General features: G+C 40.8%; 41 protein-coding genes (2 of these 41 running past the window's edge). 11 read left to right on the top strand and 30 right to left on the bottom strand.

All coding sequences use genetic code 11. The features are described from left to right. Nucleotides 1–724: the 5' end (the start) of a DNA topoisomerase III gene (locus tag AC19MX_RS00720; protein WP_432401243.1), read on the bottom strand. Its footprint begins 1,235 nt before the window's first position; 724 of the gene's 1,959 nt are visible here — the first part of the coding sequence; its start codon is at nt 722–724; its stop codon lies beyond the left edge, outside the window. A 482-nt stretch (nt 725–1,206) separates the two neighbouring features. Between AC19MX_RS00720 and AC19MX_RS00725 the strand changes: the two genes are divergently transcribed. Continuing rightward, nucleotides 1,207–1,923: a tRNA (adenine(22)-N(1))-methyltransferase gene (locus AC19MX_RS00725; RefSeq protein ID WP_432401245.1), complete on the top strand. Its 717-nt coding sequence runs from the start codon at nt 1,207–1,209 to the stop codon at nt 1,921–1,923. 400 nt (nt 1,924–2,323) lie between these two features. Continuing rightward, nucleotides 2,324–2,461 (top strand): hypothetical protein, encoded by a 138-nt coding sequence (locus AC19MX_RS00730; protein WP_498296214.1) that lies wholly within the window; start codon nt 2,324–2,326, stop codon nt 2,459–2,461. 100 nt (nt 2,462–2,561) lie between these two features. Here the strand turns inward: AC19MX_RS00730 and purF are convergent, their stop codons facing one another. The 9 genes from purF to fabB all read right to left on the bottom strand — a co-directional run bounded on the left by purF (nt 2,562) and on the right by fabB (nt 18,800). After that, nucleotides 2,562–4,076, bottom strand: coding sequence for an amidophosphoribosyltransferase (purF, locus tag AC19MX_RS00735; RefSeq protein ID WP_498296215.1), 1,515 nt, complete (start codon nt 4,074–4,076; stop codon nt 2,562–2,564). A 39-nt stretch (nt 4,077–4,115) separates the two neighbouring features. Beyond that, on the bottom strand, nt 4,116–4,604 hold the full coding sequence (locus AC19MX_RS00740) for a CvpA family protein (protein WP_432401249.1): 489 nt from the start codon (nt 4,602–4,604) through the stop codon (nt 4,116–4,118). Nucleotides 4,605–4,756: 152 nt separating this feature from the next. Further along, entirely contained in the window at nt 4,757–5,401 is a 645-nt protein-coding gene (gene dedD, locus AC19MX_RS00745; RefSeq protein ID WP_498296216.1) for a cell division protein DedD, read from the bottom strand. A gap of 108 nt (nt 5,402–5,509) precedes the next feature. Continuing rightward, nucleotides 5,510–6,787, bottom strand: coding sequence for a bifunctional tetrahydrofolate synthase/dihydrofolate synthase (gene folC, locus AC19MX_RS00750; RefSeq protein ID WP_498296218.1), 1,278 nt, complete (start codon nt 6,785–6,787; stop codon nt 5,510–5,512). 33 nt (nt 6,788–6,820) lie between these two features. Next, nucleotides 6,821–7,606, bottom strand: coding sequence for a tRNA pseudouridine(38-40) synthase TruA (truA, locus tag AC19MX_RS00755; RefSeq protein ID WP_498296219.1), 786 nt, complete (start codon nt 7,604–7,606; stop codon nt 6,821–6,823). 1,180 nt (nt 7,607–8,786) lie between these two features. After that, a complete protein-coding gene (locus AC19MX_RS00760) occupies nt 8,787–12,881 on the bottom strand; it encodes a FimV/HubP family polar landmark protein (RefSeq protein ID WP_498296220.1) in 4,095 nt (1,364 codons plus the stop codon). Between the two features lie 551 nt (nt 12,882–13,432). Beyond that, nucleotides 13,433–14,449: an aspartate-semialdehyde dehydrogenase gene (locus tag AC19MX_RS00765; protein ID WP_432401259.1), complete on the bottom strand. Its 1,017-nt coding sequence runs from the start codon at nt 14,447–14,449 to the stop codon at nt 13,433–13,435. Between the two features lie 192 nt (nt 14,450–14,641). Further along, nucleotides 14,642–15,778, bottom strand: coding sequence for a 4-phosphoerythronate dehydrogenase PdxB (gene pdxB, locus AC19MX_RS00770; RefSeq protein WP_432401261.1), 1,137 nt, complete (start codon nt 15,776–15,778; stop codon nt 14,642–14,644). Between the two features lie 1,807 nt (nt 15,779–17,585). Beyond that, nucleotides 17,586–18,800 carry a beta-ketoacyl-ACP synthase I gene (gene fabB, locus AC19MX_RS00775; RefSeq protein ID WP_498296222.1) on the bottom strand — a complete coding sequence of 405 codons (1,215 nt, stop codon included), beginning with the start codon at nt 18,798–18,800 and terminating at the stop codon, nt 17,586–17,588. A 132-nt stretch (nt 18,801–18,932) separates the two neighbouring features. Between fabB and mnmC1 the strand changes: the two genes are divergently transcribed. From mnmC1 to AC19MX_RS00810, 7 genes are all read left to right on the top strand, one after another. Next, nucleotides 18,933–21,038, top strand: a complete 2,106-nt coding sequence (gene mnmC1 / locus AC19MX_RS00780; protein WP_498296223.1) for an FAD-dependent 5-carboxymethylaminomethyl-2-thiouridine(34) oxidoreductase MnmC1 — start codon at nt 18,933–18,935, stop codon at nt 21,036–21,038. A gap of 2,203 nt (nt 21,039–23,241) precedes the next feature. Continuing rightward, the gene (locus tag AC19MX_RS00785) at nt 23,242–23,757 is read left to right on the top strand and encodes a hypothetical protein (RefSeq protein WP_498296224.1); all 516 of its coding nucleotides are present in this window, start codon (nt 23,242–23,244) and stop codon (nt 23,755–23,757) included. 96 nt (nt 23,758–23,853) lie between these two features. Then, complete coding sequence (locus AC19MX_RS00790) at nt 23,854–24,351, top strand: hypothetical protein (RefSeq protein WP_498296225.1); 498 nt, start codon at nt 23,854–23,856, stop codon at nt 24,349–24,351. A 61-nt stretch (nt 24,352–24,412) separates the two neighbouring features. Then, nucleotides 24,413–25,147: a fimbrial biogenesis chaperone gene (locus tag AC19MX_RS00795; RefSeq protein ID WP_498296227.1), complete on the top strand. Its 735-nt coding sequence runs from the start codon at nt 24,413–24,415 to the stop codon at nt 25,145–25,147. Between the two features lie 19 nt (nt 25,148–25,166). Beyond that, on the top strand, nt 25,167–25,991 hold the full coding sequence (locus AC19MX_RS00800) for a fimbrial biogenesis chaperone (RefSeq protein WP_498296228.1): 825 nt from the start codon (nt 25,167–25,169) through the stop codon (nt 25,989–25,991). Next, entirely contained in the window at nt 25,991–28,444 is a 2,454-nt protein-coding gene (locus AC19MX_RS00805; protein WP_498296229.1) for a fimbria/pilus outer membrane usher protein, read from the top strand. The genes AC19MX_RS00800 and AC19MX_RS00805 overlap by 1 nt, the downstream gene beginning before the upstream one ends. Beyond that, nucleotides 28,434–29,351 carry a hypothetical protein gene (locus tag AC19MX_RS00810; protein ID WP_498296230.1) on the top strand — a complete coding sequence of 306 codons (918 nt, stop codon included), beginning with the start codon at nt 28,434–28,436 and terminating at the stop codon, nt 29,349–29,351. Before AC19MX_RS00805 ends, AC19MX_RS00810 begins: the two co-directional genes overlap by 11 nt. A gap of 42 nt (nt 29,352–29,393) precedes the next feature. Here AC19MX_RS00810 and AC19MX_RS00815 read toward each other — a convergent pair whose 3' ends face one another. The 20 genes from AC19MX_RS00815 to wecB form a co-directional block, all read right to left on the bottom strand. Further along, nucleotides 29,394–30,017, bottom strand: coding sequence for a LuxR C-terminal-related transcriptional regulator (locus AC19MX_RS00815; protein WP_498296232.1), 624 nt, complete (start codon nt 30,015–30,017; stop codon nt 29,394–29,396). A 1,585-nt stretch (nt 30,018–31,602) separates the two neighbouring features. Next, the gene (gene galU / locus AC19MX_RS00820; RefSeq protein ID WP_498296234.1) at nt 31,603–32,493 is read right to left on the bottom strand and encodes a UTP--glucose-1-phosphate uridylyltransferase GalU; all 891 of its coding nucleotides are present in this window, start codon (nt 32,491–32,493) and stop codon (nt 31,603–31,605) included. A 410-nt stretch (nt 32,494–32,903) separates the two neighbouring features. Further along, nucleotides 32,904–34,259, bottom strand: coding sequence for an O-antigen ligase family protein (locus AC19MX_RS00825; protein WP_498296235.1), 1,356 nt, complete (start codon nt 34,257–34,259; stop codon nt 32,904–32,906). Beyond that, nucleotides 34,259–34,960 (bottom strand): hypothetical protein, encoded by a 702-nt coding sequence (locus AC19MX_RS00830; RefSeq protein WP_498296236.1) that lies wholly within the window; start codon nt 34,958–34,960, stop codon nt 34,259–34,261. The genes AC19MX_RS00825 and AC19MX_RS00830 overlap by 1 nt, the downstream gene beginning before the upstream one ends. 3 nt (nt 34,961–34,963) lie before the next feature. Then, on the bottom strand, nt 34,964–35,698 hold the full coding sequence (locus AC19MX_RS00835; RefSeq protein WP_498296238.1) for a tyrosine-protein phosphatase: 735 nt from the start codon (nt 35,696–35,698) through the stop codon (nt 34,964–34,966). After that, nucleotides 35,695–37,947: a GumC family protein gene (locus tag AC19MX_RS00840; protein WP_498296239.1), complete on the bottom strand. Its 2,253-nt coding sequence runs from the start codon at nt 37,945–37,947 to the stop codon at nt 35,695–35,697. Before AC19MX_RS00840 ends, AC19MX_RS00835 begins: the two co-directional genes overlap by 4 nt. Next, nucleotides 37,948–38,484 (bottom strand): polysaccharide biosynthesis/export family protein, encoded by a 537-nt coding sequence (locus tag AC19MX_RS00845; protein WP_498296241.1) that lies wholly within the window; start codon nt 38,482–38,484, stop codon nt 37,948–37,950. Between the two features lie 7 nt (nt 38,485–38,491). After that, nucleotides 38,492–39,703, bottom strand: coding sequence for an outer membrane beta-barrel protein (locus AC19MX_RS00850; RefSeq protein WP_498296242.1), 1,212 nt, complete (start codon nt 39,701–39,703; stop codon nt 38,492–38,494). Nucleotides 39,704–40,488: 785 nt separating this feature from the next. Continuing rightward, nucleotides 40,489–41,889, bottom strand: a complete 1,401-nt coding sequence (locus AC19MX_RS00855; RefSeq protein ID WP_498296243.1) for an undecaprenyl-phosphate glucose phosphotransferase — start codon at nt 41,887–41,889, stop codon at nt 40,489–40,491. A gap of 24 nt (nt 41,890–41,913) precedes the next feature. Next, nucleotides 41,914–42,666: a WecB/TagA/CpsF family glycosyltransferase gene (locus tag AC19MX_RS00860; RefSeq protein WP_498296244.1), complete on the bottom strand. Its 753-nt coding sequence runs from the start codon at nt 42,664–42,666 to the stop codon at nt 41,914–41,916. Next, nucleotides 42,663–43,868, bottom strand: coding sequence for an aspartate-semialdehyde dehydrogenase (locus AC19MX_RS00865; protein ID WP_498296245.1), 1,206 nt, complete (start codon nt 43,866–43,868; stop codon nt 42,663–42,665). Before AC19MX_RS00865 ends, AC19MX_RS00860 begins: the two co-directional genes overlap by 4 nt. Then, on the bottom strand, nt 43,868–44,938 hold the full coding sequence (locus tag AC19MX_RS00870) for a glycosyltransferase family 4 protein (protein ID WP_498296247.1): 1,071 nt from the start codon (nt 44,936–44,938) through the stop codon (nt 43,868–43,870). Before AC19MX_RS00870 ends, AC19MX_RS00865 begins: the two co-directional genes overlap by 1 nt. Nucleotide 44,939: 1 nt before the next feature. Beyond that, the gene (locus AC19MX_RS00875; protein WP_498296249.1) at nt 44,940–46,295 is read right to left on the bottom strand and encodes a phenylacetate--CoA ligase family protein; all 1,356 of its coding nucleotides are present in this window, start codon (nt 46,293–46,295) and stop codon (nt 44,940–44,942) included. A 1-nt stretch (nt 46,296) separates the two neighbouring features. After that, the gene (locus AC19MX_RS00880; protein ID WP_498296251.1) at nt 46,297–46,797 is read right to left on the bottom strand and encodes a serine O-acetyltransferase; all 501 of its coding nucleotides are present in this window, start codon (nt 46,795–46,797) and stop codon (nt 46,297–46,299) included. A 35-nt stretch (nt 46,798–46,832) separates the two neighbouring features. Then, entirely contained in the window at nt 46,833–48,044 is a 1,212-nt protein-coding gene (locus AC19MX_RS00885; RefSeq protein WP_498296253.1) for a VpsF family polysaccharide biosynthesis protein, read from the bottom strand. Beyond that, nucleotides 48,037–49,467: an oligosaccharide flippase family protein gene (locus tag AC19MX_RS00890; protein WP_498296255.1), complete on the bottom strand. Its 1,431-nt coding sequence runs from the start codon at nt 49,465–49,467 to the stop codon at nt 48,037–48,039. Before AC19MX_RS00890 ends, AC19MX_RS00885 begins: the two co-directional genes overlap by 8 nt. After that, a complete protein-coding gene (locus tag AC19MX_RS00895; RefSeq protein WP_498296257.1) occupies nt 49,460–50,641 on the bottom strand; it encodes a VpsD family glycosyltransferase in 1,182 nt (393 codons plus the stop codon). The genes AC19MX_RS00890 and AC19MX_RS00895 overlap by 8 nt, the downstream gene beginning before the upstream one ends. 10 nt (nt 50,642–50,651) lie before the next feature. Then, complete coding sequence (locus AC19MX_RS00900; protein WP_498296259.1) at nt 50,652–51,188, bottom strand: serine O-acetyltransferase; 537 nt, start codon at nt 51,186–51,188, stop codon at nt 50,652–50,654. A gap of 33 nt (nt 51,189–51,221) precedes the next feature. After that, entirely contained in the window at nt 51,222–52,460 is a 1,239-nt protein-coding gene (wecC, locus tag AC19MX_RS00905) for a UDP-N-acetyl-D-mannosamine dehydrogenase (RefSeq protein ID WP_498296261.1), read from the bottom strand. Between the two features lie 63 nt (nt 52,461–52,523). Beyond that, nucleotides 52,524–53,657 carry a non-hydrolyzing UDP-N-acetylglucosamine 2-epimerase gene (gene wecB, locus AC19MX_RS00910; RefSeq protein WP_498296423.1) on the bottom strand — a complete coding sequence of 378 codons (1,134 nt, stop codon included), beginning with the start codon at nt 53,655–53,657 and terminating at the stop codon, nt 52,524–52,526. Between the two features lie 1,859 nt (nt 53,658–55,516). Here wecB and AC19MX_RS00915 point away from each other — a divergent pair. Both AC19MX_RS00915 and AC19MX_RS00920 read left to right on the top strand, forming a co-directional pair. Next, nucleotides 55,517–56,176 carry a transglutaminase-like cysteine peptidase gene (locus tag AC19MX_RS00915; RefSeq protein WP_498296263.1) on the top strand — a complete coding sequence of 220 codons (660 nt, stop codon included), beginning with the start codon at nt 55,517–55,519 and terminating at the stop codon, nt 56,174–56,176. A gap of 40 nt (nt 56,177–56,216) precedes the next feature. Further along, nucleotides 56,217–57,671, top strand: the 5' portion of a protein-coding gene (locus AC19MX_RS00920; RefSeq protein ID WP_498296265.1) for a bifunctional diguanylate cyclase/phosphodiesterase. Its footprint extends 636 nt past the window's final position; 1,455 of the gene's 2,091 nt are visible here — the first part of the coding sequence; its start codon is at nt 56,217–56,219; its stop codon lies beyond the right edge, outside the window.

The raw sequence follows: 57,671 nt of genomic DNA on the forward strand, positions 1-57,671 counted from the left end.
GTTTCCATTTGGCCGTAAAAGCGTGTTGTTGGTCGGTCAATAAGTGGGCTAACACCTCATAAAATGCTTTAGGAATAAAATCAGCAATTTCATCATCACGGCGCACCACTAAACCGAGTAAAGGCGTTTGAACTCGGCCAACCGACAACACACCTTGATAGCCGACTTTGCGCCCTTGAATAGTATACGCGCGCGTCATGTTCATGCCGTATAACCAATCTGCGCGGCTGCGTGCTAATGCCGAGGTTGATAACGGCACAAACTCACGGTTACTTCGTAACTGCCCTAGCGCGCGTTTTACGGCTTGCGGGTTTAAATCGCTAATCAATAATCGCTGAACTTGATTGAGTTTGTCGCCTTTTACGCCGAGATATGAAATCACTTCATCGACTAAAAGTTGTCCTTCTCTGTCGGGATCGCCCGCGTTGATAATTGATGATGCTTGCTTAACCAGTTTACGCAACACGGTCAGTTGGCTGCGGGTTTTAGGTTTTGGCTGTAGCTTCCAGGTTTGTGGCACTATGGGTAAATGTTCAAGTTTCCATGACTTAAACGCATCATCATAGGCATCTGGCTCAGCTTGTTCGAGCAAATGGCCAATACACCAGGACACACAATCCCCGTTGGCAGTAGTAATAAAACCATCACCTTTTTTATGAGGCTTTGGCAATACATCGGCAATAGCTCGGCCCAGACTGGGTTTTTCAGCAATATATAAAATCATAATCCATTATCAGGTCGCAAAGATTCAGTAAGCACAACCATAAATCGCGCCAGTTAACTGTATAAAATTACAGTATAGATTACCTGTAAATTTAACGTGCTGCAAATTGCATAGTATTGAGCGTAAAAATCATTACAATGCGGGTTTTATTTGTCTAAACGAATAATACCAATTCCACTAATTATCTGGTCATTCAGCGGGAATTCTGTGCCTTCTAGGCAAGTAATAGGATTGAAGACATAGTTGCTCTCGGCAACTGCTCCTGCGTTGCTCTACCTTCTGCATCCATGCAGTCGTACGACAAAATGCTATTAAGCAGCATAGAAGGCACAGAAACCCGCCTTGCAGGAGACACTCAGACCGTTCATTTCTTTGTTGCATTGTCTTAGAAGGGAATAACCATTATTTCAACAATGCGCCTCAAACTGAACAATCTGAGTGACTCTGATTGGTCACATAATTAATGGAATTGGTATAATATAATGAAACTTGGCCAGCGCTTAACTCAGCTCAATGACATGATCCCAACAGGCTATACGCACATTTGGGATTGTTGCTGCGATCATGGTTTATTGGGTGCGGCGTTATTATCAAGACAGGCGGCACCGACGATTCATTTTGTCGATATTGTGCCCAGCTTAATGCAACAATTAGAAGACAAGTTGCAACGCTTTTATCCGCGCCAATTCATTCCTCAATGGCATGTACATTGTATCGATGTCGCACAGATCCCCTTATCAGATTATCCAGAAACGCCACTGCCAGAAACGCCACTGGTTGTTATCGCAGGCGTGGGTGGAGATTTGATGATCGAGCTTGTTAATTCAATTTGCCGCAATAACCCTGAACTGCAAATTGATTTTATGCTCTGCCCAGTGCACCACCAGTACGAATTACGCCAGCAGCTTATCAAGCTTGAATGTCGTTTAATTGATGAGAAATTGCTTGAAGAAAATCGCCGCTTTTATGAGATTTTGTATGTATCTCGCAACAAAGTAGACTCGGCAATAGCAACGCCCCTAGCAACCTCGCCAATAAGCCCGGTGGGCGGGAAAATGTGGCAATGCAGCTCCGAAGCGCAACGCGATATTGCTCAGCGTTATTTAAATAAAGTGCTGACACATTATCAAAAGATAAGTCTGTCTAATCCCCAAAAAGCAGCACAAGCGCTACAAGACTATCAAACGATTTTTTTGTAAATATTCGAGTTGATGTAGCTTAAAAGCCTAAAGCTAACACAAGTGTCCTGATCAACTTTGTTACTGGACGACGTAAAGAAAAACAACACCTGGATCCCGGCTCAACAGCACTGCCGGGACGACGTAGAGAAACTAGCATCTTGGTCGCGACTCAACAGCATTGCCGGGACGACGTAAAGAAACTAACATCCTGGCCGCGGCTCAACATCATTGCAGGAACGACGTATTTTTATGCCGTCATCCCTGAGATCTTTTATCAGGAATCCAGGTGTTGCTGTTGATTTCACTTAACAGCCAAAAAACAACACCTGGATCCCGGCTCAACAGCATTGCCGGGACGACGTAAAGAAACTAGCATCTTGGTCGCGACTCAACATCATTGCAGGAATGACGTATTTTTATGCCGTCATCCCTGAGATTTTTTAACAGGGATCCAGGTGTTGCTATTGATTTTGGTTTTGATTTTGATTTTGGTTTTGGTTTTGGTTTTGGTTTTGGTTTTGGTTTTGGTTTTGGTTTTAGCATTTTAGGTTTCTAGCTTTCTAGCTTTCTAGCTTTCTAGCACTTAAAATTTTTAACACCCATAAAAAAACCAGCATTTTCATGCTGGTTTGTTCGCTCACAAAATCTGGGTTAACTTATGGATGACACTCGTTGTGCATTTCTAAGTTAGTGCCGATATCTTTGCTGCGGTTGGCTTTGGCATCGTCATTACGTAACTGAGTCAAGTGGTCTAAATATTCTTGATTCACGTCGTTGGTAATATAGTGACCGTCAAATACTGACGTTTCGAAACGCTTAATTTCAGGATTTTCCATTCTTACCGCTTCAATTAAGTCGCTTAAGTCTTGGAAAATAATGCCATCGGCACCAATGATTTTAGCAATTTCATCTGCATCACGACCATGAGCAATAAGCTCATTAGAAGTCGGCATGTCGATACCGTACACGTTCGGGAAACGAATTTCAGGTGCCGCTGATGCAAAGTACACTTTCTTCGCGCCTGCTTCACGTGCCATTTCGATAATCTGTTCTGACGTGGTACCACGCACAATAGAATCATCGACTAATAACACGTTTTTACCTTTAAATTCGGTGTTAATCGCGTTGAGCTTACGACGTACAGACTTTTTACGCTCTTGCTGACCAGGCATAATAAAGGTACGGCCAATATAGCGGTTTTTAACAAAACCTTGACGGTACGGCAAGTCCATACAACGTGCGATTTCTAATGCGATGTCGCACGAGGTTTCTGGAATAGGAATAACCACATCAATGTCATGATCTTCCCATTCTTTCTTAATCTTTTCACCTAACTTAGCACCCATGTTTACGCGGCTTGCATAAACCGATACTTTGTCGATGCTTGAATCTGGACGGGCAAAGTACACAAATTCAAAAATACACGGTGCATAGCTTGGGTCGACAGCACATTGGCGAGTAAATAACTGACCATCAAGTGAAATGTAAATAGCTTCACCTGGTGCAACATCGCGCATCACTTCAAAGCCAACGGCGTCTAAAGCAACACTTTCTGACGCGACCATGTACTCAGTACCCGTCGCCGTTTCGTGTTTACCCAACACTAAAGGACGAATACCAAATGGGTCACGAAACGCAACTAGGCCCTGGCCAATAATCATTGCGACTACCGCATAAGCACCACGGGTTTGGGCGTGGACTTTGGCTACGGCATCAAACACTTCGTCAGCACTTAATGACAAGCTACGCGTTTCTTGTAGTTCGTCTGCTAATAAGTTGAGTAAGATTTCTGAGTCAGATGTGGTGTTCACATGACGGCGTTTTGTAACTAGGCTTTCAGCTAACTCAATCGTGTTGGTTAAGTTACCGTTATGCGCTAACGAGATACCAAACGGCGAGTTAACATAAAATGGCTGAGCTTCAGAAGCACTAGAGCTACCCGCGGTAGGATAACGCACATGACCAATGCCAGCATTGCCTTGTAAACGTTGCATGTGTTTAGGTTCAAACACATCTTTAACCAAGCCATTCGCTTTACGTAAACGAAACGCATTGATGTCTACAGTCACAATACCTGCAGCATCTTGTCCACGATGTTGAAGCACAGTCAGCGCATCATAAATGGTTTGGTTAACTGTTGATTTTCCTACTATTCCGACGATACCACACATGGGTAAGGTTCCTCACTGTAAGGTGTTCTATGTTTATAATTATATTTTGGGTACAAAGCTTGAGGTGTTTTCGAGATAGTCAAAAAACCACTGAATAACCACGCCAAATTCGGGTACAAGTACTGAGTCTTTCCACCAAGCGGTGTCTGGAAATGCAGTAAATGCATCCATAAAGAACAGTAATGCACTAACTATCAAGGCGCCACGGATGGCACCAAAGCACAAACCTAATATTCGGTCTGTGCCTGACAAGCCAGTTTTAGACACCAACTGACCTAATAAATAATTGACTAATGCCCCTAGGATCAGGGTAACGACAAACAGAATGGCAATCGCGACACCGTTTCTAACTAACTCGTCCTGCATTTGAGTTAAATGCGCGGCAAGATCGAGATAAAACTGGCTAGCGATAAAGAAAGCGGCAAACCAAACCACAAGTGACATGGCTTCTTTTGCGAATCCGCGGATCAAACTAATAATAGTTGATAACCCGATAATGATAATAATTGCGTAATCAATCCAAACCATGAAAATGGGGATCCGGTATAGGGTTCAAGACGGCGCGATTCTAACAGAGACTGAGATGTTTCTCACCCCTGATTGTTCAAATTATTCATGCGTGATTGCGAACAATCAATTTGCTAATTTCAACCACGCAACTGTACTGCCGTCTGAACGAGTTATTGTTCTTGAGGATTGTAGGCAATGATCTTGCCCTTTAACCCAGTTAATTTGAAAATGGGGTCTTGGCGTGCTTTAAGCTTCGACTCAGAAACTTCAGGGCCAACAAACACTCGGGTTAACCTGCCATCGACAGGTTTGGCTGGCAATGTATAGGCCGTGAACCCCGCTTTACGCAACTGAGCAATCAATGCACTGACATTGGCAGCGTTGTTAAATCCACCGAGCTGTAGAGTAAACCCGGCTGTAATGGCAGTTTTTACCGGCGCTTTAGCTTGAGCTACCACTTTAACGGGCTCAGTTTTAGGTTGAGTTTTAGCCGGCGCCGCTTGAACAGGTTTACTTTCAACCTTTTTAGCGACCACTACAGGCTCTTCAGTACCAAGTTCAACCACATCACTGCCCAAGTCTTGCGGCTCAGCTATGGTTAGCACCTGAAACTCTTCAACCGTGTCTTCGGCCGGTTTAGTTGCTTGAGTGTTATTTGAATTATTGTGACTGTTGGCTAATGGCCGTAATGGAATTTCAGTAAATTCCTCTACAACTTGAGTTTTTTTACCATCCAATAAGTCGGGTAAAAAAATCACCCCTAACGCGACAAGCACAATGGTGCCCACCAAACGATTTTGAAATTGACGATTCAAAGCGAATTCCCTTTTAAAATAATGCTCTATCGAACTTAAACTCACTAGTCAGTAGTCAGTAGTCAGTAGTCACTAATCAGTAACTGACCAATAATGAGCTAAAAAGACTTACACAGCCTTAAAACCTGCAACAGTATAAAAAGAACCAAACACAATAACCACATCGTCTTTGGATATTGACTGTTGTATTCCCTGCCAAGCGCTAGCGATATCGTTATATTGTACGGCAGTTGTACGGCTATTATCATCTGGTAATGCTTGATATAGCTGCTCAGCTGACGCTCCACGAGGGTTGTCTAATCCAACTAAGTGCCACTGGTTAATCTGTGGTGCTAATTGTGCCAGTACAGCCTTGATGTCTTTGTCTTTTAACATGCCACACAATGCCACAATACGTCGGCCTTGATAAGCCTGTAATTGCTTTGCTAAATACCGAGCGGCGTGAGGATTATGGGCAACGTCAAGTAACACAAAAGGTTGCTGACTCACTTGCTCTAAGCGCCCAGCAAGTTGCGCATTGACCAAACCATCACTAATTTGTTGCTGAGTAATTGTGGGCCAAACCTGGCTCACTAAAGCGACAACACTAGCAGCATTCGGTAACGGTAAACGCGGTACCGGTAAGTTGTCATAATGATGTTGTTTCGATTTAAAATGCCATATTGCCGCATCCGTTGGAGAAACTTGATAATCAAATTCAAAACCCACCCGATACAGTTCCGTTTGCATGTATTCAGCGTAATCTTTAACTGATTGAGGTAACTCAGGCTCACCCACTACCGCAATGCAATGCGGCCTAAAAACCCCGGCTTTTTCACGGCCGACTAATTCACGGGTATCGCCAAGATACTCTTGATGATCAAGGTCAATTGAGGTCAGTATTACAGCATTTGAATCAATAATATTGGTTGCGTCTAAACGACCACCTAATCCAACTTCAAGAATGGCCACATCCACGTTGGCAGCCTTAAATAAATATAAGCCCGCTAAGGTCGCGTATTCAAAAAAAGTCAGTGAAATATCTGTTCTAGCAGCTTCAATGGCACAAAATGCCTCAATAAGAGATGCATCACTGGCATCTTGCTGATTAATCCGCACTCGCTCGTTGTAACGCAATAAATGTGGCGAGCTATACACGCCCACAGTTAAGCCCGATTGGCGCAAAATAGACTCAAGCATAGCGCAACTGGTGCCCTTGCCGTTTGTGCCCGCCACAGTAATAACTTTTGTTGGCGCTAATGCTAATAATGCTAAACGCTTAGCCACTTGTTCAACACGAGTCAGCCCCATGTCAATTTCACTTGGGTGGATAGCCAATAAATAGTCTAGCCATTGGTCTAAACTCGATTGCAGGTTAGGAATATGCATTTCATTAATAGCCGACATATAATATCTCACTTTGTTTGACTGACGCTTAACTTAATCCAACATAAACAATGGCCCAAGAGCCAATTTAGGGATTTGATATTGCTTTGGATACGTCACATCTACTAAATACAAACCATTGGGCTTTGCAGTTGCCGCTGCTTGATTGCGATCTTTTAATGCCAGTAATTCACTTATCCAGTTGATAGGTTGATTACCTAAACCAATCTCGAGTAACGACCCAACAATATTGCGTACCATATGATGTAAAAATGCATTGGCTTGAATATCAACCATCACATACATGCCTTGGCGCGTGACATTGACTTTGTGAACGTTACGAAACGGAGTGTTTGACTGGCATTGCACCGCACGAAAACTGGTAAAGTCGTGCTCACCCAAGAGTAATTGTGCTGCTTGATGCATTAATGTTTCATCAATATCGCCGTGATAATGGCTCACACCTGAGCGTAAAATGCCCGGGCGCAGTTGGTGATTGTAAATCACATAACGATAACGGCGAGCGGTTGCACTAAAACGTGCATGAAAACTGTCGTCGACTTCTTTTGCCCAGCGCACGGCAATGCTGTCGGGTAAATTGGCGTTAATACCCAAAGTCCAGGCCGTTAATGGCCGGTCTGCTGTAGTGTCAAAATGCACTACCTGGCCTGTACCATGCACACCCGAGTCGGTTCGGCCTGCACAAAAAACCTCTATGGGTTCATTTGCCACATAAGTTAACGCTTTTTCAAGCTGAGCTTGCACTGAATCGACATCCGCCTGGCGTTGCCAACCGAAAAAACCACTTCCATCATATTCAATACCTAACGCAACCCGCATAACAATTTCCTCTACTCATTAATGGCGCGAAGTTTATACCAATTTGCACCATTATGAAATTGGATATAGGCACTCTTGCCGACTCTAATGAATAGATAAGTAAATGGCATGATAGCGCCCTACTTTCAAACTTATCCCCAATCAACCTGAATATTCTCGATTTCAACAAAAATTGATACGCATTTACGCAAGAGATGACGTGCGGGTGGAGCAGCCAGAACAGCCACTACTATATCGTTTGCTCATTCTTATTCAGTTGACGCCCACTACTCCGCCATTTGCTCATTTGAATACGAAATGACGCCCACTACTACGTCTTTCCGGCAATGCTGTTGAGCCGGAATCCAGGTGTTAGCTTTAAATATCCAAGATAAAGTCAAAAGAAACACCACCTACTCCGTCGTTCCGGCAACGCTGTTGAGCCGGAATCCAGGTGTTGGCTTTAAATATCCAAGATAAAAGAAAAACCTGGATCCCTGATACGAGCACTCAGGGATGACGTGAGAGTGGCGCCAAGCTTTACCTAGAACCTAGAAGGACGAAGTCCGCGCTTGGCGAGCTTGCGAGCTCCTAGAACCTTAAATCTAAGAAACACCTGGATCCCTGATAACATATCTCAGGGATGACGAATAAAAAGATGACGGCTAAAGGCCAAAAGTAACACCACCCTCTTCGTCTTTCCGGCAATGCTGTTGAGCCGGAATCCAGGTGTTAGCTTTAAATATCTAAGAAAAAGTCAAAAGAAACACCTGGATCCCCGATTAAAGCACTCGAGGATGACGAATAAAAGATGACGGCTAATGGCCAAAAGTAACACCACCTACTCCGTCGTTCCGGCAATGCTGTTAAGCCGGAATCCAGGTGTAGGCTTTTACGCACTTACACAAGCAGTAAAGTCAAAAGAAACACCTGGATCCCTGATACGAGCACTCAGGGATGACGTGAGAGTGGGGCCAAGCTTTACCTAGAACCTAGAAGGACGAAGTCCGCGCTTGGCGAGCTTGCGAGCTCCTAGAACCTTAAACCTAAGAAACATCTGGATCCCTGATACAAGCACTCTGGGATGACGGGCCCGAATCCACGATACAAGCACTCGGGGATGACATAAGCACTTATTTTTAATAAAAAACGGCGCAGATGTCTGCGCCGTTTAATCAATTGAAGCTCAACACATTAGTGGCTAACGAAAACCTTTAAGTAAGTTTGCCGCTTCTGCTTGTTGGCGATCGTTGCCGTCTATTTGGACTTCTTTCAACAATGCTTTGGCACTATCTTGATCTTCAATTTCGATATAAGCCCGGGCTAGGTCTAATTTTGCATTAACCGAGTTTTCTTCATCATCAACATCAATCATATCGGCATTGCCAATTAACGAGTTCACTTCACCCATATCAACATCAACGTCTTTGTATTGATCGGTTTTATCGTCGTCTTCGTCGGCATCGTTTAATAGTTTATCGATATCGATATAACCATTCTCGCGCTCAAAACTCATTAGGTCGTCATCACTGACACTAAACTGAGGTGTTCTACTGCGCTCTTTTTCATCAAGTGCAGCCAATGCCTCATCAACCGTTAAATTATCGTCGCTCAGAATATATTCATCTTCTGAGGTGTAATCGTCACCGTCATCATCGTTTAATGACTGTGAAAATGCAGCCAGTAAGTCATCATCACTCACATTCGGTTCAGCTTCTTGCTCATCCACTGCGGTTTCTGCCGCTTTAAGCAAGTCGCTTTCCCAATCGAGCATGGCAGGCTTTGGCTTATTGGCTTTTAAATCATTAAAAAAGCCAGAGTCTTTGTTTGCTTTTGCTGCACCTTGAGTGTGTTCTTCTTTAAGCTGGTCACTGGCATTTTTTACATCATCGTTTGTGCTGAGTGCATCGATAGATACATCATCATCGCCCATTGTTGCGAGAAGCGCATTCAGTTCATCTTCTGATGTGTCATCGTTTTCATCATCAGAGTTGTCTGAATCGTCATCGAGAGTAAACGTTAATCCGTCATCGTCATTGTTGCTTTCAAGGTCAGACCCTAGCTCAGCTTCAACATTACTTTCAATTGCATCGATGGTCTCTTCACGACTGTCATCGTCGTCACTCTGCGCCAATAACGCATCAAGCTCAGCATCAAAAAATGCCTTGTCGCTATCGTCAACTAACGCGGCAGGCTTACTGTTGTCAGTGCCGTTTTCAGTGCTGTCATCGATTGTGTTTTCTGCTCTGTTTAAATCGAGATCATTTAAGTATTCATCAAGCTCATTAAACAAATCTTCGTCGTCAATATCGGCAGAGTCTTCGGCATCAAGTTGCACATCAGGGTCATATACTTGCGTGGCATATTCATCTTCAATGTCTTGTTCAAAACTGGCGAGTAACGCATCAGTATCATCGTCAAGCGGCGTGCTCTCTGATGAACGGTCTAACGCTTCATCAGTTTCTTCTCGTTCTGGCCCTTCTAACTCTAGTTCAGCCTCTTCTAGTTCTAGATCAGGTTCTTCAAGCTCTGGTTCAGGTGCAACACCTTGAGCATTCTCAAGGCTGTTGGTATCAAAATCGGACTCTTCTTCACTAAGCGGCTCGAGCGGTGATGCCATTTCTGGCTCATTAAAGCTCGCTAACAAAGCATCAATATCATCGTCGCTGCTGTTCATCAGGTTTGCGGCGGTGTTACTTTCATCATCTTCTAGTTCTGCGGCTAATTGCGCAGCAATGTCATCTTCGTCGCTGTCTGTATCATTGTCAGAATCAGAATCGGTCTCAGAATCGAGGCTCGTTAACTTATCGGTATGTTCAACAACCGGCTCATTTAAGCTGGCCAAAAGCGCATCAATGTCGTCATCAGTCTCAATGTCATTACTGTGGTTATTTATCCCGTCATCTGAATCATCTTCAAGCTCTGCTGCTATTTGCGCGGCTAAATCTTGCTCTTCAGACAAAGCAGAATCATCCGCTTCAGGGTTAATATCCGCAACAGTGGATTCAATAACAGGCTCATTTAAACTCGCCAATAATGCATCTATATCCTCGTCAGACTCCGCTTGTTGCGTGTCTTCATCACCCTGTTCATCTTGAAGCTCTGCGGCGATTAATGCAGCCAAATCATCGTCAGCATTAACAGTTTCGCTATTTAGCGGCGATATAGGGGCATCTTCATCGCTATCATTAGTTGGCGTAACGGCTAAACCGGCTAATAACGCATCAATGTCTTCATCGCTTGACGGCTGATCATCGCGATTTTCTAGCTCAAGCTCAGCTAATAATTCATCGGCATCCGATGTTAAAGTTTCATCGTTTTCAGTAATATCATCAACTGACGCTACCGCATCTAACGCTTCTGACTCAGTGCTGTCAGATTCTGTTTCTGCTGGCATATCAAATTCAGCCAATAGCGAATCGATGTCATCATCGTTTGATACCGACTCTTGAGCTTCAGGTTCGACGGTTTCAGGCTCAGCGATTTCTGACTTTGGCTCTGCTGGCATATCAAATTCAGCTAATAGCGAATCGATGTCATCGTCGTTTGATACCGACTCTTGAGCTTCAGGTTCAGCTGTTTCAGGCTCAGCGATTTCTGACTTAGGCTCTGCTGGCATATCAAATTCAGCGAGTAGCGAATCAATGTCATCGTCATTTGATACACTTTCTTGAGCTTTTGCTTCAGGTTCGACGATTTCAGGCTCAGTGACTTCAGGCTTAGGCTCTGCTGGCATATCAAATTCAGCTAATAACGAATCGATATCATCGTCGTTTGATACACTTTCTTCAGATTCGACGGCTTCAGGCTCAGCGATTTCTGACTTAGGCTCTGCTGGCATATCAAATTCAGCTAATAACGAATCAATGTCATTTTCTGCTGAGGCATCAAGTAGGTCATTATCTGTGCTGTCGCTATCAAAGTCGGCGAGTAAGCTGTCTAAATCATCTTCAGGTGCAGGAGCGGTAATCGTTGCAGCAGGTGCTGCATCTAAACCCGCTAATAAACTGTCGAGATCGTCATCATCTTCAAGAGGTTCAAGCTCAGAGTCTTGATCTTCCATCGCCTCTGCCCAAAGATCATCAAGAGATGAGCCTTCGTCATCTTCTGCTTCATCATCTTCACCAATAAACATGTCTGATTCCATGTCCATTTCGCCATCATTGGCCAGTGACACTTCAGGTTGTAAATCAACGCTGTCTAAATCTAATAAATCATCAATTGATTCATCGTCATCTGAGTCGAGGTGAATAACCATCTCGTCAGCATTATCATCTTCATCGACCACAGGAGCAGTAGATTGCTTAGCAACGGTTTCGGTTTGTGGCGTGTCTTCTGCAGTAGCTTGTTTATTATTTTTACGGCGAGTCAATAACCAAAATAATAAGCCAAATAACAATAACAAAGGCACAGATGCAGCCACTATCAGCATTAATGTGTTGTCCATTAAGCTGCGCCAAAAGTCTGCTGGCTCTTCAACTACAGGTTCAACGTTACCCACTTGCTGCAATAGCTTTTCGTATTCTATGGTGAGTTTGTCGTGTTTTTCGTTTAACAGTTGTAAATCTTCTTCAAGCGATGAAATATTTAACGACATCTGGCCGATTTTATTCTTCAGCACTTGATTGTCATTGTTACTGATCATCAAATCGTCTTGAGCGCGTGCAAGCTCATCGGTCAGCATTAGCGCTTTGGCATTGGCTTTATCGAGTACCGAATTTAGATCGTTTACTTCTGTGGCATTGGCTGGCTTTATTGCTTGGGTTGGTGCTTCAACGGTAGGTGTTTGTTGTACTATTTGCAGCGGTTTATCAGCATTAGGCTTTTTAACCACTTCAATAATTGCTGGCGGCTTGGTCACTACGGGTTTAGGTGTCACAACTCTAGGCGGTGGGGTTTGGCGAGTCACGCGGCGATCATCTTGCTCTGCACGGCGGCGAGCGACATTATCAGGAATGGCAGCCATAACATCGGCAGACGGGATTAATAAAATCATCCCACGTTCTAAGGTATTGTAATTATTACCACTAAAGGCATGTGGGTTGGCGTCAAACAATGCTGCCATGACCTGATAAACACTCACACGGTCATTAGGACGAACTTTTTGGGCAATACTCCAGAAAGTGTCTCTAGAGGTAGTAGGACCGTATTGACGTTTAGCTTGCTGTTTAACCTCGCCATTAGGGCCGGTTATTTTTAGTGTTTCTGCCTGAGCAGAATCAATAAGCTGTAAACTGGTTAAGCCAACGGTCGTACAGGCAATTAAACCCAAAATATAAGAAGTACGCAAAGTCATCCAATCCTTCCCTTTAAGCGCTATTGAGTTACCATCATGGCAACAGGCTGTAGGCAATTTTTATCGTTAGTATTTATACCCAATCAACCTGAAGCAGCTCGATTTCAGCAAGAATTTACACGCGTTTTGGCAAAAAACGATTGCGGGTAATGGTTATTCCCTTTCTAAAATCAATAACACAGCATAAACGCGTGTAAAACTTGCCCTTTGGGAGTTTCACCGTGTTCCCACTACGTTGTTGCGCTAAATTATAAGGTACCTACATTACTGCATTAACGCGCCTAGTATTGAAAACACGGTGAAGCTCTGAAACATGCATCATCAAGTAGATTGGGTATATGTCATCACTATATCAAATCACATCGGTTTGGCGCTAACTTTTGCACTTAAAAAAGCAGTATAGATGTTAAAAATGATACGTTTACGACTATAAACTAGATCCGCCACCCCTGCTACTACTGGCGCAAGTAAAACAAAAAAAGCCTGCTAGCTGCAGGCTTTTTAAACTAAATCACTTAATGATTAATAGATTAGCATTGAGCAACGCTCAATTAATAGTAATCTCTAATCAAAATTTCAGCGATTTGAACACTGTTTAATGCCGCACCCTTACGAATGTTATCGGCAGTAACCCATAAATTTATACCATGAGAATGAGAAATATCTTTACGGATACGCCCTACATACACAGGATCATTGCCGGCAGCTTCAGTAACCGCAGTTGGGTACTCGTCGTCGCTTTCAAATAATTCAACACCTGGAGCATCACGTAAAACCGCTTTAACATCTTCTGCATCAACAGGTTGGCGAGTTTCAATATGGATCGCTTCAGAGTGACCATAAAAAACAGGTACGCGAACGGCTGTTGGATTAACCACGATTTCGTCGTCACCAAAAATCTTCTGCGTTTCCCACACCATTTTCATTTCTTCTTTGGTGTAGCCATTTTCCATAAACATGTCGATTTGCGGTAATACGTTAAACGCAATTTGTTTTGGATAAACAGTCGGTTCAATAGGCAAACCTTGAAGCAGCTTAGCGCATTGACCCGCTAATTCTTCAATGGCTTTTTTGCCCGTACCAGACACAGACTGATATGTAGCCACGTTAATACGTGAAATGCCAAACGCATCATAAATGGGTTTTAGTGCAACCAACATCTGAATAGTTGAACAATTTGGGTTAGCTATAATATTGCGATTACGGAAATCAGCAATGGCTTCTGGATTCACTTCTGGGATCACTAAAGGCACATCGATGTCGTAACGAAAATGTGAAGTGTTATCGATAACAACACAGCCCGCTTCACCCGCAATTGGCGCCCATTTAGCAGACACATCGCCACCAGCTGAAAAGAAACCAATTTGAGCCTGGCTCCAATCAAACGTTTCTACGTCAAGAATTTCAACTTGTTTACCGTGAAAACTGACCGTTTCGCCAGCACTGCGACTGCTCGCTAATGGAAACAACTTAGCAACCGGAAAATTACGCTGCTCGAGGATCTCAATCATAGTTTGACCCACTGCGCCCGATGCACCTAAAACGACTACATTAAATTCCTGAGACATAATTAACGCTCGACTCCTATTATCCAGTTTGAACAATCAATCTACCCTAGTTTAGTGATGCTTTGCTAGGGTTAATGTATTAAAAAGACCTGCTTTGTAGTGATTTTTTCTCAACTGGGTAAATATCGTTACTTTTAAGCCTTAAATGGCTATTTACAGGCTTATTCACTCATAAAATTAGTCTTGGCTAAATCAATTAAAGCCTAACGCAGTCAGCATAGTTTGATTAATAGCGCCACGTTGCTCAGCTAATTGCATTTGAGTTAATGAAATCGCACTGTATTCACGACGATAAGTATGTTGTTTACGCATTAAATCAAAGCCAGATGGGGTGTTAAAACAACCACGGAATTTTCGATCATCGTCACGTAAGTCATACACCAAACGCGACAAAGACAATAACTGCGCTTCGCTCAACGCTGTTTGAATGACTATTTGGTTAAACTGAAAAGTCGGCAACAAACTGGTTAACGACTTAGTCGCTTCAATGCCCAGCACGGCGCATAACTTTTGATACAACATAAAGGTGCCGCGCGCCTTTCCTTCTAAACTGTAGCCAGCAATGTGCGGAGTCGCAAATTCCGCTAACGCAACTAACTCAGGCATCGGATGTGGCTCACCTTCCCACACATCTAATACCAGTTTTACATCGTCGCGTTGCTGCTTAAACTTAATCAATGCTCGATTATCAATGACTTCACCGCGGCAACAGTTAAGTAACCAGGTATTGGGTTTTAATTGGTTTAAGCGTGCTTCATCAAATAAGTACCAGGTTTTATGCTCGCCGTCTTTAGTGATAGGTACATGAAGGCTAATAATGTCAGCCTGAGCAATTAGCGTATCAAGCGAGACAAATTCACGGCTATCGCCTTGCTCAGCTTTTACAGGATCGCAAAGCAACACTTGCAAACCATACGCTTGCAAACACTTAGCCGCCGCAGTACCGGTATTGCCCGCACCAACAATCCCCACAACTTTACCTTGTAAAGATTCACCAAAGCGTTGTGCCAGCTCTAGCATGGCAATGAACGCATATTCACCCACAGCAGTGGCATTACAGCCCGGTGCGTTGGTAAATGGAATACCGCGCTGAGCAAGATAATCTACCGCCACATGATCGGTACCAATCGTCGCACTACCGACAAACTTAAGCTTGTGAGCATTTGTGAGTAATGCCGCATTCACTTTAGTCACAGAGCGCACTAACAACACATCAGCATCACGCACTTGCTCAGGCGTTAATGTGCGGCCATTCACATATTCAATCTCACCCAGGTCACCAAACAAGGCATCGACATAAGGCATATTTTCATCAGCAATTATTTTCATCGGGTATCTTATTGTCAGCGAATTTAACGACTTCACATCGCATTTTTATGGCCCGTATCTTATACCAAAGCCATAAATTGGACGAGAAAAACTGTCAGGCTTGAACGCTTCACTTACAGGCTAGAGGGATTAGGTGCTAGGTGCTAGGTGTTGCCCCACCGTTCGTCATCCCTGAATGCTTGTATCAGGGATCCAGGTGTTTCTTAGATTTAAGGTTCTAGGAGCTCGCAAGCTCGCCAAGCGCGGACTTCGTCCTTCTAGGTTCTAGGTAAAGCTTGGCCTCACCGTTCGTCATCCCTGAATGCTTGTATCAGGGATCCAGGTGTTTCTTAGATTTAAGGTTCTAGGAGCTCACAAGCTCGCCAAGCGCGGACTTCGTCCTTCTAGGTTCTAGGTAAAGCTTGGCCCCACTCGCACGTCATCCCTGAGTGCTTGTATCAGGGATCCAGGTGTTGCTGTTGACCTTGTGTAGAAGCGGAAAACCAACACCTGGATTCCGGCTCAACAGCATTGCCGGAACGACGTAGGAAAAATCAATGCTCTAAACTCTTAGTCCGTCATTTTTCGCCCGTCATCCCTGAGTGCTTGTATCAGGGATCCAGGTGTTTCTGTTGATCTTGTGTAGAAGCATAAAAGCAACACCTGGATTCCGGCTTAAAATCATTGCCGGAACGACGTAGGAAAAACCAATGCTTTAAACTCTTAGTCCGTCATTTTTCGCACGTCATCCCTGAGTGCTTGTATCAGGGATCCAGGTGTTGCTGTTGACCTTGTGTTAAAGCGGAAAAGCAGCACCTGGATTCCGGCTTAAAATCATTGCCGGAACGACGTAGTAGTGGGCGCTATTTGAATGCCCCACCCGTTCGTCATCCCTGAGTGTTTGTATCAGGGATCCAGGTGTTGCTGTTGACCTTGTGTAGAAGCGTAAAAGCAACACCTGGATTCCGGCTAAACAGCGTTGCCGGAACGACGTAGTAGTGGACATCATCTGAATACGAATGAGAACAAGATGTAATAGTGGGCGTCAACTGAATACGAATGAGCAAATGACGTAGTAGTGGCCGTTGCAGGTATGTCGAAGTACAAAAGCTTTTGCCCCACCCGTTCGTCATCTCTGAGTGCTTGTATCAGGGATCTAGGTGTTGCTGTTGACCTTGTGTAAAAGCATAAAACAACACCTGGATTCCGGCTCAACAGCATTGCCGGAACGACGGAGTAGTGGGCATCAACTGAATATGAATGAGCACACGACGTAGTAGTGGACATCATCTGAATACGAATGAGCAAATGACGTAGTAGTGGCCGTTGCAGGAATGTCGAAGTACAAAAACTTTTGCCCCACCCGTTCGTCATCCCTGAGTGCTTGTATCAGGGATCCAGGTGTTTCTTAGATTTAAGGTTCTAGGAGCTCGCAAGCTCGCCAAGTGCGGACGTCGTCCTTCTAGGTTCTAGGTAAAGCTTGGCCTCACCCGCTCGTCATCCCTGAGTGCTTGTATCAGGGATCCAGGTGTTTCCTTTGACCTTGTGTAGAAGCATAAAGCAACACCTGGATTCCGGCTTAAAATCGTTGCCGGAACGACGTAGTAGTGGGCATCAACTAAAGATGAATGAGTGCAACACCTGGGTTCCGGCTTAAAAGCATTGCCGGAATGACAAACTAAACACCTGGATTCCGGCTCAACACCGTTGCCGGAACGAAGTAAACGAAAAACCAAAAACCAAAAACCAAAACCAAAAACAAGAAAGCCAGCGTTGTTTCCAATGCTGGCTTTCTTAAGTGCTTAGCAGACGAGGCTGCTAGTGCATATTATGATTTGTACTTACGCATTACTAATGTTGCGTTAGTGCCACCAAAACCGAAGCTGTTGCTCATGATGGTGTTTAAGTCTGCCTTACGCATTTCTTGTACCACTGGCATGCCAGCGGCTTTTTCATCAAGGTTATCGATGTTAATGCTTGGGGCAATAAAGCTGTCTTCCATCATGATCATGCTATAAATCGCTTCATGAACACCTGCTGCACCTAAGGCGTGACCGGTTAATGACTTGGTAGACGCAATGGCAGGCATGTTGTCGCCAAACACTTCACGTAACGCTTCAAGCTCACGCATGTCACCCACAGGCGTTGAGGTACCATGAGTGTTAATATAATCAATTGGCGCATCAACATCGGCAAGAGCCATTTGCATACAACGTACAGCACCTTCGCCAGACGGAGCAACCATGTCGTAACCATCAGATGTCGCACCGTAACCAATGATTTCGGCATAAATTTTCGCACCACGTGCCAGTGCATGCTCTAATTCTTCAACAACAACGATTCCGCCGCCACCCGAAATCACAAAACCATCACGGTCAGCATCATAGGTACGTGACGCTTTTTCTGGAGTGGCATTGTATTTAGTCGACAACGCACCCATTGCATCAAAGCCCATGGTTAACGTCCAATCAACTTCTTCAGCACCGCCAGCAAAAACCATATCTTGCTTACCCATTTGGATAAGTTCAACAGCGTGGCCAATACAATGTGCTGATGTTGCACAAGCTGAACTAATTGAATAGTTCACGCCCTTAATTTTGAATGGTGTAGCCAAACAAGCACTCGCAGTACTGGCCATAATACGTGGCACTATATACGGCCCAACACGTTTAACGCCTTTTTCACGTAACGTATCAGCTGCTTGAACCTGGTTTTTAGACGACGCACCACCCGTACCAGCGACAAGGCCAACACGGAAATTAGAATATTGTTCTTCAGTCAAATTAGCATCAGCAATCGCTTCTTGCATGGCAATATAAGCATAAGCAGCTGCATCGCCCATAAAGCGCAATGCTTTACGATCAATATGGTCAGCAGGGTTCAATTTAATATCACCCCAAACTGTGCTGCGTAGTTGCATTTCTTCAAACTGTGCAGAGTGGGTAATACCGCTACGACCTGCTTTAAGTGACTCGGTCACTTCTTGCTTGTTATTACCGATACTTGAAACAACACCCATTCCGGTGATCACGACTCTTTTCATTTTTTTGCTATCCATTTGGTACATGTCGGTACTTAATTGCGGCAATCATAGCTGCTTTGAAGCAATTAAGTGGTCAGCTTTCCATAAACGCAGGTAAAATAATGCCAAGTTATGTGGCCTGAGTAAAATATTTTGAGTAAAAGCACTTTTTTATCTGCATCTGACACCCAACAACCTCTGCATAAAAGCCCATTGTTGGGTAATAATAGCGACGCTGACAATCAATATTATCAATCTGTACAGCAGTATATCGATAAAGTATTGCAAACCAGTGACGCTCAACACAGTGCAAATAAACACACTCATTTACTCACCCTCGGACAATTTGGCTTTGCCGATGGCCATGAAATCCTCTTACTACAAGCTGCAATCGAGCATAAAAATCAGTATCAGCAAAACAATACCACAAATCGAGTGCATCTTATTGTATTTGCACAACAACCTATCAATCGTCAGCAGCTTGAACAAATATGGTCACAGCAAGGGTTACTCAGCCCAGGCAATCCATTAGCGGTTCATGCTCAGGCACTGCTAAATACACAACTTGCAGCGATTAATGGTTGCCAGCGTTTCACACTTAATCATACACGCCTTACTGTCGATGTATATTATGGCGACCCACTCAAGCAATTAAAAACCATTGCAACGCCAGAATCACAAAAAATTCAGCATTGGCTTGCGCTACCCGATACGAGTCAATCAAGCCGTAAGGATCACTATTTCAACTCAGCCGTTTTATGGCAATGCGGTCGACTAAGTCTTGATGATGCGAGTTTTTATGTTGCGCCAAAAACGCCACTCACAGACACAGCGATACAAGCAATAAGCAAACAACTCAGTCAATGTGGATTTAATCCTCGCTCAGCCCATACGCAAATAGCACAAAACCCGATTGATGACATCGCCATTGCAGAGCGCCAGGCATTAAGCCACCAACTTAATCAACAGTTTGCCTATAACCCAACACCCAAGCACTTTAACGACAACCACCCTATTGCCATTATCGGTGGTGGTATTGCCGCCGCCAGCCTTGCGTTGTCACTGGCACAACGCGGTAAAAACAGTATAATTTACTGCAAAGACGCGCAATTAGGTCAAGGCGCATCGGGTAATAAGCAAGGCGCGATTTACCCATTACTCACACCCGAGAACGGGCCATTAAGTCAGTTTTTCCAACAAGCGTTTTTATTCAGTCGCCGCCAAATTGAGTCGTTAGTGAGTGATGGCTTTACTATTGGCCATCAATGGTGCGGTGTATTACACACAGGTTTTGATGAACGCAGTGAAACCAGATTAACCAAAATCATCGACGGTCAAGACTGGCCAGCCGAAATCGCGTTAGCGGTCGATAGCAAACACGCGAGCAAGCTCGCCAATCTCGATATCGACAAATCAGGCTTTTATTATCCACTTGGTGGCTGGGCTTGCCCGTTTGAATTTGCACAAGCAGCAATCGCCAAAGCACAAACGCTAGCTAGCGTAACGGTTGTCTATAATAGTCATATAAAGAAGATTGCAACGAGCCCGCAAGGTTGGCAACTGTTTACCGATGACGCCGAATTACCCATCGCAACACATCAACAATTAGTAGTCGCTTCTGGTGCACAACTTACCGATTACCCACAAACCAAACAACTTCAAATCACCGGATTTAGAGGCCAGGTGAGCCATGTCCCTGCACAAGGAGAATTGGCACAACTCTCTACCGTCATTTGTGCCAATGGATACTTAACCCCGCAACATTATCAATTACACTGTGTCGGCGCCAGTTATGTTAAAGACCCTAAACACTTAGCATTTTGCCCACAAGAACAGCACGAAAATAGCTTGAAGATGAAGCAAAGCTTCCCCAATTCAAACTGGCCTAACGATATTGATGTTTCAAACAATGACGCCAGAGTCGGCGTGAGGATGGTCAGTCGCGACCACTTCCCAGTAATGGGATGCGCAACTGATGTTGAAGAGTTATTTAATCGATACGCCCTGCAGCAACAATCAAAAGACAAACCTAGCCAATGGCAACGTTACTGGCAAACCACACCAGCACCAATTCATGACGGCTTATATGTTTTAGGCGGCCTAGGCTCACGCGGCCTAAGCTCAGGCCCACTGGTAGCAGAATGCCTCGCCGCAAACCTCTGCGGCGAGCTGTCACCACTCAACCTGGAGTTACAAGCATTGCTCAGCCCCAATAGAATGTGGCTGCGCAAATTGCTAAAAGGCAAAGCATTGATGTGAGTTTTAGGACCGAGATTCTAGGAACTCGCAAGCTCGCCTGAGAGCGGACTCCGTCCTTCTAGTGACTAGATAACGGTATACAGAACGCTGCGCTTACGGTTTTTCGTACGTCGTTCCGGCAATGATGTTGAGCCGTAACGTAGGTGTACAGTCCGTCATTACGGCAATGCTTTTGAGCCGGAATCCAGGTGTACAGTCCGTCATTCCGGCAATGCTGTTAAGCCGGAATCCAGGTTTACAGTCCGTCATTCCGGCAATGCTTTTTAGCCGGAATCCAGGTGTTGGATTTTAAGCTTTTACACAAAGTCAAAAGAAACACCTGGATCCCCGATAACAGATCTCAGGGATGACGGGCAGGTGGAGCAATACGACATCATTTACTCATTCGTATTCACGTGACGCCCACTAATCCGTAATTTCTCATTCGTATTCAGATGACGCTCACTACCCCGTCGTTCCGGCAATGCTGTTAAGCCGGAATCCAGGTGTTGGCTCTTACTCTGGTACGTAAGGTCACAAGCAACATCTGGATCCCTGATAACAAATCTCAGGGATGACGGGCGGGTGGAGCGAAACGACATCATTTACTCATTCGTATTCAGATGACGCTCACTACCCCGTCGTTCCGGCAATGCTGTTAAGCCGGAATCCAGGTGTTGGCTCTTACTCTGGTACGTAAGGTCACAAGCAACACCTGGATCCCTGATACAAGCACTCAGGGATGACGTGCGGGTGGAGCGAAACGACATCATTTGCTCATTCGTATTCAGATGACGCTCACTACCCCGTCGTTCCGGCAATGTTGTTGAGCCGGAATCCAGGTGTTGGCTCTTACTCTGTTACGTAAGGTCACAAGCAACACCTGGATCCCTGATAACAGATCTCAGGGATGACGTGCTGATGAACCAGAACCTAGAACTCTCAGGCGAGCTTGCGAGCTCCTAGAACCTTAAATCTAAGAAACACCTGGATCCCTGATAAAAGATCTCAGGGATGACGGGCGGGTGAAGCCAACTACATCATTTGCTCATTCGTATTCACGTGACGCCCGCTAATCCGTAATTTCTCATTCGTACTCAGATGACGCCCACTAATCCGTAATTTCTCATTCGTACTCAGATGACGCCCACTACTACGTCGTTCCGGCAATGCTGTTGAGCCGGAATCCAGGTGTTGGCTCTTACTCTGTTACGTAAGGTCACAAGCAACACCACCCACTTCGTCGTTCCGGCAATGTTGTTGAGCCGGAATCCAGGTGTTGGTTTTTACGCACTTACACAAGGTCAACAGCAACACCTGGATCCCTGATACAAGCACTCAGGGATGACGTGCGGGTGAGGCCAAGCTTTACCTAGCACCTAGAAGGACGAAGTCCGCGCTTGGCGAGCTTGCGAGCTCCTAGAACCTTAAATCTAAGAAACACCTGGATCCCTGATAAGAGATCTCAGGGATGACGAGATGATGGAGTAACACCTGTTTCACTGATAACTGATCTCAAGGGTGACGGGCGGGTGAGGTCAAGCTACCTCATTTGCTCATTCATATTCAGTGCAGGTGGGACTAAATCTAGAGCCTCGAACCTAAGAAATATTGAGTAGGAATGACGATAAAGACAAAATCAAAGCTCGTGATTTCAAATTTATGAGCCTCAGACTGAGAAAAACAACAATAAATGTACAAAAAAACGGCTGTCGAGAACAGTTTTAACCATACTAAAATCACTAATAAGTATTACTATAATTCATACAAAAACCACAAAGTATGATCATACTTTATTGAAAAAATATAGGTTACGCCATACTTCACTCAACAATCGTGATGAGCAAAAAAATATACGAATAGACTAATTATTTACAAAAAAGACAAAACAAAAACACTAAACCATTGATTACAAGACGTTTACATCAACATCACTAAATCTAAATCACTTTTAACATAACTTAACCACATTATAAAAAAGTATAGCAAAAGCCTACGACTTCCTATCATTAATGGTGCACTATCAAACCAAGCGACATTCACAACAATTTGAGGAAAAAATCCTTTATCTAACTAGCCAGCTTTAAAATTCATACCTTAAATCAACCTTTTTAATAAAAATTTTAAATTAATCTCTTCCCTGTCGAAAGTTATTCACAGTTAAAACTCAGTGATAAGTCACAAAAAACAAAACTAAAATAACACTTGAGTCATGGAGGATAGAATGTGGCAATTTATTAAGCTCAAATTGTCCTCAATATTTATGTATATAACTCTCGGCCTGATATTAAGCGTTCAAGGCGTTCAAGCAAACGACTCGCTGACACTTTATTTAACTGGGGAAATAAAAGACAAATGCATTATAGAAGCCTTAGCAGCGACATCATTTGACTTTAGCCATGTAAAAACACATTCAGCAAACTTACAAGTCGACTGTAACCAAAAGATGTCTTTAGCGATTAGGTCAGACTCTGGTGGATTAAAGTTAAAAGAGCATCGAGATAATAGCATACTAGTTGATTACAGTATTGAAGTAGCATTTCAATCACTCAACTTTGTAGTTAAAAAAAATGCATCAGAAATGATTACAGAGCAAAGGTTTAATACAGGTAACAACATCCCTTTTAATACAGTAGGGACATTAACCTTAAATCTAAAAGATGATTTTACATATTCAGGAGAATACAAAGATACATTACATATTGATGTATATCCAAATTTCGTAAATAACGAAAACTAAGAATTCTTGTTTTACAAGAAGAAAACCACCGTTAATTAATAACAATGAACCGGTGTCATTATGCAGTAATAATCTAGAATAAAATGGAGTTTTATCATGAAAAAATTTACTTTAGCAGCAATGTCTATCGCAACACTATTTGTTGGTTCAGCAAGCGCTGTGGATATCGATCTTAGCGGTAATGTCGCAACTGTATGCTCTATAAGCTCTTCGAGCACTGCTATCAATTCATTAGCTGGGGGCGCCAGTGGTACGATTAATGGCATTAATCTTACCTGTAATGACTTCGACGGTGCTACTGTAACTATGACAAGTAGTGAGGGTGGTTTACAAGGTACTGACTCTGAAGATTTAGTCATTCCATATATTGCAACGTTAACACCTGGTAGTTTGGCACCACTTGTATTGGATTTATCTAATAATGGTGCGACTGGAAGTAACGATAAAAGCGTATCAAAAGCTTATGCTGGTTCAGCTCTGCTTAATGGTACAACAGCAACTCTAGTTGTTGCACCAACCAGTGGTTCTACGTCCTCAGGAGCATGGGCTGGTGGATATTATGACAAGTTAACTATTCAAATTTCTGCAATATAATTTAAAATAAAATGCGAGGGCACTCTCCCCCTCGCATTTTTAGCTAAGGAAAATATAGCTTATGGATAAGTTAATGTTAAGAAAAATAATAAGCCAATGGGTTACTTTAAGTATTTTATTTTTAAGTTTTACAACTCAGGCTTACCAGGTTCAGCCTATGTCTGCTGAAATTGAGCCTACAGGAAAGAACTCACAATATTCATTGAGAGTTGAAAACACAGATTCATTTCCTCTTACCTTAGAGTTTTTACCAAAAAAAGTATCCCAAGATAAATTTGGTAATAATACACTCACTCCTGCTGACGATGACTTATTAGTCATTCCGATGACTGCAGTTATACAACCAGGTAAAACGCAAACTATTATGGTTCGCTATTTAGGTGAGCCGCAGCTCACCCAGTCTCAAATTTATTCGATTGAAGTCAATCAGATGTCAGTCGAGTTAGCTGATCAAAGTAATTCTGAGGTCTCACTGGCGTTTAACTTCAATACATTACTCAATGTTGTACCCTTAAATGCTCAGGCTAAATTACAAACCACTACATTGCAAAAAGAAGGCGATGAATGGACATTAGAAGTCATCAACAGTGGTAATCGATTTGCGAAAGTCACAGAAACAGAATGGCTCTTATCCGACGGAATAAATTCAACTCGTTTAAATCGTAAAAACATTAGCCAATTTGTTGATGGAAAACTAATCTTACCCAATGCATCCAGGGTATTTAAGGTAAAACAAGTTGAGGGTCTAGATATGAGTAAAACAAAAATTGAAATATTTTGGAATCAAAAAAAATAACGATTAATTTGGAAAAGTTATGGACAACATAAACATTGAAGGCTGCATAAATAAAGTCAATACATTAGCTGATTTTTTAGTGGCAAAAACAGTCAATGCCTTAGTCACGATAATAGTGAATTTTTGTGTTATATCCATTAGCTTCACTGCATCCGCATTAGAAATATCACCATTAACCGTTGAATTAAAAACAGACGCCAAACCAAGCTATCAACAAATATTAGTCAGAAATACATCAAACACTCGTGTCCCTGTAGAAATAAGTATCAATGAACTTATATTCAACCCCCAAAATAGTAAACCACTTTTTAGCTTAACGCCTATAGAAAATGATAGGGACTTATTGGTTTTTCCACCAGCAATGATGCTAGAGGCCGGAGAAGCAAAAGCAATAAGAGTTCAGTGGAATGGTGATAAAAATATCCCTTTGTCTAAAAGTTATTTTATTCGTTTCAGCCAGCCACACATTACGCAGCCATTAGAATCGTTATCAGATGAAAGTGGCGTTAAAATTTTTGTGCATTTTAATACTGTGGTGCACGTCAGCTCTGTTGGGTTAACAGCAAGTTTATCTCTTTTACCCGACACACTAACAACAAATAAGCAGCAGAACATAATAAGCGTTGATGTTAAAAACAATGGCAATAGCTATCATTATTTAAAGACAAATCAGATAGTAAAAATAAACGAGACTAATAAAAACCTTACTAAACTATCTGAACCTACTAATAACAGTATGAGCGACACTTTTTTCCCACCACACTCAATACGAAAAATCACAATACCAATGGGCAGTGATTGGCATGAGGGAGACTCATTCATTATTAACGCCGAGAAAAAATAATGAAAACTAAGCTGTTTTTCATTTTTTTCATTACATCCATGATTATCGGCAATACCGTGCAATCCGAAGAGTTAATAAATCCCTATGGTAGAGATTTTACTATTATGAGTTTGTTAAGGCTTAACGATAGCATTATCGGTGATGTAGAAATAACAATCACTAAAGAACAAACAATTAAAATGTCAGCGGAACCCACGATAGAGTTGTTAAAAAACACGTTAAGCGATGATATTTTATCCAAATTAACAGCACTAAAAAAAGACGGATTCATAAGTGACACTGACTTTGCTCAACTCGGTGTCACATTAACATTCGACATGGCGAGCCTGGAATTGGTACTCACACCAGATAAAAACAGCTTAAAAATGGGCACAATTGATTTTGATAGAGAAAAAAACAATCGAACTTATATAGAGCCAAGTAAAGTTAATGGATACATGAATTTATCTGGGGCAGTATCAAGAAGTGAGAGCAACTCACCACAAAATGATGTTTTTTATGATAAAAACTATACGTTAAATTCAGCACTTAATTATAGCAATATTGTTTTAGAATATGAATCCATCTATAGCGACAATCAAAATCAAGAAAATTTTTATGCTCGCCAGGGGTCAAGAGTTAACATCGATCTGCCAGCGCAAGGAACACGTATTACCCTAGGTGACTATTATTATAATGGCGCGACCTTTCAAGATGGTGGGGACATTTTAGGATTACAAATTAGTAGAGATTTCGCCGTTATCCCAACTAAAAATGTAAGGCCTACGGCTTCAAGACAATTTACATTACAGCGGTCTTCAACGGTAGATGTCATGGTAGATGGCGTTGTGGTCCAAAGACTCACACTAGGCGCTGGATCATATGATTTACAAGATATCCCTTTGTCTGACGGTCTAAGTGATCTTGAGCTAATTATTACCGATTCTAATGGGCAAGAAGAACGAGTAAACTTTTCAATAGCCACAGGTATGGATTTACTAAAAGAAAGTGAATTTGAGTATAATATTAATGGTGGATTTAAAAGTAATGTAACAGATAACGAGCCTGAATATGATTTTGATGAATATGTTATCAATGCAAAATTCGAGTACGGCATAAATACTTCTTATACTCTAGGTGTTAACTTTCAGTTTAGTCAATCCAGTTATCAAGTTGGTTTACGAAACTTATTTGCCACTGGCATAGGGTTGTTTGATGTAAAATCCAACTACAGTGATAGCAATATCCTAGGTAAAGGAGCCGCTTTTAGTCTTGGTTACGACTTAATGGGATTAGTTGAAAAAAGTAGCCCATTGGAATTCAATGTTTATTACGATTATTATTCTCGGTTTTTTATTGGCGCAAGAAATGACACACTCATAACTACGAATGAGCCAATTAATATCAATCAACATTTTATCTCTACACGATTAAGTTATAACTTTGATTCCAACTTCAGAGCATCATTAAGTACAAGTTATGTACATAGTTATGATTACGATAAGCGTTATTGGATCGTCAGTCCTTCTGTATCAGGCCAACTTTTTGACACGAAGGCTAATTGGAGTTTTAGATTAGGACATAAACAATTTTTGAATAATAAATCAGACTTATCAGGTCTATTCACGTTAAGTTGGCCACTTGGCTTAGACGCTAGAGTGATATCAAGTTATCAAAGCGATAAAAAAGCAATAAGCTCTGAATACAATTATAGAAAAAATATAGGCAACAGCGGAGGAATATCTATGTTTGCAGGCGCAAGCCATGCAGAAGATTCAGATATGGATATTGATGCTGGTATAGATTACGACGCCAATCGCTTTGTATTAAATGCTCAACATACAACTAGGTATACAGATTTTTCAAATGACACTAATAATCATTATAGTCAGATAAGGGCATCATCAGGTATTGCTTTTTCTGGTAATAGTTTTGCAATAGGAAGACCCATTAGAGAAAGCTTCGCTATTATTAAACAGCACGCCAGTATTAATGATAACTATGCTGAAATATCACCGACGATTTCTGGTGCCAGAGTTTATAGTGACAATCTTGGTCCAATGCTCATTCCAGATTTGGCAGCCTATAACGAACAAGTATTAAACTACGAAGTTGATAATCTTCCCATTGGCTATGATTTAGGTGCCGGCGTCTTCATGCTCTCACCAGGCTACGCCCAAGGTTACAATTTACAAATAGGTTCGAATGCGTCCATTACTGTAATAGGCACGCTGGTCGATAAACACTCTAAAGAGCCTATCTCATTAATTTCTGGTAAAGCGGTGCTCAATGATGCGAAGCAATTTGAACCGCTGCTATTCTTTACTAATCGCACGGGTAGATTCGCCATATCAGGCATAAAACCAGGCACTTATACAATTGAATTAAATACTGAAACAGTAAGAAAATTTACGATAACCGTCCAGGATGATAGCGATACATTATTACGCTTAGGGGCTATATATGTTGAATAAAAAACTAAATAAATGCGTTTTACTGGGTGTTGGTGCAATGATGTTGTCATTTTTAACCTCTACGGTGTACTCATGCGAAGCAAAACTGCAATCAATCAATCTCATCAATAGTAATGCTAGAGCCTATGACGTCTTCTCAACTGAAGCTTTTGCATTAACGCAGCAATATGAGGTTAAGACCACGTTTAGTCTCGAATCGAATCCAGAAGAATGTGCATTCTATGTGGCGGTGTCGACATTTGACACAACACGTCAAATGGTTTCATTGAATAACCAGGCATTAGTCTTTGAACCATACCCACAATCTTCCATTAGCGGGGTACAACATAACAATTGGTATGGACAAGTTACGCCCAATAAGGACACTTTTAGATTTCAGTTACGTTTCCCTGGCAAGCAATTTGCTCCTCAAGGCCAATATGATGCTTTACTCGAAGCAAAATTATTACCTAGTTTATCAGCGACCAATGTCATAGATGAAATAACACAAGCTGTCTCAACCAATATAGACAGTGCCGTAAAAATCAGTTTTTATGGTCTTGCAGACAATAATTATCATCTTGACCTAGGAGAATTAACAACGGGTAAAGTCGTTGATCTATCGCCCAACTTACTCGTTAAAAGCACCTCGGGCTACTCATTGTCATTCGACTCGGTCAACAAAGGACACTTGCGTCATAACAATCAATCGCCCCAATGGGATATTGCATATCAGTTAACGCTTAACAGCAATGAAATTGATCTAAACAATCATTCAACACAATATTACTCAGGTCATTCGACGGGGATAAATGGCGATAGAATGCCATTAAAAATAGTCGTGGGAAATACAGAGAAGAAACCAGGAGGGAAGTATACCGATGAGGTGCACATTTACATTACCCCCAATGGGATAAGTAATGAGTGATGAGGATGGATAATGCTAGGTTATAGAAGCGCCAATGACAGGTTAAAGATTTTCTTTAATCCAGGTCATCGCTTGTAGCCTATTTTTAACATTGATTTTTTTAAATATCTTATACAAATGAGACTTAATAGTATGCTCACTAACAAAAAGCGCATCTGCCATTTCGATGTTGGATTTGCAAGTAGGTAACAAGGCTAATACGTCATGCTCTCTTGATGTGAGTAACATCTTAGAATCGTCAGTTGGTTTAACATCGGCTCGGTAATGTTGTAACAACTCAGCCATCAGCGTTCTTGGGAGCCAATACTCACCTTTGAGCACTTTTTTCATCCCCAAAATGAACTCATCTAAAGACGTTTCGGCTGCAAAAATCCCAACACAATTAGGCCAAAGTAAAATATTGTCCTTGTCATGGATATCATCTACATTGAGTAGAATTATAGATGTATCGCCTGGCAAAGAGTGTAATATTCTTTGCCAGTCTTCAACCTCAGTATCGCTAACGCTTGAAATATCTAATATTATTAAGTAGTTATCAGTATTGTTGAGGTTCTGCAATACCGAGCCATTGCTAATGATTACACGCTGGCTTAACGTTTGTTCTATATAACTACTAAATATACGATTCTGTATATTATTTTGTCCTAGTAATACTAAAGTATCCATAACCATAATCGATGTCTCATTTTTTTATTATTATGAGTAATTCATTTAATCAAATACAGAACATTTCTCAAACTAAATTGTGGTCCATCAGAATAATAGCGCAATAAAATAAGTTTCAATAAAGCGTAAATCTGACTTAATCCATATTGCAGCATGTGTTCAAAGATTAGCACATCACACTAACAATGTTGCTTCCAGGAACAAAAGCCTTTAATTGCGAGTTCAGGAGAGAACAAGTAATAACAGGTTTAAAGCAATTCAACAATACCTGCTAGCACTCCACCACAGAGACGCCCTACTTCATTTTTCAAGTAATCACTACGTCGTTCCGGCAATGCTGTTAAGCCGGAATCCAGGTGTTAGTTCTGTCGTTTTCTTATTCGTATTCACATGACACCCACTACTACGTCGTTCCGGCAGTGCGTTTGAGCCGGAATCCAGGTGTTAGCTCCGTCGTTTTCTCATTCGTATTCAGACGACACCCACGACTACGTCGTTCCGGCAATGCCGTTAAGCCGGAATCCAGGTGTTGGCTCTTTACACAAGGTCACAAGATAACAAGAAACACCTGGCCCCCTGATACAAGCACTCAGAGATGACTGGCAGGTGGAGCAAAACGACATCATTTGCTCAATCATATTCATATGACGCCCACTAATCCGTAATTTCTCATTCGTATTCAGACGACACTCACAACCCCGTCGTTCCGGCAATGCTTTTGAGCCGGAATCTAGGTGTTGGCTTTTACGTTTTTACGCAAGGTCACAAGAAACACCTGGATCCCCGATAAAAGCACTCGAGGATGACGAAACGATAAGCAACACCTGGATCCCTGATAGAAGATCTCAGGGATGACGTGCGGGTGGAGCGAAACGACATCATTTACTCATTCATATTCAGACGACGTTCACTACTCCGTAATGGCTCATTCGTATTAACATGACGTCCACTACTACGTCGTTCCGGCAATGCTTTTGAGCCGGAATCTAGGTGTTGGCTCTTACTCTGTTACGTAAGGTCACAAGCAACACCTGGCTCCCTGATACAAGCACTCAGGGATGACGTGCGGGTGGAGCGAAACGACATCATTTACTCATTCATATTCAGACGACGTTCACTACTCCGTAATTTCTCATTCGTATTTCAGATGACGCTCACTACCCCGTCGTTCCGGCAATGCTTTTGAGCCGGAATCTAGGTGTTGGCTCTTACTCTGTTACGTAAGGTCACAAGCAACACCTGGCCCCCTGATACAAGCACTCTGGGGTGACGAGCGGGTGGAGCAAAACGACATCATTTACTCATTCGTATTCACGTGACGCCCACTAATCCGTAATTTCTCATTCGTATTCAGATGACGCTCACTACCCCGTCGTTCCGGCAATGCTTTTGAGCCGGAATCTAGGTGTTGGCTCTTACTCTGTTACGTAAGGTCAAAAGAACCCCTGGATCCCCGATTAAAGCACTCGAGGATGACGAAATGATAAGCAACACCTGGATCCCTGATACAAGCACTCAGGGATGACGGCGAAAAGATGACGAGCGGATGAAGAAAAGCTTATCACTCAATGAATTACAGACTTGGTTATCTGTATTCTTCTAATAAGCCTGCTAACTCTTTCTTAAAATCACCGCCGAGTTTAGGGTCGCGCAAACCGTATTCAACAAAGGCTTTCATGTAACCTAGTTTGTCACCACAATCGTGTGACTTACCGGTCATGTTAAAGGCTTCAACAGTGTCTGATTCAATCAACATATCAATAGCGTCAGTGAGCTGAATTTCATCACCAGCACCTGGAAGTGTACGCGCTAATAAGTCCCAAATTTTTGAAGATAGTACATAACGACCGACAACGGCTAAATTCGATGGCGCTTTACCGGTTTCAGGTTTCTCAACCATATTAAAAATCTTAGTAGAGTCACCAGGGTTAATCGTTTCACCACCACAGTCAGCAATACCGTACTTGTGAACCTGATCATCTGGTACTGGCGCGACCATAATTTGGCTTGCTTGCGATTCACGAAAACGAATTAGCATTGATGCTAAGTTTTCAGTGCGCTGATCAGCAGAGTATGAATCTAAAATAACATCAGGCAATACCACTGCAAATGGATTATCACCAATACAAGGTTTAGCACATAAAATCGCATGGCCTAGCCCTTTAGCTTCACCCTGGCGTACATGCATAATCGTGACATTTTTAGGGCAAATGGCTTGTACTTCGTGCAACAACTGACGCTTAACACGCTTCTCTAGCGTTGATTCTAGCTCATATGATTTATCAAAGTGGTTTTCTATCGCGTTTTTACTGGCATGGGTCACCAAAACAATCTCTTTAATCCCAGCACTCACACACTCATCAACAATGTATTGAATGAGTGGTTTATCGACCAAAGGCAGCATCTCTTTCGGGATAGCCTTAGTTGCAGGCAACATACGAGTGCCTAAACCGGCAACGGGTATAACAACTTTCATAAATATCCTTATTTAGCGTGAGCTAATATCAAAAAATAAAAAGGTAAAGAATTAGTATCAAGAACCGTCCACGACTACGTCGTTCCGGCAATGATTTTAAGCCGGAATCCAGGTGTTGGCTTTTACGCTGTTAAACAAGGTCAAAAGAAACACCTGGATCCCTGATACAAGCACTCAGGGATGACGAGCAAATGAGATAAAGAAACAATAGTGTAGCGTCAGCTTTACCTAGAACCTAGAAGGACGAAGTCCGCTCTCAGGCGAGCTTGCGAGCTCCTAGAACCTTAAATCTAAGAAACACGTGGATCCCCGATACGAGCACTCGAGGATGACGAAATGACGAGCAACACCTGGACCCCTGATAACAGATCTCAGGGATGACGTGCGGGTGGAGCAACACCTATTTCCGATTATCTTGCGATTTTGTGGTTGTCAGATGGTAGATAACGAACTAACCAGCATAACGTTAAAATAGTTAGAAATAACATGGTGTTAGCAGGTGATTGCAAGTTAAAGTCAACCGTGCAGTGGATCAGCATGTGCACTATGGCCATCGCACAGCCAAAGGCGATGCCTTTATAGAGTTTGTTATTACGTAAATACATGGTTCGGCACGCTAACCATAAACAGTACAATACCCACAAACCTAATAATCCAGTCACTACCACCCCATACTCAACAGCAAACTGAATATAATCATTATGGGCATGGTCATAAAAACCAGAATAAAACTGAGGCTGATATTGTGGGAATATAGTGTAGAAACTGCCACCACCGGTACCTGTAAACAAATGATCCTGGATAATAGGAATGCTATCAATGACCACTTCATCACGAGTCTCGGAGCTAAATGAGGTATCTTCCAAACGTTGCTTTACTTTATCAACACCGAAAATAGAACCGACAATTAACAGGTCTAAAATAAAGATACTCACCACTAAGGGTTTAAATAAAGTTGGTGGACGACGATAAATAAACATCGACAATAACGACACAGCACCTAGTGCAGTAAAGAAACCGGCATTGCCCATACGTGAACGGCTTAAAATTAGGCCAATAACCATAATAACAATGGCTAAACGCAAAATGAGTTTCCGACTAAATAAGGTTGATAACAGATCAACCAATCGTTGCCTTAGATCATACTCATATTTTGTGGTTTTTAATTCTGATAACAGCCAACCAAAAGCAATACTCAAACAAAGCGCTAAATAATTAGCAAAGTGGTTTTGGTAAACGAATGACCCTTTTGCTCTGTCGCCATCGTGATAGCCAAAAATAGGTGATGATTCTAACTGTAGTAAATTCAAAAGCGTGCCGTAAAATGCTTGCAAACAACCTGACAGAATAATAGCGATTAACAACCATCGTAAAGCTTGTGGATGCTGGCAATACTGGCTTAGTAGGAGAATAAACAAGATAAAGCAAAAGGTTTTTAACAGTTGTTGTGCAGTTTGGTAAGCATCTACCGTATCGATATTAGGGAACCAATTTAACAACTGTAAACACAAATAAACTAATAATAAGCTTGGAGCAATGAGTAAATGCTTTTGCCATCGATAACGTAACAACAGGCTATTATGTTTAAAACAATATGCTACATGCGCAATCGCTAAGCTGACAATAGCAAACTCTAATATAGCTAATGCCCAAATTCGATTGCTACCCAATGGTATTGGCATCCATATCACTAATGCACAGATAATCAATATCATGATTTTATCAAATAAGCGCATATTTATGGTTTGAGAGTGTTGGGCGTTCATTAACGGCACATGTCCTTATTAACCCACTTCACATCAACGGCATTTAAGGTTGGAGTTGAATATTTCAAATAAGTGCAAATCACCGAGGTTAATTGGTACTGCATTGCAAGTTGCTTTAAGTCATTGCGCATGCGCCAATTTGCCATAACAGATTTTCGGGCAACAGCAAATACCAGCTGTTTCTGCTCAACAGACAAATATCCCCATGAAGAGAATCCTATTGCCAAGGCTTGATGCAACACTTCTGGGGTATAAGGGCCATATACTAATGCTTTATCTAAATACAGCCAGGCTTGATCAACATCATGCTGAATAAAAGCTAGATTATAAGCGTAATCGCTGTAGGCGTTTGGCCAATTTGGACGCTGTTCGATTGCATCCAAATACAAACGATTAAAAACAGGAATATTAACTTGAGCTAAATTTGAAAAAATGCCCCACTCCATTACTTTCGCTAACGTTAATAAATAATGAGGGTTTTGACTGTCAATGTTGTAAGCGTAATCAGCAGCTAATAAGGCATTGGAATATTGTAATTTTGTGGGCGTTGCGTTTTGCTGCCATTGGTCAATATAAAATCGAGATTTGAAATGATAAGCATTGGCTAAGCCTTTTTGCAGTAATATAGGTAATAAACCTACTAACACTATTATGATCAGAAAATACCCTGCTCGTCTCATTGACCAAACCACTTTACTCATCAATTATCTCGACTGTTCAAATAGTGAATTAGAAATATTATACGGGGTAGCTGTCGTCATTAAGTAGGCATAATCTTCATCAACCAAAGCACTAATTTCATCATAGGCTAACTTCAATTTTGGCGGACGACGATTGATAGAATGACAATCCGAAGCCACAATGGTGTACAATTTTTGTTTTAAAAAGTACTCACTGGTTTGTTGCGGTAATAATCCCATATCACCTAACAATGATGCTGCCGTCAGCTGTAATAAACAACCGGTTTGTACAAAGGGTTTTATTCTATCAGGGTGGCTTTGCAACTCTCTATTTCGCTCGGGATGAGCAATCATGGGTAATATGTCTTTTGCTAACAACCAGCTAATTAATTTATCTGTACCTGGCGGAACATGGCTGCTGGGTAACTCAAGTAATAATACATTTTTTTGCTGATATTGGCCTAAAAAAGGCAATTGCTGTTGTTCAATAAACAACATAATTTCAGGTGAAATTCTTACTTCTGCAGCAGCACGAATATCAATTTTCAGATCCGTTAATGCTAATTTCGACGTTAACAACTCAAAAGCAGCATTAATAGTGTGTAAATTATTATCAAAAATACCTAAATGGATATGGGGAGTCGCGACCATACGCGACACCCCTTGCTCTGCTGCCAATTTCACTAAACTGATCGCCTCGTCAATAGACTTAGCGCCATCATCAATATTAGGCAAAATATGGCAGTGCAGATCTATCATGCTTTGGTATTTTCCTTGCTGCTTTCAGCAGGCGTTTTACTCGCATACTCTGCACCATAGGCTTGATAATAACCATAATCACCTTGATAACGCGCAGCATCTTTAGTATTAAATTGGTTCAATACCACACCAAATACTTTACTACGGGCTTGATTTAGCTTGGCCAAGGTTAACTTAATGGCTTCACTGCGAGTATGAGCCGCTTTTACCACTAATACTGTCGCATCACATAACGAAGTAATAATTAATGCATCACTCACGGCATGTACCGGCGGCGTATCAATAATAATTTTACTGTATTGTGTTTTTAATTCTGTGAGTAATTCTGCAAATTGAGATGAGGCCAATAACTCTTGTGGATTTAACGGCACTGCACCTGCTGGCATAACATCAACATTTGGCTTCACGTCCTTAACAATACAATGTTGAATACTTTCAGTACCCGATAACACATTGGCAAGCCCAGGCTGGTAAGTCGGTAGACCAAAACGCAGACCTAAACTCGATTTGCGTAAATCAGCATCAATAATAAGCACCTTCTCCATAGTGGCATAGGCAAAGGCTAAGTTCATCGATGTAGTCGTTTTGCCTTCATTAGGGTTAGATGATGTGACTTCAATGACATTAAGCTCACTACCCATCGCCATTAACGACATGGAGGTTCTTATCGTTCTGACCGCTTCAGCATGCAAAGGGATATTAGAATCATAAAAAGAGAAGTTAATATCATCATAACTTGTGCCTTTTTTGGCTTTAGGGATATAACCCAGCGCCCGCTGCGATAATAGCTTTTCAACATCATCACTGGTTTTTACCGTATCATTTAATGCATCAAGTACTAATACCAACACAATGGCAAAACCTAAACTGGCCAAAAAGGCTAAAATAACAATGACTTTCTTTTTAGGCTTTTCAGGCAGTAGTGGCACTACTGCACGGTCGGTAAAACGTGCCACAGGAGAGTCAAAATCGCCAGTCACTTCAGTTTCTTTTTGGCGAGATAAAAAGCTGTCAAATAACTGTCTGTTGGTATCAACTTCACGTAATAATCGCTGAAATTCGGTATCTTTAGTACTGAGATTTTGGAATGAACCTTTTGATTGGCTAAATTGCGCTTCAAGAGCCTGTAGCGTTTGTGCAGCGGTTTGTGCTTCGTCTTCAATACCCTGCACTAAACGACTGATTTGTTTGCGTAAATTCTGTTGCACCGTCTGAAGTTCTGCTTGAGCAGCAATCATCTTAGGGTGTTTAGGTCCATAAACCTGTTGTAATTCAGATACTTTACGTTCAACCATTACCACTTCGCGTTTCACATTTTGGATCGATAAATGTGCTGTCACTTCGGGTAAACTTTCCAATCGGCTAATGTCTGTCGCGCCATAACGTTTCACTACCGCCATAAAGCTATCTGCTTGTGCTTTGCGTGAACGCGCAACGGTAATTTCGTCACTTAAACGCTCAAGTTCTTTAGCATCAAGCGCTGTGACACCTTCAACGTCAATTAAGCCATTCTCAACTTTAAACTGTTCGAGCTTATGTTCAGACTGATCTAGCTTTAAGCGTAAATCTTCTAAACGACCACCAAGCCAGGTATTTGCTTTTTGGGTCATACCCAACTTAGCTTCAAGTTGGCTTAAAATATAAATGTCACCTACAGTATTGGCTACTTGAGCTGCTAATACTGGATCTGCACTTTCATAACTAATATTAACTAGTTGAGTTTTACGGACAGGTGACACTGTAATATTTGCGGAAAAAGCATCTATCAATCGATGTTTAGCGATAGCTTGACTAGCCTGACTATCACTTACAATTTCCTGTGGTATAAAGTTTAATTGCGATTTTAACTCGCTAAACCAACTCGGAGGTTGATTAAATACCGGATGGTTAATCAACTCCAAATCATTAAACACACGCTCAGCGATAGAACGTGATTTAATGATTTCAAACTGGGTTAAATAGTATTCTTGCTGCCCAGAATTAATACCATAGACTTCATCTATTTTAATCGCTTTAGCTTGTTCAGACTCAATAAGTAAAGTCGATTTAGCATTAAAAATTGGTGTCATACTCAACACAACAAATATTGTTAGTGCTGTGACTAATAAAGCAAAAGTCAAAATACGCCATTTAAAACGTAATATCGGCTGTATCAACTTTTTAATGTCGATAAGTTGTTCCATTTGTAATGCTGATGGATTAGAAACAGGATTAGGAGAGGCACTTTGTCGTCTTTCTTGGAAGATCATTTAAAAAAATCTCTGTTCAATGGTAATGGTATCGCCAGCTTGAATAGCACTATTTATCGTGCCTCGTTCAGAATCGACTTTACTTCCTTCACGAGAAATGGCAATTTTATCTTGTGAGGCGCGTTCAGTTAACCCTCCGGCTAAAGCAATTGCTTGATTCACAGTCATGCCAGGTTGATAAGGGTAACCACCTGGTTGCTTAACCTCTCCATGGATATAAAACGGTCGATATTCAACCATGCCTACATACACATTCGGCTCAACAAAATAATCGCCCTTTAAGCCTTTATACACAATTTGCTCTACTTGTTTTATGGTAAGGCCAATTAATGTTAATGAACCTAAAAAAGGATAATTAATGGTACCGCTATTGGTAACTTGAGTTTCTAAGGTTAATGCTTCTTCACCATAGACTTTAATCACTATGGTATCGCCAGCACCTAAACGATAACTCTGTGGTTCAGCATTCGCTGTTATTGGCTTTAATGCCAATAACAGCATAAATACTACTGTCATAAATGTTGCTAAATACTTCATGGATTTCCTATAAGGTCATTTCTGCTTTAATAAAGTACACGTTCCTATCGTAAGTAAATTGACTGTCGGTAGAGTCAATCTCAAAGATATCCACACCTGTGTTTAAGGTTAACCAACGAGTCACATAGTAATTCACACCCACTTGATACACTTTACTTTTATCCTCGCGATCCAAACCGGTATAATCATCATTAACTTGTTTGAAACCCAATGATGAAGTAAATAGTTCACTCCATTCATGGTGCCATTTAACCGCATAACTTGTACCACGAATAAAGTCACCGACACCGTTAGGGTCACGACTGGCTCTACCTGTAGAAAAATCAAAAGCCGAATATGTTAATGGTTTCCAGGTCACTTTAGCGTCCCAGGAGAGACCATTAAAATCATCACGTTCAGTATTATCAAAACTTTTTTGTTGGTAACCGACTTTTATACTGCCCTCTGTGGCAGCTGTGGCGGCCCATTCAACACCAAGCAATGCGGTATTGGTTTTATTATCACGGTCACCGGTAGGGTCAACCATATCATAAGCAGTATCTACACTTTGAAAATCTAATAACATACTGGTTGATGCTTGAGTGTCGTAATAAAATGTCACGCCAACTTTTGTATCATCGTAATTACGGAATTGAGTAATAGTCTCAAAATTGCTGTATTCTTTAGTTAAATAACTCGCATTAGCACGTATTCTAGCAGGCGTTGTTTTCGCGCCGTATTCATAATAACCACCAACACTTGCAATATCATACGCATTAGGTTCATTTTGATCTGCACCGCTGGTACCTTCAAAAATCCCACTACCTCGGTCTTCATGACCAACAATATACGCTGCATCGAAACCAAATCGTCTTGATTGGTTCACATCGACTTCTGCTTTTGCTTTTAGCAAGCCATCTAAATAATTATCGTCACTGCTAGAGAAGTAATCACCATATTCAAGTGCTGCATCGACTGTAAATGTGGTTTGGCCATCAATTAACTGTGCTTGTAATGCGGGTGTTACGGTTATAGCCCAGCTATCAAACTTTTCAGACGCAGCATTGGCACTGGTAATGTTATCATCATACTTTAATCCAGAATTAAAGCCTGGCGTAAAATCGATACCAGACTCAGTACGTATTACACCCGCTTTTTCATCTGCCGCCAATGTGGGATTAGCGATTAGCATTGAAGCTACAGCAATAGACATGCAACTCAATTTAAATGGTACATTCATGACTTATATCCTTATAAAATATATACATGCAATTAACACAGCCGAAGTACGGCAGTGAGTAAATTTAAAACAATAGAATAGAATAGAATAGAATAGACAGATAACGATTTATGGAACGCTTCACTTACAGGTACTAGGTAATAGGTTTTAGGTTCTAGGCTTTTGTCCTACTGCCCGTCATCCCTGAGTGTTTGTATCAGGGATCCAGGTGTTTCAGCTGACGTTGCTTAAAAGCGTAAAGCCAACACCTGGATTCCGGCTCAAAATCATTACCGGAATGACGTAGAAAAAGACAATGCTTTACCTTCTACGCCCTTCATCTTTTAGCCCGTCATCCCTGAGATCTCTTATCAGGGATCCAGGTGTTTCTCTTGATGTTCCTTAAAAGCGCAAAGCAAACACCTGGATTCCGGCTCAAAATCATTACCGGAATGACGTAATGAAAATCAACACCTGGACTCCGGCTTAAAATCATTGCCGGAATGACGTAGATAATGACAATGCTTTACCTTCTAAGTCCTTCATCTTTTCGTTCGTCATCCCTGAGATCTCTTATCAGGGATCCAGGTGTTGCTTTTGACCTTGCTTAAAAGTGTCAAGCCAACACCTGGATTCCAGCTCAAAATCATTACCGGAATGACGTAATGAAAATCAACACCTGGATTCCGGCTTAAAATCATTGCCGGAATGAAAAACTAAACATCTAGAACCTAGAAGGACGAAGTCCGCTCTCAGACGAGCTTGCGAGCTCCTAGTACCTAGCTCCTCGCACTAACCACCTAAGATCAATAAACGTTCTTACCCACAAAGCCTTTAAAAAACGTCATAAATACAATCTTTACATCCCACCAGAGCGACCAGTTGCGGATGTAGGCTAAATCGTACTCGACGCGCTTTTCCATCTTATCTAAAGTATCTGTTTCGCCGCGCCAGCCGTTTACCTGTGCCCAGCCGGTAATGCCGGGAAGTACTTTGTGGCGCAGCATATAATAAGTTACTAATTTACGATATTCTTCGTTATGTGCCACAGCATGTGGGCGTGGGCCAACCACCGACATATCGCCTTTTAATACATTAAAGAACTGCGGTAACTCATCCAATGACGTACGACGAATAAACGCGCCAACTTTGGTAATACGCGCATCGCCTTTACTGGCTTGCACCACTTTATTGGAGTTCTCTGTCACCGTCATTGAGCGAAACTTCCACACCTTAATTTTGCGTCCGTCTAACCCATATCGGTCTTGTTTAAACAAAATAGCCCCAGGAGAAGACATATATACCGCAATCGACACAGCTAACAAAACCGGCGAAATAGCCACTATGGCACAAAAACTAAATACAATGTCAAAGCTACGTTTATAAAAGCGTTTCATACCATTGACAGGCGACTCAAACACACTAATCGTATCCATATCGCCGACACTGCCAATACGACCATTCATAAGATTCTTAAGAAGGAAATCAGGGGTAATGAGCACATCAACGGTACTATCACCCAACTGCTGAATAATATCTGCGATACGTTGTTCCGCCAATAGGGGTAAACAAATATACAACTTTTGAATGTCACCACTCTTAGCCAATTCTATGGCCTGATTTATATTACCTTCAATTAACTTAGGCTCTAAATCCACAATCCTGGCAGGCTCTCTGTCATCAAAAAAGCCAATACAGTCAAAACCCAATTCATCATGTTTCCAAATTTCGTTATAAAGGCTCATTCCGGTTTCGGTTAAGCCAACAATCGCCACTTTCTCAACACTTAAGCCTTTACTGCGGCGTATGCGCTTAATTTGACGTACACACAAGCGCCAACTCAGTAACAACACTACCGTAAACGAGTACCAGCCGACCATTACCACGCGCGAATATAACTCGGTATATTTAAATAAAAACAGCAAAGCAAATATTAATAAAAAACAAATGGTGATAACGCCGATTAATAAGCGGCACATGTGAGCAAACTTACCTAAACGCCAGGAGCGGTATAACCCTATAGATTCACCAATATAACTAAACAGCAATAATACGCCGGCTAAGGTTAATAAGTAGTCTTTATTAAATGCCACATTATAGCCGCGCATAACGGCTAATAATGCAAAGACCATTAACGAGATATCAATAATGCGCAATAAAAAGCTCGAAGAAGAGCCAACAAATTGGAATTTAGAAGGACGATCCATGTGATTTACCTAAGTATCAATAAATTAAGCATCATTGCTTGGAAGGAGTTTTTCTTTAATGAGTAAATAGAGAAAAAGAGAATTAGTCACAAAATAACGTTTCCACATCCGTCTTGGCTCTTGTATTACCCGGTAAAGCCACTCTAAACCTGAATTTTGCATCCACACCGGTGCACGTTTCACTTTACCTGCCACAACATCAAAGGTGCCGCCCACACCCATAACAAAGTCAACGCCCAGCTTGTCTTGCCACTTATTAATAAAGTTCTCTTTCTTAGGCGAAGTAATAGCGACAAATAATAATTTAGCACCCGACTCGCGGATCTTACTTACTACTGCTTCCTCACCCTCTTTCTTCCCAAAAAAATAACCATCATTAAAGCCCACAACCTTTAAGGTAGGATAAAGTAATTGAACTTTCTCAGCTGTTGTAGTCACAACATCCTCTGTTGCCCCTAAAAGAAACACAGGAAAATCTCGTTTCGCGCTCATTTTTAATAATTCATGAAACAAATCGACTCCGGCAACACGCTCAGGTACGTTATGACCTAAAAATCTAGCGCCAAATACCACGCCCATACCGTCAATATTAATCACATCACAGGCATTAACTGACTCGGCTAACACAGGGTCTTTTTGCATGTTGACTATTTTGGCAACATTAACAACAACATGTTGTAAAAAATCACCGTTATCAATTCTAGCTTCGATAAAACCAACTGTTTCAGCCATAGTGGCAATGTCCATTGGGGACTTTAAAAATTCAATACGCTTCATGTTTTAATTAATTCCGGACTGTTATGACGTTCAGCATTCATACGATTAAAATAAGAAAAAGAGTAATACACCCAAGCTTGTGTCCATCTTACGTAGTTAATATTATTAACAAATCTAGCATTTTTCTGATAAGTGAAATGTTGTTTACTCGGTAAATATAAAGTGTCGATTGCTTTATTCACAACTCGCTTTGTTAAATCAAAATCGTTTTCAGTTTTCCCTACTTTTATTAAAGTGAAAATCGCCTGAGAAACACAATGCATATCAAGTGGATATTGGTTGGTATTGTAATATTTAGCGGTACCATCATGTTCAAAAAGATGCGTTTTATAATAAGCTAACCCTAATGCTATTGAAATTTCAAATTCATCGGTTTGTAAAGTATCACTTAATAAACGTAACGCCTCTAAGTTATAACCGGTATGAAAACCATCAATAAACTGATGGTGATGCCTTGCACCATAAACCCAAGAGCCATCTTCACCTTGCTCTGAAACCGATTGCCTTGCTGTATTTAACGAAAGTTGCTTATATTCATCGTTACCTGTAATCATGGCCACTTTAGCCACCCAGGCTGCCCCCCACAAGCTCGCATTATGTACAAATGCATCTTCTTCAGGGATATATGCAAAGAACTGACGACCATCAAGTTCACGGTATAAAGTCTTAACGATAAAATGGGCTGAATCAAGCGCAGGCACCAAGTACATTTTATCACCTGTTATTTCACTTAGTGCAAACAAAGCTTGGGCCACATAAATAGTGGTTATAATGTTTGGCTTGCCTTTAGGCACAAAAAAAGCACGAGCATTCCAGTCAAAGTGATAGCCCCAGCATGAGTGATTCCATTCACTGATATCACTTTGTTGAGTAAGTAACCAGTTACCTAAATCAATTGCTTTAGTTAGAAACTCTTGTTCAGACGTTCTATGGTAATCTTCTAAGAGTCCCATTAAAAACAATGCGATTCCCTTTGGGTTTCTTTTTGGTGGCACACCAAGCAGAGGCCTAAAGTTAATAACAGAGCGTTTATTTAATTGAGTCCAAACTAACCCGAATAGTCCTTTCTTTAACGTAGGGAAGTATTTGAAGAATGAACTATTTAAACCATCGAAAGGATCATAACCAGCGAAACCTTTACTTTCTGCAGAGTGTAAGGTGATTGATGAAATTTTTCCTACTCTACTATCAAAATCCATCATTACTTCAATAACTCCGAGTAAATTTTATCTAATACGGGAAATACTGCTTGCTTACTAAAGTTGTTAATAAACTTATTTTTTGCAGATGTTGATAATCTTTGATTTAATTCTCTATTAATAATAATTTCAATAAGCTGCTTAGCCAAATTTTCAACATCCCCCGCTTCAATCAATAAACCATCAACTTTGTCGGAAATAGCATCGGAGATGCCTCCTGCGTTAGAAGCCACGACAGGTATATTTGCTGACATAGCTTCAAGTACTCCCATAGGGAAGCCTTCGTTATAACTCGGCAAACAAAAAACATCCGCTTTACTAAGGCATTCATTTTTAAAGCTACCAGCTACCCAACCTAAAAAATCAACACTATCTTGAATACCCAATACTTTAACTTGCTGTGTATATTTTTTAATATCGCCATCACCACCAAGGAGTAAGCGTGCCGAAGGTATGGCCTTAACTACAATTGCAAAAGCGTTAATTAAATCGTTTACACCTTTGCGTTCACCTAAACGACCTAAAAATAGTATGCAACCTTGTTCTATCGATGATCTATCCAGCTCAAGTGTTTCAACAGCATTATAAACAACATGTGCTTTTTCAGGATGTTGCATGATAGTCAGGACCCATGAATTCCACTGAGACGATAGCACAATAACCGCATCAACAAGGTCAAACGTTTTCCTAATATGGCGCTGTTTAGCAGCATTACACTCATTGTTGTAAAACTCTTGAAATTCAGCACCATGGAGATGCAATATTACTTTTGTTGAAAACAGTTTTGCCAATCGTACCATCAATGACTTTCTTTTATAACTCCCCCGAGAAGCCATATGAATATGAACAACACCAACCTTATAAACAGCTAAACAACCAACCAGCTTTACTATGGCAATACAAAAAAGTATCAGTTTGTTCATCCCAAAAAAAGAAGACTTATTGGTATGAGTGGTAATGAGGCGCATATTCCATTTCTGGAAGAAACCTCCATTCAAGACGTTTAACACAGTCGCCACGCCACCCATTTCATGCATACCGGTAGCCACGGTTAGATTAATTTCACTTCTCAACTCATGACTCCTTAACCGTACAAATAGCTTGTCTCGTCTTGCCATTTTTAGTTTTCTGTATCGTATCGACAACGTTTATAAAAACTTCCATTGTCTGACCAAGTCTAGCCTTGGTATTGTCGATCAATATCTGTTTCTGCTGAACATCAAATAAAGCAATGTCGACCACAACTTGAACTTCAATGGTATTGGCTTTATTTTGGATAAACTGTGTTGCAATTAACCCATTCACACCTTTAGGAATATGATTCAAAATGTGGATTCTTTGTCCGTCTTCACCCAATAAATAGTCACCAACACGACCTTCAATACTGTCAATTATTGGAAAGATACGGCCGCAAGGACATTGCTGTTCTTCTGATACATAAACATGATCACCGGTGCGGTAACGAATAAGAGGGTAAAGCTCATTATTAAAGTTTGTGCCAACTATTTCAGCTCGTGCTTTACCACCATCTGTTTCACCTGTAGGTAATAGCTCGACATGGGCGTAATCCGTTAGAATATGATATCGCCCTTGCTCACAACTGCCGATAGCGGCCACTCGTTCAAATAAACCATACCAATCAAAAACGGTACATTTGAATCTTTTTTCTACCAACAACTTATCATCTTGGCTAAGCGATTCAGATGATGTCACAATGGATTTAAGTTCACCGGGGTAGTAGCTATCGTTGATGTCTAAAAACTTCGCTAGAGTCACAATTGATGAAGGATATGCTTGAATTACCTGCACACCATAATCAACCATGGCGTTTATATACCCCTCTAAATGACTGGGTGACATATGAAAAGAGGAAAGCATAATCATATTTTCAAACCATGAATAACGCCAAAATGGTCCTTTTTTCTGTGCAAAAGGTACTATCATATCACCACGAATCCAAGCTCGCTTATCGCCAGGTTTTAATCCTGCCCATTCAAGATGACGAGCAACAAAAGCTTGCTCACGAATTACTGATTCCATACTTTGTTTAATCACTAATGGTGTCCCTGTCGTGCCACTTGTTGCTCCTGTAATAACAACACCACCATAATTATCAGATAAAAAATCATCGCGCCTTGTCTTAACAACAAATTTATTGATTATTGGGAAATTATTTAAATTAACCTCTAACTGTTGTAAGCTCTCTTTGTAAAAAGGAACACTTTTTTTAGCTTGCTCTAATACACGAGCTAACTTAGCAGCGGTAAATGACTCTATTGCCAACGAATCAAATTCGTTTTGCTTGATTTCGACTAATAGGGCTGATTGGCTCTTTCCTTCCCGTAAAAGTTTTCTAACCAATGCGCGGCAAGATAATAATAAATTCTGGATAATGACTGGAGCTTCTAGATATATCCAATTAGTAAACATTTCAGCCCTTATTTTTAATCATGTATGGCGCGATATCATCGAGATAGCTTTCATTTTTAAATATGTCATATTCTAAATCGTGAATATTGCCAATTATTGATGCTGGTATCCCACCAACAATAGACCCACTAGGGACGCTTTTAGTAACTACTGAGTTAGGAGCAACTATTACTTTATTTCCAATTTCTACAGGGCCAACTATCACGCAACCGGGCCCTAAAAAAACATCATCACCGATTTTTGGTACTCTTTTATAGGGTCCTTTTCCAACAATTTTACACCCAATGCCTATTCGACAACGCTTACCTAACTTAGCATTATCGATAATGACAACACCGACTCCTTTCACAACAAGAAATGAACCTTGCCCAATATCAGCAGTTGCGGGCACTTTCGAGTTGTATATTAAAAAAATAAACAACTGGATAAGTTTAGGTAAAAAAGGAATATGTTTTAAATGAAACCATCTTGCAATTCTATAAAAAAATATTGCATTAGGCATAGCTACCTCTTTAAAAGAAAATATATAAATACATGCTAAACCTCATATTTCCCTTTTAATCTAAAGCAAAGATATAAAGCAGAGAACATAAGGAGTAAAGCTGGTGTCTTTGTCGATAATGAATTATTAGAAACTGAAACAATCAAAAAAACAGGAACCGCAAAAAAAGCCAAACCTTGCACCCTAATTACAAGGCTAAATAGAATTAACATTAACATAAAAAATAAAGGAACTGCTCCAAATAAACCAAACTTATATATCCAAGCTATTATAAAATTTTCGATCACTGATATACCCAAATAAACTTCAATGGCATTTTGCAAGTTTTCAGACGCTCCAAAAAACCACTCACTAAACGTAAGTTGATCCAACAAATAAAAAACATCAAATCTTGCTGATGCACTTCCATCGATATGTAATTTGCTCAAAATCCTTTCAGTAATATCACTTTCTGCAAGTGTATATATAAGCACAATTATGGATAAATATAAAATAAATACCATGGTAGCAAAGCGCTGTTTGCTTACTGCGGCTCCAAACGAAATAAAACGAAATAAATATGGCACCATAGCTAATGCAAAAAATAAGAGCAATGTCCCTGTAGCTGCTCGTCCACCGAATGCAAACAACGCCAAAATGGTAATAGAAAAATAGACTACAGCTGGAACACTTGTTCGGTTAAACACAAGTAATACCAAGCCTGCTGTAACCAATGCATTGTTAAGAGGGTGGGTTAAAAATGCTGATGACCGAAAATACGAAAATGCAGAAAAATCAGAAAAATCAGTAGAAATAATACGGGAACCCAGAGTAAACTCAAAAAAAGCTACAATAGAATTAATTAACAGCATAATAGCCAAAAAAGAAAGTAACCGTTTACACTGCTCGTCACTTAAACGCGCTAAAAGTAAAAAAAATAATACTGGAGTGAGAAAAGTATCAATGATATAAGCCATGCCTGATGTGCCATATCGCATTAAACCGTAGAGAATAACAAAAACTATTAACCCAACTGAAATTAACCAGGGCATTAAAAAACTTCTCAACAGGTAAAATTGCTTATGTATTCCTTCCCTTAAAAAAAACACAACTACAGCAGTAAAAATAATATAAGAATATAAATGTATTTTTAGTATAGGATTCCCGCCAGTAGAGACATACTGAATCCCCATCCCTTCCAACATGTACCCACCGAGAAAAAATGCAAAAAATATGACGCTTGCACATACAAAGTAAATACTATGCATTCATACCTCTTAGTCTATTAAGTAATTTATTTTTTAAACCCAGTAGATTTAGAAAAAAACACGCTAAGGTATAGGTTACGGTGGCAGAAATTAATATAATTATTAATTGCCAAAAATCTTGTAACTCGAGGTTTAAATTTTGTTTGAGTAATATTAGAGCAATAACCATTAACATCGTTGCTATTATTACTTTAATAAAATCAAAACTGAACCTATATTGGTGTCCAGCTCTCCTTGCAAAACAAAATGACAAAATTAATGCAGTTACATTGCTAATAACGGAAGCATATGCAGCCCCATAAACACCAAAAATAGGTAGTAGTAAAAATAATAATAAAATATTTAGTGCTGTCGTACAAACAAGGAGATATGGGAGAACTTTTGTTTTTGAAGCAAACTGTAAGCCATGATCGACATAATGCCCTCGAAGATTAAATACAAAAGCGGATACTGCTAGAACCCAGAATAGTTGAGATCCATAAACTAAAAACTCCTCACCCAAAAATAATCGAACTAAGGGCTCAGTAATAAAACATAATCCCAGCAAAGCAGGCAACGATATGGACAACATCATGACTTGATAACGCTCATGAGCCAGATACAATTTAGTTTTGTTGTCCGCCTGACTAGCTAAATCAGGGTAAAGAGGTAATGCAACTACCATAAACACTAACGATAACAATCCAAGTAAGGTATTTGATAATGCAGAATAAACACCTGTTTCAGTCAAGCCGATTTGAGATGCAACAAAAAAACGATCTATTCTTGCGCCCGCCACACCAATTAACCCCGAAAGCATTAATGGCAAACCATAACTAAGTAAATGTCTTACTACAGGCTGTGTTAATGTCAAGGATGTGAACGATGGACGAAACCAAACGATAGGGATGGCCAATAAATAACTTAGCGCCATAGCGCTAACTGCGGCATGCACAGATGCACAATATGCTAATGCCAACCATGTGAGTGCAATAGCAAGCAGCGATTGCGCAGTGGTAGCACGGCGATAATTTTTTGGCTGTTCGTTCAAACGAGCCATTTCTTGAAAAAAAATAAATAACGACTTTAGCGCCAACATACTGAGTAAAGCAACGATCATAAAAACCGTTATTTGATCAAAAAAGACAAGAACAATCAGAGCAAAGACTAATCCAACAGGTAAAAATAATCCTATAAGCCCTGAGAAAACAATTTTAGAATAGATTTTTTTATCTTCAGCTACTGCACTAGGGTAGTAACGAATCAAAGCTGTGTTTAGCCATTGAGAATATATTGCTCTAGTTATCTCGACTAGCACTAAATAAACAGACAACATACCGTATTCTTCAATGCCTAAATATCGAGTCTGTAATGCAATTAATGAAAAGACACTGAGTGCAGAAGCCAACTGTACAGGAGCATATTGCAACAATCGCTTAATCATTACTTAGCACCTTTCGATATAAAACTGAGAATTTTTCAATTATTGAACCTGTAGAAAAGTTCTCATTTATAAGGTTGGAATCAACGACTGGGCTTGAAGCTAAGTAATCGTATATTTTATCTACAGAGGAATTTAAATCTAAAGGATCAATAAAACAAACACCCGCACTTGAAAATAAACTTTCTCGCTCTGCAAGAATGCCTACAGTACTAGCAATAAGAGGAAGTCCATTAGCAAGCATCTCTAATGGCGCTAAACCAAAAGTTTCTTCTGCAGATAAAAATAGTCCAACATCAGCGGATTGATATATCTCTGTTATTTCATCTAAATTTTTCTGACCCAAAAATATAACAAATTTTTCTAAGCACTGTAGTTTCATACTCAATTGCAATTCTTGCCAATAAATCTCATCAGTGTTTTTCCCAATAATTGTAAGATGAGCATCGATGCCTCTTTTTCTCAATTCCGCAATAATATCTAGCTGTTTATGAACTCTCTTTTTTCGGCTGATAAGTGAACATGTGACAAAATGGTATACTGGTTTTTGTACTCTAAACGCGATATTTGAAATATCAGGAAGATTTTTATACCTATACTGATTAAAAAAGGTGGGATTAATCGGGTTACCAATTTCAGTGATACTTTTCCTTACATCATTAGCTAACGCTTTATGAATAAGGTTGCCCACACAAGTATAATGATCAATAAAAAAGTCGCTAAACCAGGGGAAAAATTTTGCGTAAAGAAGCTCATTACCCCAACCTCTTTTTTTCCTACCTATTGTTTTATAGTTATGTAAACTGGCAATTCGCTTCACATTTGGTGGACTGAATATTAACCAAGGTGCCATGTGCGAATGGACAATATCCGGTCTAAATTGATTTATTTCCTCTCGGACTCTTAATACACTGGAGACGAAACTAGGTAATATTAATCCAGCTCTTTTCTCATTTATCGGGAAATGGACAAACTCAACATTAGAAGCTAATTGTCGCCTATCTTTAGAACCAGCAGTCGAACTTGGATCGAAAGCTAGAATGCGATAGTGAAAATTTGCACCATTCGTATCAATAAGATACTTAACTAACATTTGACATACAGAGTCAACACCACCAGCAATTTTTTCTCCCCATTCCGTTGTAGAAAGAGGAACAATCAAGAGTACTTTATTCACAAAACACAACCTACACGGGATTATTGATATAGCTACTAGGATTTTTAGATGAGAAGTGGCGAGCTGGATTACCCACCGCTGTAGAATTAGAAGGAACGTTGTGTATAACAACGCTTCCAGCACCAATAGTACTATTATCCCCGATAGTAACGGCTTCCACTAAACAACAATTAGGACCAATATAAACGTTATCGCCAATCACTGCTGCTTTCCCATGATTTGAACCAATCGTGGTAAATTGACTTAAATTACAATTTAGCCCAATTACAGCAGTACTATTTATCATTAAGGATGAAGCATGTCCTAAATATAGACCGGGGCCAATTTGAGTTTTCACTGGTATCTGTATTTGGTATTTTATCGAAAGATGCTGGTGCATTAACTTGGCCAACAACCTAATAATGAAATTATGCGAATTGGCCAAGCGTAACCAAAACGTGTATTTAAATGAGCGATTATTATTAAATAAATTTTTACAAATAAGCAGAAGGCTTACTTTACCGGTATGTCTATACAAGTCGGCTTTAATCAAATCGAATGGCTTCACTTCGGATACACCTTACAGTTAAACAAAGTTACGTTAAATAATACCGCGGGTATCTATTACAACTTTGGAAGCAAACTGGGTTTTATCAGCCGCTTTAAATTGTTTGTGATCAACTAACACAACGATTACATTGGCTTTTTCTAGTGCTGTTTCTAATGTCACTAGTTCTACATTCTTTTGCACTAGTTTATTGGGTAGCTCTTTTATATTTGGCTCTACGGCCAATATGTCTGCAATGCCTAAACCAGCCAGGTGCTCAACAATTTGTAATGCTGGGCTTTCACGTAAATCATCAATATCAGCTTTAAACGCTAAGCCAAAACAGGCAATAACTGGTTTTTTAAATTGGTCGGCGGCTTGAATAATTTGGTCGATAACATAAAACGGTTTGGCGTCGTTAGTTAAACGCGCTTGACGGATAATATTGGCTTCGTCTGGGCAACTGTCGACAATAAACCATGGGTCAACCGCGATACAATGACCGCCAACACCAGGGCCTGGGCTTAAGATGTTTACTCGTGGATGACGGTTAGCTAACTTTATTAGCTCCCACACGTTGATTTTTAACTTGTCGCAAATCACCGATAATTCATTGGCAAAGGCAATATTGACATCTCGGAATGAGTTTTCTGTTAATTTTGCCATTTCCGCAGTCCGGGCGTTAGTGATAATGCACTCGCCACGGACAAACGTTTCATACAACTCAACGGCTCTTAAACTACAGGCTTTACTCATGCCGCCAATGACGCGGTCATTAGACACTAGCTCTTGCAATACATAACCGGGTAATACGCGCTCAGGGCAATGTGCCACTTTAATATCAGCGCTGTCGCCTAAATCTTGCGGAAAGGTTAAATCAGGGCGGGCTTCTTTTAACCAAGCAGATAACTTTTCAGTTGCACCAACCGGTGAAGTTGATTCAAGAATAACTAAGTTGCCCTTTTCTAACACTGGCGCTATCGCTTTGGCTGCGGCTTCTATGTATTTAAGGTCTGGTGCATTGCCTTCTTTAAAGGGTGTTGGTACGGCAATCATAAAAGCTTCTGCTGCTTCTGGAATTGTAGTAGCACGCAAATTACCGGTAGTAACCACACCACGAACAACTATGTCTAGGTCCGGTTCTACAATATGGATACGCCCTTCATTGATTGTATCTACAGCTTGTTGATTAACATCTACACCTACGACTTCTAACCCACGCGATGCTAGAACAGCTGCTGTGGGCAAGCCGATATAACCTAAACCAATAACAGACACTTTTTTGAACGACATGATACTTCCTTAAAAACAAAATATTTAATCTTTGACTATGCAATTATTTAACATAGACATTGTTTATTCTTTAACTGAAAAATGGTGTTTAATTTTTTCAATAATTCGTTGGCAAGCCTGGCCGTCACCATAAGGGTTATGTGCTTTGCTCATTGCTGTATATTCTGCGTCATTCACTAATAGGCTCTCTACAGCATCAATAATGACTTGTTTATCAGTACCCACTAATTTAACTGTGCCAGCATTTACGGCTTCTGGTCGCTCAGTGGTATCGCGCATCACAAGCACTGGTTTACCCAATGACGGTGCCTCTTCTTGTATTCCACCTGAGTCAGTTAACAATATGTGAGCTTGATTCATAAAATACACAAAAGGTAAATAATCCAATGGCTCAATGAGGTGCACATTTTGTATGTTTTCGAGGATACGATTTACCGGCTCGCGCACATTAGGATTTAAATGCACAGGATAAATAATTTGGCACTCGGGGTGGTTAGTCGCTATTGTGACTAAAGCTTCGCAAATTCGCTCAAACCCACCACCAAAACTCTCACGGCGATGTCCTGTAACTAAAATCATTTTTTTGGTTTTATCGATAACGGGATACTTTGCCGCTAGCGTTTGATTTAAGTCTTTATCTGTGTCGAGTTTATTTTTAACAATAAGCAAAGCATCAATAACGGTATTACCCGTTGTAGATATTTGATTTGGGTTAATACCTTCATTAAGCAAATTGTCTAGCGATGCTTGTGTAGGAGCAAAGTGAAGCGTTGCAATGGCACCCGTTAACTTACGATTGCCTTCTTCTGGCCATGGCGAATAGATATTGCCGGTTCTTAAGCCTGCTTCTACGTGACCTACAGGTATTTGCTGATAATATGCTGCAAGACTGGTTGATAAGGTTGTTGCTGTATCGCCATGTACTAGCACGATGTCGGGCTTAAACTCTTCTAGAACAGGCTTTAAACCAAGTAAGATATTGGTGGTAACATCATAAAGTGATTGTCCTGGTTTCATGATGTTTAAATCGTAATCTGGTGTAATCTCAAATAAGTTAAGTACTTGATCTAGCATTTCACGATGTTGCGCAGTGACACATACTTTGGCTTCAATACCGTCGGCAACTTCTAACGCTTTAACGAGTGGTGCCATTTTGATGGCTTCTGGTCTTGTACCAAATACCGATAATACCTTGATCATGTTAAATCCTTATTAACGTTAATCATTACTTATTTTTAATTAGAGCGTTGAGTGAGAACGGTGTACGGAACGCTTCGCTTACAGATTCAGGTGCTAGGTGCTAGGAACTCGCAAGCTCGCCTGAGAACGGACTTCGTCCTTCTAGTGGCTAGATAACGGTGTACGGAACGCTTCGCTTACTGATTCAGGTTCTAGGTTCTAGGTTCTAGGTTCTAGGTTCTAGGTAAAAGCATAAAGGTCATAAAGATAAAGCAACACCTGGATCCCCGATTAAAGCATTCGAGGATGACGTGCGGGTGGAGCCAAGCTTTTAGAGCAATACTTAGCCCCTACTTCGTCTTTCCGGCAATGCTTCTGAGCCGGAATCCAGCTTCTAAGGTGTAAATCTGAGTAACACCTGGATCCCTGATAGAAGCACTCAGGGATGACGTGCGGGAGGTGCAACTTCTAGGTTCTAGGTTCTAGGTTCTAGGTTCTAGGTTCTAGGTTCTAGCATGGAGAGCTTATTAGATGACGGGAAAGGTGCTTTTACCTAAAAAAAGGCACGCTACCGCCACTAGATTGCAGCCTCTAGATTGCTGTGAAACCTGTTAAATTGTTATTTTAAAAGCGAGTTTTATATATCTTATTTTTTATATGCTTAACACTTTTAAAATTGTATTTGTAAACTATTGAGCAAATTTTTAGAGGTTTGACGTTTCCGAGCGAAATAGTAGAAAGGATCCCTTTTGAGCTAAGCTCGTGGCGGTTAGATGGCTATTTGACTGCTTGTCGTTGACTGCTTTGTCGTTAGACTCCTAGTTGCTAGCAAGGGTCATTCGATTGCTCGTCGTTCGACGGTTGGTCATTTGCCTTATGAGTCTGTTGACTCACTAACTAACTCACTAATTTGCTAATTTGCTAACTCGCTTTACGTCACTGAGTGAGTGTTTATACACACCCTAAATGATGTAAATAGGATACAGCAGGAAACAACATCGATATGAGATCGCATCGGTAACTAATGAGGTTAAATCAGATGATTTTTTGCCTCAACAACAGTTCTCGGTGGCGTCATGCCTTGTATGAATGTTCCTTTTCTACTATCTGTTTTTACGTCTGTCCTCTTAATTGCTGGCAATTATAATGTATACGGTAAGTTAATGACAGTTTTTTGACGATCTTTTATAAAGTGCTATTTTTACGTCTTTTTGTGCAATTTTTAGTCCTTACTAAGCAAAAATAAACCTTAAGTTTACGCTTGCTAACATTGGTTACTACCGATAGCCTTTGTCAGCCTAGATTTTTTTCTGAAGAATACAATTGGCTTTTTATTTTCGTTATTTATGCTTGATTCAAATGCATCATAAAGAAGCATTATTGGTAAATAGCACCAAACTGGTGCGTAACATATTTCGCTCGTTCCAGTCTGTTTTAATCAAGCCTTGGATCTGCCATCAAGTTTAAACACCAAACAACCTTTTGTTAAATAACAAAAAATTTAATTCAATCAATCCACAATCAAATTAATTCAAATTTACAGACAAAAAATTCAGTTCTACCTCCCCCCTTTTGAAGACGATAATTTCTACAACCACCTTTTCAACTAACAATTTACATGCCAATAAAATGACAGTGTCCGCGATCGCTTTTATGTTGTAATGCGATTGATGTTTTATCGGGTAAGCATTAGTGATAGCACTTTTGATTTACTGGTATGTGTAAAGTGGGTGTTATCAACAATTACCTCGCCATAATATTTCGTTTAAGCATTAACTAGATTATGATAGACATTGATTTGACGTTATTTTTTGTAAAATAATTACCATTTTATTCTTTTGTGTCATTTATAACGGAATTTACCTATTAGACTCTTGTTGTTTTGTGTAGATAAGTATCGTCATTGGCTTGTGTTGTCAGTGGTGTGTTCGGCTGTGTGTATTGCCAACATAACCGATAATCTATTTACTCAAGATTTTTTTAGCCAGGTAGAGCAACGCTATGGCGCTAAACGATTAGATGATTTTGTTGATTGGCAAGAAACGATTAACAAAGGGATAAACTCGAGTGATGAAGATAGGCTTTTTTTAGCTAATCAGTTTGCTAATCGCAGAATACGCTTTACAAGTGATAGTGAGCATTGGGGTAAAGGTGATTATTGGGCAACACCTATAGAGTCTTTAGGGACTAAAGGTGGCGATTGTGAAGACTTTGCGATATTTAAGTATTTTACCTTAAAGGCCATGGGCGTTGATGAAAGTAAAATGCGCCTGATGTATGTGCGAGCATTGTTAATAAATGAACCGCATATGGTACTGATTTATTTTGACAATCCTAAAGCGATGCCGCTCGTACTCGATAATTTAAAAACCAGGATATTACCGGCAAACCAACGCCGTGACTTAAAGCCTGTTTATTCGTTTAATGGCGAGGGTTTATGGTTAGCTAAGGCACAAGGTCTTGGCAGTACTAAGCCCACCAGCAGTGGCACTAAAAGTTGGACAGATTTAGTAAATAGAATTGAAAACGGTGAATAACCGACTATGAGACATGGAGCAAATGATGGTGGCGAGGACAATGTTTACTAAGGGAATATCATTAAGGTTGCAGTTATATCTGCTAATAAGCTGCTTATCTATTTTTAGCTTTGGGGCTGCGCTGTATAACAACGTGGCTAATATGCGGACTTACTTAAATGAGCAACTGGCCTCACATGCGCAAGGTGCTGCTCACAGTTTAGGTTTATCTATTTCACCTTATATGGATGAAGAAGGTCTGGTGATTGCCGAGACCATGACCAATGCTATTTTCGATTCGGGCTATTACCAACATATTACGTTTACCGATTTGGATGGCAAACTGATATTTGAGCGCACGAACCCGCAAGGAAACTTTGCGGTACCACAATGGTTTATCGATTGGTTTACCTTGCACCCACCGGTTATGACCAGTGAAGTTAGCGATGGCTGGCGTATAGCGGGACAACTTGAGGTGCAGTCTCACGCGGGTACCTCTTACAAAAGTTTGTGGGACCATGCGGTCAGTAGTTTAATGACGACATTATTGCAATTGGTTATTGCCCTTATTTGTGCTTATTTGATTTTGAAAGCGGTGTTAAATCCACTGCGCAGTATTGAAAAACAAGCTGAGTCGGTGATCCAAAAACGCTTTAGCATTAATTCAATAAACCCTTTCACTTCTGAACTGCGCACGGTGGTGAATGCGATTAACCGTATGGTTGAGAATATTCAGCGATCGTTTAATGAACAAACTCAGCTAGCAGAAGCGTTATCAAAAGAAGTGTATATCGACCCTCATACAGGGCTGCCTAATCGCCGTGCTTTATTAAAGCGCTTTGAGTCTATTCAAGCTGAGTACGACCAGCATGGTAATCGATTTTATTTAGGCCTGGTGTCGATGGCATCTTTAAAACATGTTAACGATAATGAAGGCTATGGCAGTGGTGATGATTATATTTTGTCTGGTGCGCAGTTATTCAGTAAGCAAATAAGCGCGTTACAAGATGCGACTTTTTACCGTATTTCTGGTTCTGAGTTTGCCTTTTTGAGCTTGTTGACCGAAGAAGCGGCCAAAGAGATTGATCAACAGATTGCCGCTAACATTATGATTGAGAGTTCGAGTCGGTTTAATCATGGTTTTGCTAAGCATTCGCTTACGCGTGTTAATCATGAAGAAGATTTTGCCGAAGTGGTGAAACGATTGGACCATCAGCTTGTGCACAATCAATATGCCGAAAATGATACAGGCCTAGTCACGGCTCAGATGATGAAAAAAAACCATTCTCGCGAAGAATGGGTCGGTATTTTAACTCAGTTTACTGAATACTTTAAAAATGAGATTAGCCACTGTAATAGCAAAGACTTTGCCATTAAGTGCATTCCATTGGACAAGATATTCGATTTAATGCTTCAGCCTGTGGTTGATAATAATCAGTCAATTTTATACGTCGAATCGTTTGTTCGTTTTAAAGTTGAAGGCGAAGTGTTATCGACCTTAGATGTTTTTGCGATG

The organism is Shewanella sp. MF05956 (genome assembly GCF_059758055.1).

What these genes read in the sequence shown, in the direction of transcription:
- AC19MX_RS00725 (WP_432401245.1), top strand. Translation starts at nt 1,207, where the DNA reads ATGAAACTTGGCCAGCGCTTAACTCAGCTCAATGACATGATCCCAACA.
- AC19MX_RS00730 (WP_498296214.1), top strand. Translation starts at nt 2,324, where the DNA reads ATGCCGTCATCCCTGAGATTTTTTAACAGGGATCCAGGTGTTGCTATT.
- purF (WP_498296215.1), bottom strand. Translation starts at nt 4,076, where the DNA reads ATGTGTGGTATCGTCGGAATAGTAGGAAAATCAACAGTTAACCAAACC.
- AC19MX_RS00740 (WP_432401249.1), bottom strand. Translation starts at nt 4,604, where the DNA reads ATGGTTTGGATTGATTACGCAATTATTATCATTATCGGGTTATCAACT.
- folC (WP_498296218.1), bottom strand. Translation starts at nt 6,787, where the DNA reads ATGTCGGCTATTAATGAAATGCATATTCCTAACCTGCAATCGAGTTTA.
- truA (WP_498296219.1), bottom strand. Translation starts at nt 7,606, where the DNA reads ATGCGGGTTGCGTTAGGTATTGAATATGATGGAAGTGGTTTTTTCGGT.
- AC19MX_RS00760 (WP_498296220.1), bottom strand. Translation starts at nt 12,881, where the DNA reads ATGACTTTGCGTACTTCTTATATTTTGGGTTTAATTGCCTGTACGACC.
- AC19MX_RS00765 (WP_432401259.1), bottom strand. Translation starts at nt 14,449, where the DNA reads ATGTCTCAGGAATTTAATGTAGTCGTTTTAGGTGCATCGGGCGCAGTG.
- pdxB (WP_432401261.1), bottom strand. Translation starts at nt 15,778, where the DNA reads ATGAAAATAATTGCTGATGAAAATATGCCTTATGTCGATGCCTTGTTT.
- fabB (WP_498296222.1), bottom strand. Translation starts at nt 18,800, where the DNA reads ATGAAAAGAGTCGTGATCACCGGAATGGGTGTTGTTTCAAGTATCGGT.
- AC19MX_RS00785 (WP_498296224.1), top strand. Translation starts at nt 23,242, where the DNA reads ATGTGGCAATTTATTAAGCTCAAATTGTCCTCAATATTTATGTATATA.
- AC19MX_RS00790 (WP_498296225.1), top strand. Translation starts at nt 23,854, where the DNA reads ATGAAAAAATTTACTTTAGCAGCAATGTCTATCGCAACACTATTTGTT.
- AC19MX_RS00795 (WP_498296227.1), top strand. Translation starts at nt 24,413, where the DNA reads ATGGATAAGTTAATGTTAAGAAAAATAATAAGCCAATGGGTTACTTTA.
- AC19MX_RS00800 (WP_498296228.1), top strand. Translation starts at nt 25,167, where the DNA reads ATGGACAACATAAACATTGAAGGCTGCATAAATAAAGTCAATACATTA.
- AC19MX_RS00805 (WP_498296229.1), top strand. Translation starts at nt 25,991, where the DNA reads ATGAAAACTAAGCTGTTTTTCATTTTTTTCATTACATCCATGATTATC.
- AC19MX_RS00810 (WP_498296230.1), top strand. Translation starts at nt 28,434, where the DNA reads ATGTTGAATAAAAAACTAAATAAATGCGTTTTACTGGGTGTTGGTGCA.
- AC19MX_RS00815 (WP_498296232.1), bottom strand. Translation starts at nt 30,017, where the DNA reads ATGGATACTTTAGTATTACTAGGACAAAATAATATACAGAATCGTATA.
- galU (WP_498296234.1), bottom strand. Translation starts at nt 32,493, where the DNA reads ATGAAAGTTGTTATACCCGTTGCCGGTTTAGGCACTCGTATGTTGCCT.
- AC19MX_RS00825 (WP_498296235.1), bottom strand. Translation starts at nt 34,259, where the DNA reads ATGAACGCCCAACACTCTCAAACCATAAATATGCGCTTATTTGATAAA.
- AC19MX_RS00830 (WP_498296236.1), bottom strand. Translation starts at nt 34,960, where the DNA reads ATGAGTAAAGTGGTTTGGTCAATGAGACGAGCAGGGTATTTTCTGATC.
- AC19MX_RS00835 (WP_498296238.1), bottom strand. Translation starts at nt 35,698, where the DNA reads ATGATAGATCTGCACTGCCATATTTTGCCTAATATTGATGATGGCGCT.
- AC19MX_RS00840 (WP_498296239.1), bottom strand. Translation starts at nt 37,947, where the DNA reads ATGATCTTCCAAGAAAGACGACAAAGTGCCTCTCCTAATCCTGTTTCT.
- AC19MX_RS00845 (WP_498296241.1), bottom strand. Translation starts at nt 38,484, where the DNA reads ATGAAGTATTTAGCAACATTTATGACAGTAGTATTTATGCTGTTATTG.
- AC19MX_RS00850 (WP_498296242.1), bottom strand. Translation starts at nt 39,703, where the DNA reads ATGAATGTACCATTTAAATTGAGTTGCATGTCTATTGCTGTAGCTTCA.
- AC19MX_RS00855 (WP_498296243.1), bottom strand. Translation starts at nt 41,889, where the DNA reads ATGGATCGTCCTTCTAAATTCCAATTTGTTGGCTCTTCTTCGAGCTTT.
- AC19MX_RS00860 (WP_498296244.1), bottom strand. Translation starts at nt 42,666, where the DNA reads ATGAAGCGTATTGAATTTTTAAAGTCCCCAATGGACATTGCCACTATG.
- AC19MX_RS00865 (WP_498296245.1), bottom strand. Translation starts at nt 43,868, where the DNA reads ATGATGGATTTTGATAGTAGAGTAGGAAAAATTTCATCAATCACCTTA.
- AC19MX_RS00875 (WP_498296249.1), bottom strand. Translation starts at nt 46,295, where the DNA reads ATGTTTACTAATTGGATATATCTAGAAGCTCCAGTCATTATCCAGAAT.
- AC19MX_RS00880 (WP_498296251.1), bottom strand. Translation starts at nt 46,797, where the DNA reads ATGCCTAATGCAATATTTTTTTATAGAATTGCAAGATGGTTTCATTTA.
- AC19MX_RS00885 (WP_498296253.1), bottom strand. Translation starts at nt 48,044, where the DNA reads ATGCATAGTATTTACTTTGTATGTGCAAGCGTCATATTTTTTGCATTT.
- AC19MX_RS00890 (WP_498296255.1), bottom strand. Translation starts at nt 49,467, where the DNA reads ATGATTAAGCGATTGTTGCAATATGCTCCTGTACAGTTGGCTTCTGCA.
- wecC (WP_498296261.1), bottom strand. Translation starts at nt 52,460, where the DNA reads ATGTCGTTCAAAAAAGTGTCTGTTATTGGTTTAGGTTATATCGGCTTG.